This window comes from Ensifer sp. ENS06, assembly GCF_014852205.1.
Classification (GTDB): domain Bacteria; phylum Pseudomonadota; class Alphaproteobacteria; order Rhizobiales; family Rhizobiaceae; genus Ensifer; species Ensifer adhaerens.
Window position 1 is genome coordinate 56,640 of record NZ_JACVBC010000011.1, and the last position, 56,174, is coordinate 112,813.

The 56,174-nt window shown below is 63.6% G+C and carries 54 protein-coding genes (2 of these 54 cut by a window edge); 27 read left to right on the forward strand and 27 right to left on the reverse strand.

Annotated elements, in window-relative coordinates:
• The 9 genes from IB279_RS28145 to IB279_RS28185 all read right to left on the reverse strand — a co-directional run.
• Window positions 1-126, reverse strand: the beginning of a protein-coding gene (locus tag IB279_RS28145; RefSeq protein WP_034787086.1) for a Na+/H+ antiporter subunit E. It extends 360 nt beyond the left edge of the window; the window shows 126 of its 486 coding nt (coding positions 1-126); it begins with the start codon at window positions 124-126; the stop codon falls past the left edge of the window.
• Between the two features lie 3 nt (window positions 127-129).
• Entirely contained in the window at window positions 130-1,746 is a 1,617-nt protein-coding gene (locus IB279_RS28150; RefSeq protein ID WP_112771887.1) for a monovalent cation/H+ antiporter subunit D, read from the reverse strand.
• The gene (locus tag IB279_RS28155; RefSeq protein ID WP_034787081.1) at window positions 1,739-2,086 is read right to left on the reverse strand and encodes a Na+/H+ antiporter subunit C; all 348 of its coding nucleotides are present in this window, start codon (window positions 2,084-2,086) and stop codon (window positions 1,739-1,741) included. The genes IB279_RS28150 and IB279_RS28155 overlap by 8 nt, the downstream gene beginning before the upstream one ends.
• A complete protein-coding gene (locus IB279_RS28160; RefSeq protein ID WP_090298012.1) occupies window positions 2,086-5,031 on the reverse strand; it encodes a monovalent cation/H+ antiporter subunit A in 2,946 nt (981 codons plus the stop codon). Before IB279_RS28160 ends, IB279_RS28155 begins: the two co-directional genes overlap by 1 nt.
• A 284-nt stretch (window positions 5,032-5,315) precedes the next feature.
• Window positions 5,316-7,955: an EAL domain-containing protein gene (locus IB279_RS28165; RefSeq protein ID WP_089044917.1), complete on the reverse strand. Its 2,640-nt coding sequence runs from the start codon at window positions 7,953-7,955 to the stop codon at window positions 5,316-5,318.
• A 136-nt stretch (window positions 7,956-8,091) separates the two neighbouring features.
• Entirely contained in the window at window positions 8,092-8,274 is a 183-nt protein-coding gene (locus IB279_RS28170; protein WP_112771888.1) for a DUF3008 family protein, read from the reverse strand.
• Window positions 8,275-8,337: 63 nt separating this feature from the next.
• Window positions 8,338-9,957, reverse strand: a complete 1,620-nt coding sequence (locus IB279_RS28175) for a cisplatin damage response ATP-dependent DNA ligase (protein WP_192340082.1) — start codon at window positions 9,955-9,957, stop codon at window positions 8,338-8,340.
• Between the two features lie 4 nt (window positions 9,958-9,961).
• A complete protein-coding gene (locus tag IB279_RS28180) occupies window positions 9,962-10,972 on the reverse strand; it encodes a ligase-associated DNA damage response exonuclease (protein ID WP_060604626.1) in 1,011 nt (336 codons plus the stop codon).
• Between the two features lie 88 nt (window positions 10,973-11,060).
• A complete protein-coding gene (locus IB279_RS28185; RefSeq protein WP_060517504.1) occupies window positions 11,061-12,014 on the reverse strand; it encodes a nucleoside hydrolase in 954 nt (317 codons plus the stop codon).
• A 204-nt stretch (window positions 12,015-12,218) separates the two neighbouring features.
• Between IB279_RS28185 and IB279_RS28190 the strand changes: the two genes are divergently transcribed.
• Both IB279_RS28190 and IB279_RS28195 read left to right on the forward strand, forming a co-directional pair.
• Window positions 12,219-12,542: a hypothetical protein gene (locus IB279_RS28190; RefSeq protein WP_034787066.1), complete on the forward strand. Its 324-nt coding sequence runs from the start codon at window positions 12,219-12,221 to the stop codon at window positions 12,540-12,542.
• Window positions 12,543-12,742: 200 nt separating this feature from the next.
• Window positions 12,743-13,402, forward strand: coding sequence for a hypothetical protein (locus IB279_RS28195; RefSeq protein ID WP_034787288.1), 660 nt, complete (start codon window positions 12,743-12,745; stop codon window positions 13,400-13,402).
• A gap of 98 nt (window positions 13,403-13,500) precedes the next feature.
• On the opposite strand, the gene lysS is transcribed toward IB279_RS28195, so the two are convergent.
• Window positions 13,501-14,997, reverse strand: coding sequence for a lysine--tRNA ligase (lysS, locus tag IB279_RS28200; RefSeq protein WP_034787063.1), 1,497 nt, complete (start codon window positions 14,995-14,997; stop codon window positions 13,501-13,503).
• A 10-nt stretch (window positions 14,998-15,007) separates the two neighbouring features.
• Window positions 15,008-16,465 carry a glutamate--tRNA ligase gene (gene gltX / locus IB279_RS28205; RefSeq protein ID WP_060517506.1) on the reverse strand — a complete coding sequence of 486 codons (1,458 nt, stop codon included), beginning with the start codon at window positions 16,463-16,465 and terminating at the stop codon, window positions 15,008-15,010.
• 257 nt (window positions 16,466-16,722) lie between these two features.
• Between gltX and IB279_RS28210 the strand changes: the two genes are divergently transcribed.
• Entirely contained in the window at window positions 16,723-17,070 is a 348-nt protein-coding gene (locus IB279_RS28210; protein ID WP_043618487.1) for a helix-turn-helix transcriptional regulator, read from the forward strand.
• 225 nt (window positions 17,071-17,295) lie between these two features.
• Window positions 17,296-17,676 (forward strand): VOC family protein, encoded by a 381-nt coding sequence (locus IB279_RS28215; RefSeq protein WP_034787050.1) that lies wholly within the window; start codon window positions 17,296-17,298, stop codon window positions 17,674-17,676.
• Window positions 17,677-17,915: 239 nt separating this feature from the next.
• Here the strand turns inward: IB279_RS28215 and IB279_RS28220 are convergent, their stop codons facing one another.
• The 3 genes from IB279_RS28220 to IB279_RS28230 form a co-directional block, all read right to left on the reverse strand.
• Window positions 17,916-18,665: a TerC family protein gene (locus IB279_RS28220; RefSeq protein WP_034787044.1), complete on the reverse strand. Its 750-nt coding sequence runs from the start codon at window positions 18,663-18,665 to the stop codon at window positions 17,916-17,918.
• Window positions 18,666-18,834: 169 nt separating this feature from the next.
• Window positions 18,835-19,674 (reverse strand): AraC family transcriptional regulator, encoded by an 840-nt coding sequence (locus tag IB279_RS28225; RefSeq protein WP_034787039.1) that lies wholly within the window; start codon window positions 19,672-19,674, stop codon window positions 18,835-18,837.
• Between the two features lie 111 nt (window positions 19,675-19,785).
• Complete coding sequence (locus tag IB279_RS28230) at window positions 19,786-20,457, reverse strand: TetR/AcrR family transcriptional regulator (protein WP_226020723.1); 672 nt, start codon at window positions 20,455-20,457, stop codon at window positions 19,786-19,788.
• Window positions 20,458-20,648: 191 nt separating this feature from the next.
• On the opposite strand from IB279_RS28230, the gene IB279_RS28235 reads away from it, so the two are divergent.
• From IB279_RS28235 to xylB, 5 genes are all read left to right on the forward strand, one after another.
• Window positions 20,649-21,860, forward strand: coding sequence for an HlyD family secretion protein (locus tag IB279_RS28235; RefSeq protein ID WP_034787034.1), 1,212 nt, complete (start codon window positions 20,649-20,651; stop codon window positions 21,858-21,860).
• Window positions 21,861-22,008: 148 nt separating this feature from the next.
• The gene (locus IB279_RS28240) at window positions 22,009-23,598 is read left to right on the forward strand and encodes a DHA2 family efflux MFS transporter permease subunit (protein WP_089044924.1); all 1,590 of its coding nucleotides are present in this window, start codon (window positions 22,009-22,011) and stop codon (window positions 23,596-23,598) included.
• A gap of 89 nt (window positions 23,599-23,687) precedes the next feature.
• Window positions 23,688-24,803: a metallophosphoesterase gene (locus IB279_RS28245; RefSeq protein ID WP_060530583.1), complete on the forward strand. Its 1,116-nt coding sequence runs from the start codon at window positions 23,688-23,690 to the stop codon at window positions 24,801-24,803.
• A 145-nt stretch (window positions 24,804-24,948) separates the two neighbouring features.
• Entirely contained in the window at window positions 24,949-25,986 is a 1,038-nt protein-coding gene (locus tag IB279_RS28250; RefSeq protein WP_034787022.1) for a LacI family DNA-binding transcriptional regulator, read from the forward strand.
• A 50-nt stretch (window positions 25,987-26,036) separates the two neighbouring features.
• Complete coding sequence (gene xylB, locus IB279_RS28255; RefSeq protein WP_192340084.1) at window positions 26,037-27,491, forward strand: xylulokinase; 1,455 nt, start codon at window positions 26,037-26,039, stop codon at window positions 27,489-27,491.
• Window positions 27,492-27,526: 35 nt separating this feature from the next.
• Here xylB and IB279_RS28260 read toward each other — a convergent pair whose 3' ends face one another.
• Entirely contained in the window at window positions 27,527-27,889 is a 363-nt protein-coding gene (locus tag IB279_RS28260) for a nuclear transport factor 2 family protein (RefSeq protein WP_034787281.1), read from the reverse strand.
• 142 nt (window positions 27,890-28,031) lie between these two features.
• Here IB279_RS28260 and xylA point away from each other — a divergent pair, with 142 nt between their 5' ends.
• The 4 genes from xylA (at window position 28,032) to IB279_RS28280 (ending at window position 33,676) form a co-directional block, all read left to right on the forward strand.
• Window positions 28,032-29,342 (forward strand): xylose isomerase, encoded by a 1,311-nt coding sequence (xylA, locus tag IB279_RS28265; RefSeq protein ID WP_034787018.1) that lies wholly within the window; start codon window positions 28,032-28,034, stop codon window positions 29,340-29,342.
• Window positions 29,343-29,667: 325 nt separating this feature from the next.
• The gene (locus IB279_RS28270) at window positions 29,668-30,720 is read left to right on the forward strand and encodes a sugar phosphate isomerase/epimerase (protein ID WP_034787015.1); all 1,053 of its coding nucleotides are present in this window, start codon (window positions 29,668-29,670) and stop codon (window positions 30,718-30,720) included.
• A gap of 260 nt (window positions 30,721-30,980) precedes the next feature.
• Window positions 30,981-32,162, forward strand: a complete 1,182-nt coding sequence (locus IB279_RS28275; protein ID WP_112771891.1) for a Gfo/Idh/MocA family protein — start codon at window positions 30,981-30,983, stop codon at window positions 32,160-32,162.
• A 146-nt stretch (window positions 32,163-32,308) separates the two neighbouring features.
• The gene (locus IB279_RS28280; protein WP_112771892.1) at window positions 32,309-33,676 is read left to right on the forward strand and encodes a GH1 family beta-glucosidase; all 1,368 of its coding nucleotides are present in this window, start codon (window positions 32,309-32,311) and stop codon (window positions 33,674-33,676) included.
• Between the two features lie 54 nt (window positions 33,677-33,730).
• Here the strand turns inward: IB279_RS28280 and IB279_RS28285 are convergent, their stop codons facing one another.
• Window positions 33,731-34,603, reverse strand: a complete 873-nt coding sequence (locus tag IB279_RS28285; protein ID WP_090297985.1) for an NAD(P)-dependent oxidoreductase — start codon at window positions 34,601-34,603, stop codon at window positions 33,731-33,733.
• Window positions 34,604-35,017: 414 nt separating this feature from the next.
• Here IB279_RS28285 and IB279_RS28290 point away from each other — a divergent pair, with 414 nt between their 5' ends.
• The 4 genes from IB279_RS28290 to IB279_RS28305 all read left to right on the forward strand — a co-directional run bounded on the left by IB279_RS28290 (window position 35,018) and on the right by IB279_RS28305 (window position 38,089).
• Complete coding sequence (locus IB279_RS28290; protein ID WP_034787001.1) at window positions 35,018-36,100, forward strand: methionine ABC transporter ATP-binding protein; 1,083 nt, start codon at window positions 35,018-35,020, stop codon at window positions 36,098-36,100.
• Window positions 36,090-36,755, forward strand: coding sequence for a methionine ABC transporter permease (locus tag IB279_RS28295; protein ID WP_034786999.1), 666 nt, complete (start codon window positions 36,090-36,092; stop codon window positions 36,753-36,755). Before IB279_RS28290 ends, IB279_RS28295 begins: the two co-directional genes overlap by 11 nt.
• 36 nt (window positions 36,756-36,791) lie before the next feature.
• A complete protein-coding gene (locus IB279_RS28300; RefSeq protein WP_034786995.1) occupies window positions 36,792-37,568 on the forward strand; it encodes a MetQ/NlpA family ABC transporter substrate-binding protein in 777 nt (258 codons plus the stop codon).
• Window positions 37,569-37,681: 113 nt separating this feature from the next.
• Window positions 37,682-38,089 (forward strand): GFA family protein, encoded by a 408-nt coding sequence (locus IB279_RS28305; RefSeq protein WP_034786992.1) that lies wholly within the window; start codon window positions 37,682-37,684, stop codon window positions 38,087-38,089.
• 263 nt (window positions 38,090-38,352) lie between these two features.
• Here the strand turns inward: IB279_RS28305 and IB279_RS28310 are convergent, their stop codons facing one another.
• The 3 genes from IB279_RS28310 to IB279_RS28320 form a co-directional block, all read right to left on the reverse strand.
• The gene (locus IB279_RS28310) at window positions 38,353-39,309 is read right to left on the reverse strand and encodes a rhodanese-related sulfurtransferase (RefSeq protein WP_089044930.1); all 957 of its coding nucleotides are present in this window, start codon (window positions 39,307-39,309) and stop codon (window positions 38,353-38,355) included.
• Between the two features lie 109 nt (window positions 39,310-39,418).
• Window positions 39,419-40,327 (reverse strand): CHAD domain-containing protein, encoded by a 909-nt coding sequence (locus IB279_RS28315; protein ID WP_112771893.1) that lies wholly within the window; start codon window positions 40,325-40,327, stop codon window positions 39,419-39,421.
• On the reverse strand, window positions 40,324-40,797 hold the full coding sequence (locus tag IB279_RS28320; protein WP_034786982.1) for a CYTH domain-containing protein: 474 nt from the start codon (window positions 40,795-40,797) through the stop codon (window positions 40,324-40,326). Before IB279_RS28320 ends, IB279_RS28315 begins: the two co-directional genes overlap by 4 nt.
• A 200-nt stretch (window positions 40,798-40,997) precedes the next feature.
• Between IB279_RS28320 and IB279_RS28325 the strand changes: the two genes are divergently transcribed.
• The 4 genes from IB279_RS28325 to IB279_RS28340 all read left to right on the forward strand — a co-directional run bounded on the left by IB279_RS28325 (window position 40,998) and on the right by IB279_RS28340 (window position 43,622).
• Entirely contained in the window at window positions 40,998-41,636 is a 639-nt protein-coding gene (locus IB279_RS28325; RefSeq protein ID WP_034786978.1) for a 2-dehydro-3-deoxy-phosphogluconate aldolase, read from the forward strand.
• Window positions 41,637-41,842: 206 nt separating this feature from the next.
• The gene (locus IB279_RS28330) at window positions 41,843-42,556 is read left to right on the forward strand and encodes a tellurite resistance TerB family protein (RefSeq protein ID WP_034786977.1); all 714 of its coding nucleotides are present in this window, start codon (window positions 41,843-41,845) and stop codon (window positions 42,554-42,556) included.
• Between the two features lie 121 nt (window positions 42,557-42,677).
• Entirely contained in the window at window positions 42,678-43,373 is a 696-nt protein-coding gene (locus tag IB279_RS28335; RefSeq protein ID WP_060517647.1) for a GNAT family N-acetyltransferase, read from the forward strand.
• 42 nt (window positions 43,374-43,415) lie between these two features.
• Complete coding sequence (locus tag IB279_RS28340; RefSeq protein ID WP_034786975.1) at window positions 43,416-43,622, forward strand: hypothetical protein; 207 nt, start codon at window positions 43,416-43,418, stop codon at window positions 43,620-43,622.
• Between the two features lie 22 nt (window positions 43,623-43,644).
• Here IB279_RS28340 and IB279_RS28345 read toward each other — a convergent pair whose 3' ends face one another.
• From IB279_RS28345 to IB279_RS28355, 3 genes are all read right to left on the reverse strand, one after another.
• A complete protein-coding gene (locus tag IB279_RS28345) occupies window positions 43,645-44,697 on the reverse strand; it encodes a nickel/cobalt transporter (protein WP_060517530.1) in 1,053 nt (350 codons plus the stop codon).
• Entirely contained in the window at window positions 44,691-45,335 is a 645-nt protein-coding gene (locus tag IB279_RS28350) for a DUF1007 family protein (RefSeq protein WP_034786971.1), read from the reverse strand. Before IB279_RS28350 ends, IB279_RS28345 begins: the two co-directional genes overlap by 7 nt.
• Before the next feature lie 101 nt (window positions 45,336-45,436).
• Window positions 45,437-46,330, reverse strand: a complete 894-nt coding sequence (locus IB279_RS28355) for a LysR family transcriptional regulator (RefSeq protein ID WP_060517532.1) — start codon at window positions 46,328-46,330, stop codon at window positions 45,437-45,439.
• Between the two features lie 695 nt (window positions 46,331-47,025).
• Between IB279_RS28355 and odc2 the strand changes: the two genes are divergently transcribed.
• The 3 genes from odc2 to IB279_RS28370 all read left to right on the forward strand — a co-directional run bounded on the left by odc2 (window position 47,026) and on the right by IB279_RS28370 (window position 49,668).
• Window positions 47,026-48,165: an ornithine/lysine decarboxylase gene (gene odc2 / locus IB279_RS28360; RefSeq protein ID WP_218686560.1), complete on the forward strand. Its 1,140-nt coding sequence runs from the start codon at window positions 47,026-47,028 to the stop codon at window positions 48,163-48,165.
• A gap of 88 nt (window positions 48,166-48,253) precedes the next feature.
• Window positions 48,254-48,844 carry a GNAT family N-acetyltransferase gene (locus IB279_RS28365; protein ID WP_034786966.1) on the forward strand — a complete coding sequence of 197 codons (591 nt, stop codon included), beginning with the start codon at window positions 48,254-48,256 and terminating at the stop codon, window positions 48,842-48,844.
• Between the two features lie 197 nt (window positions 48,845-49,041).
• Window positions 49,042-49,668 carry a LysE family translocator gene (locus IB279_RS28370; RefSeq protein ID WP_192340086.1) on the forward strand — a complete coding sequence of 209 codons (627 nt, stop codon included), beginning with the start codon at window positions 49,042-49,044 and terminating at the stop codon, window positions 49,666-49,668.
• A gap of 6 nt (window positions 49,669-49,674) precedes the next feature.
• Here IB279_RS28370 and IB279_RS28375 read toward each other — a convergent pair whose 3' ends face one another.
• The 3 genes from IB279_RS28375 to IB279_RS28385 form a co-directional block, all read right to left on the reverse strand.
• Window positions 49,675-50,070 (reverse strand): VOC family protein, encoded by a 396-nt coding sequence (locus IB279_RS28375; protein WP_192340088.1) that lies wholly within the window; start codon window positions 50,068-50,070, stop codon window positions 49,675-49,677.
• A gap of 144 nt (window positions 50,071-50,214) precedes the next feature.
• The gene (locus IB279_RS28380) at window positions 50,215-50,787 is read right to left on the reverse strand and encodes a hypothetical protein (RefSeq protein ID WP_034786960.1); all 573 of its coding nucleotides are present in this window, start codon (window positions 50,785-50,787) and stop codon (window positions 50,215-50,217) included.
• Between the two features lies 1 nt (window position 50,788).
• Window positions 50,789-51,421, reverse strand: a complete 633-nt coding sequence (locus IB279_RS28385) for a LysE family translocator (RefSeq protein ID WP_112771897.1) — start codon at window positions 51,419-51,421, stop codon at window positions 50,789-50,791.
• Between the two features lie 274 nt (window positions 51,422-51,695).
• Here IB279_RS28385 and IB279_RS28390 point away from each other — a divergent pair, with 274 nt between their 5' ends.
• The 3 genes from IB279_RS28390 (at window position 51,696) to IB279_RS28400 (ending at window position 54,763) form a co-directional block, all read left to right on the forward strand.
• Entirely contained in the window at window positions 51,696-52,142 is a 447-nt protein-coding gene (locus IB279_RS28390) for a glyoxalase superfamily protein (protein ID WP_112771898.1), read from the forward strand.
• A gap of 312 nt (window positions 52,143-52,454) precedes the next feature.
• Window positions 52,455-53,582 (forward strand): multicopper oxidase domain-containing protein, encoded by a 1,128-nt coding sequence (locus IB279_RS28395; RefSeq protein ID WP_112771899.1) that lies wholly within the window; start codon window positions 52,455-52,457, stop codon window positions 53,580-53,582.
• Window positions 53,579-54,763 carry a ZIP family metal transporter gene (locus IB279_RS28400; protein WP_060604669.1) on the forward strand — a complete coding sequence of 395 codons (1,185 nt, stop codon included), beginning with the start codon at window positions 53,579-53,581 and terminating at the stop codon, window positions 54,761-54,763. The genes IB279_RS28395 and IB279_RS28400 overlap by 4 nt, the downstream gene beginning before the upstream one ends.
• Before the next feature lie 17 nt (window positions 54,764-54,780).
• Here the strand turns inward: IB279_RS28400 and cysE are convergent, their stop codons facing one another.
• Entirely contained in the window at window positions 54,781-55,608 is an 828-nt protein-coding gene (gene cysE, locus IB279_RS28405) for a serine O-acetyltransferase (protein WP_192340090.1), read from the reverse strand.
• Between the two features lie 10 nt (window positions 55,609-55,618).
• Window positions 55,619-56,174, reverse strand: partial view of a WD40 repeat domain-containing protein gene (locus IB279_RS28410; protein WP_112771901.1) — the 3' portion only. The gene runs 434 nt beyond the window's last position; 556 of the gene's 990 nt are visible here — the last part of the coding sequence; its start codon lies beyond the right edge, outside the window; it ends in the stop codon at window positions 55,619-55,621.

Genomic DNA, 56,174 nt, shown 5'->3' on the forward strand with positions numbered 1-56,174 from the left:
CCAGCCAAGACCGGTTGCCAGTACCGTCCCCATCAGGAAGGTGCCGGGCGCAACCGACTGATTGAGCAGGAGCCAGATGATGAGCAGCCCGACGGAGAGCAGGGGATAGGGGAGCCAGGTGCGCATCGCCTATTGCCCTCCCGCCCGCGGCGCTGAGAGCACCCGTTCCGTATAACCCGCAGGATCGAACAGCGAATCCGCTGTTGCCTGCATGTAGCGCATCGCCGGCCCGGCCTGCACGCTTAAGAAGATGCAGGCAGCGAGCAACACGACGACGGGGGTGATCTCGATGACTACGACGCGCGGCACGGTGTTTTCGATCGATGCCCAGAAGGTGCGGATGCCGACGCGGTTCATTGCGATCATCGCGGCGAGACCGGAAACGATCAGCAGCGTGACATAGGTCCAGTCGGCGGCTGAGACCGCCGGGGCGGCTTCCGCTCCCGACAGGCCGAAGAGACCGCCGAGGATCGCGAACTTGGCGACGAAGCCGGAGAGCGGCGGCAGGCCGGCAAGCAAGAGGGCGCAAAGGCAGAAGCAGAGGCCGAGGATCGCCATCGTGCCGGGGATCGCCGAGCCGACTTCTTCCTCCTCCTCGTCCTCGTCGGCGTCGCCGTAGGCTTCCATCGTCACCGCCAGAACGTCGGCGCCGGCGTCACGTCCGCGCTCGACCAGTTCGATCAGCAGGAAGAAGGCGGCGATCGTCAGTGTCGAGCTGACGAGGTAAAAGAGCGCACCGGCGATCATGCTTGGGTGGCCGAGGCCGATGGCGGCGAGCAGGGTGCCGGAGGAGACCAGCACCGAATAGGCGGCGAGGCGGCCCATGGCCTGCGATGCGAGCACGCCGATGGCGCCGAAGGCGATCGTCAGCAGGCCGCCGGCAAGCAGGATCGGTTGGCCGAAACCGGCAGACGCGCCGGCACTGGCGCCGAAGACCAGCAGCGACAGCCTGAGGATGACATAGATGCCGACCTTGGTGAGGATCGCAAAGACGGCGGCGACCGGCGGCGTCGCGGCTGCATAGGCCGTCGGCAGCCAGAAGCTCAAGGGCCACATGCCGGCCTTCACCAGGAAGGCGACGCCGAGCACGCCGGCACCGACCTCGACCATCTGGCGATCCTCCGGCGAGAGCGTCGCCAGCTTCATGGAGAGATCAGCCATGTTGAGCGTGCCGGTCGCGCCATAGATCAGGCTGACGCCGATCAGGAAGAGCGAGGAGGCGGCGAGGTTGATCGCGACATAGTGCAGGCCGGCCTTGACGCGCAGCGGCCCGGAGCCGTGCAGCAGCAGCCCGTAGGACGCCGCCAGCATGATCTCGAAGAAGACGAAGAGGTTGAAAAGGTCACCGGTCAGGAACGACCCGTTGAGGCCGGCGATCAAGAGCTGGAACAGCGAATGGAAATGATGGCCCGCGGTGTGCCAGCGCGCGATCGAATAGGCCTGGGCGGCAAGCGCCAGTCCGCTCGTCAGGCACAGCATCAGTGCCGAAAGGCGGTCGAGCACCAGCACGATGCCGAAGGGGGCGGGCCAGTTGCCGAGCTGATAGATGCCGTTGCCTGCGGGCGCCCCATCCATCGAGGCGATCCGCATCAGCACGATCGAGAGGATGAAGAGCGCGAGCGTCGAGACGAAGCTCAGCACACCCTTGAGCGAGCGGTTGCGCTCGTCGATCGGGATCATCGCGGCGCCGACCATCAGCGGCAGCAGGATTGGCAGGATCAGCAGGTGGTGCATCCAGTTAGTCATGGCGCTGCTCCCTGCCGTCGACGTGGTCGGTGCCGGTGAAGCCGCGCGAGGCGAGCAGCACGACGAGGAAGAGCGCGGTCATGGCAAAGCCGATGACGATCGCTGTCAGCACCAGGGCCTGTGGCACCGGATCGGTGAAGCGGCTGAGATCGCCGACACCGCCTGGCTCCAGCACCGGCGGCGCGTTCACGCGAAGGCGCCCCATGCCGAAGATGAAGAGATTGACCGCATAGGAGAGCAGCGAGAGGCCGATGATCACCTGATAGGTACGGGGACGCAGCAGCAGGTAGACGCCGGATGCCGTAAGCACGCCGATGGCGGCAGAGAGAATGATCTCCATCAGCGTGCCTCCTTTCGCATGGCGCGTGCATGGGCACGCGGCGCGCGGATCGACTGGTGGGCGAGCGCGATGAGGATCAGCACGGTCGCGCCGAGCACCAGCGAGAAGACGCCGAGATCGAAGAACAGGGCGCTCGCCAGAGGAAACTTGCCGATGATCGGCAGCGTCACGTATTGCGAATGCGACGTCAGGAACGGATAGCCGAAGAACCAGGAGCCGATGCCGGTCGCAGCGGCCACCAGAAGCCCGATGCTCATCCAGCGCAGCGGATGGATGCGCAGGCGCTCCTCGACCCAGCGGGTTCCGCCGGACATGTATTGCAGGATGAAGCCGATCGACATGGCGATGCCGGCAGCAAAGCCTCCGCCCGGCAGGTCATGGCCGCGCAGGAAGAGGTAGGCTGCGAGCATGCCGATGACCGGGAACATCCAACGCATGATCACCGATGGCACGAACAGGTATTCAGCCACGCTGTCACCCTTGTTGCGATCCGGGTGATCGTCGTCGAAGGCGTTCTGGACGCGCTGCTGTTCCGGAGCCTCCAGGCTGTCGGCCTGCGGGCGGAAGCGCAGCAGCAGGGCGAAGACGGTAAGCGCGACGATCGCCAGCACCGCGATCTCGCCGAGCGTGTCGAAGCCGCGGAAGTCGACGAGGATGACGTTGACGACATTGGTGCCGCCGCCCTCCTTGTAGGCGCGCTCGAGGAAGTAGCTTGCGATCGTGTCAGGCATGGGCCGGGTCATGATCGTATAGGCGATCAGCGCCACGCCGCCGCCGGCGACGACCGCCAGCAGGAAGTCACGCAGGCGCCGGAAGCGGACCTTCAGCGACAAGAGCTCGGTTTCCTCGGTGTCCTCGATGCGCTTCGGCAGCCATCGCAGGCCGAGCAGGATCAGCACCGTCGTGACGATCTCGACGAGGAGCTGTGTTACCGCCAGATCCGGCGCCGAAAGCCAGACGAAGGTGAGGCAGGTGGTGAGCCCGGCGCCGCCGAGCAGCACGAGTGCCGCCAGCCGGTGGAACTTCGCCAGGATCGCAGCACCGATCGCACAGGCGATGCCGACCGCCCAGAGGAGGGCAAAGGCCGGATCGATGCTGCGCACGAGAAGCGGCGGCAGCTCGAAATGATTGAGAAGCAGCGGCAGCGCGCCGGCGGCGATCGCGATGAAGACGAGGAAGCGCATCTGCGGCTGCAGACGCCGCGTGCCGAGGCGCTGCTCCAGCGAACGCGCCCATTTCCAGGAGAGCGTTACCAGCACGCGCTCGAAGATGCGCTGGCCGTGCAGCAGACGGAAGATCGGTGGCCCCTCGACGCTGGTGGCGAGGTAGTTGCGCATCAGGAAGTAGAGACCGATGCCGCCGGCAAGAGCGACGAAGCTCATGATCAGCGGCAGGTTCCAGCCGTGCCAGACGGAAAGGCTGTAATAGGGCGTGTTGGCGCCGAGAATGGAGACGACAGCCGTGTGCAGGAACGGGCCGATGGTGATCGCCGGAATGATGCCGACGACGAGGCAGGCGAGCACCAGGAACTCGATCGGCACACGCATCCAGCGCGGCGGCTCGTGCGGCACCTTGGGCAGGTCCTCCGGCGTCTTGCCGAAGAAGACGCTGTGGATGAAGCGCAGCGAATAGGTAACGGCAAACATGCCGGCGAGCGTCGCGACATAGGGCGTCATCGTATCGAGAATGTTGGCCTGGTGCGTTTCGATCGCTTCGGCGAAGAACATTTCCTTCGAGATGAAGCCGTTCAAGAGTGGTACGCCAGCCATGGCCGCGCTCGCGACCATGGCGAGCACCGCCGTTCCAGGCATGTACCTGATCAGCCCCCCGAGCTTGCGCATGTCGCGCGTTCCGGTCTCGTGGTCGATGATGCCGGCCGCCATGAACAGCGACGCCTTGAAGGTCGCGTGGTTGACGATGTGGAAGACCGCGGCGACCGCGGCCAGCGGGCTGCCGAGACTCAGGAGCACGGTGATCAGGCCGAGATGGCTGATAGTGGAATAGGCGAGCAGGCCCTTGAGGTCCTGCTGGAAGATGGCGAAATAGGCGCCGAGCAGCAGCGTCGAAAGACCGGCAAGGCCAACGATCCAGAACCAGGCCTCGGTGCCGGCCATGACCGGCCAGAGGCGCGCCAACAGGAAGACGCCGGCCTTCACCATGGTTGCCGAATGCAAATAGGCCGAAACCGGCGTCGGCGCCGACATGGCGTGCGGCAGCCAGAAATGGAACGGGAACTGCGCGCTCTTCGTCAGCGCCCCGAGCAGCACCAGGATCAGTACCGGCATGTAGAGCGGCGAGTTGCGGATGAGGTCGCCGGAGGCGAGCACCACGTCGAGATCGTAGCTGCCGACGATGCGACCCATCAGCAGAAGGCCGACGAGCATGCAGAGGCCGCCTGTGCCGGTTACGGTCAGCGCCATGCGGGCGCCGTCACGAGCGTGGGCATTGTGGTGCCAGTAGCCGATCAATAGGAAGGAGACGATGCTCGTCAGTTCCCAGAAGACGGCGAGCAGGATGAGATTGCCTGATAGCACGACGCCGAGCATCGAGCCCATGAAGGCGAGGAACAGCGACAGGAAGCGCGGCACCGGGTCTTCCGCGGCCATATAGTAGCGGGCGTAAAGCACCACGAGCACGCCGATCGCGGTTACCAGGACCGTGAAGAGCCAGGCGAAGCCGTCCATCCGGAGCGTGAAGTTGAGGCCGAGTTCCGGCAGCCAGGCGATGTCATAGCGCAGGACGCCGCCCGAGGTGACGAAGGGATAGAGGCCGGCGGCGACGAGGAAACAAAGGAGCGCGATCGCTCCTGCAAACCAGGCTGTCGCACCGCGCTGATCGGGCGGAAAGAAGATTGCAAGGAGGCTTCCCACAAATGGGGCGAGAATGAAGACAGAAAGCAATTTTCCCGCGTATTCGATCGTACCGTTCCCTTCGTTCGGGTTCATGGAGAGCGGGCACCCGAGCGCCGTGCTTTCCAAAAGAATGCACAAGGGACGCACCAGGATTTTGATTCTAGAGCATCTTTTCCGCTTTCAGTGGTTCCACTTGAAGCGGGACACTCTAGAGGCCCGAAAGGGCGGTCGCATCAGCGACTGCCGCAGGTGATGCCGCCATTCCCAAGAATGTGGAGGCAGGCAATTGTTTTTATGGCGATTCGCGGCAGGGCTGCCAAGCCTCAAGCCTGCGAAAAATGCACGCACCTGCGCTTTTTAGCTGTGGCCGAAGCCTCTCAGGCTGCCAGCCACCGACGCTCGAAGGCGAAGGTCGCAAGGTCGTTGGCGCTCATGGGCCGCGCGAAAGCATAACCTTGCAGCCCATGGCAGCCGAGTTCCTTCAGGATGGCCGCGTGTTCGAGGGTCTCGACGCCTTCGGCGATCACTTCGATGCCGAGCGACGTGCCGATGTCGATGATGGACTCGACCAGACGCTTTTCGGCTGGGGATTTGAGGATCGGCAGGACGAGCTGGCGGTCGATCTTCAAGCGCCGCGGCGTCAGCTTCAACAGGCTGACGATGGATGCATAGCCGGTGCCGAAATCGTCGATCTCGATGGCGATGCCGAGTTCCTTGATCCGGCGGATGTTCGACAGGACCGTCATGTCGCTTTCATCGAAGGAGATCGACTCCAACAGTTCAAACGACAGGCGGCCGGCCGGGATCTGCAACTGTTCCAGGCGCTCGATCAGATTTTCGTCGTGAAGCCGGGCATAGGAGAGATTGACAGAGACCTTGGGGATACGAATGCCGCTTGCTTCCCAGCGATAGATCTGGAACAGCGCCTGCTCCAGGATCGCCTGGTCGATCGCGGCCACGACATTGATGTCTTCGGCCGTCTTCAGGAACGTGTGCGGGCCGAGCAGGCCCTTGGTCGGATGGTCCCAGCGCGCCAGCGCCTCGACACCGATGATGTCGAGCGAGCGCGGGCAGAACTGCGGCTGGAAATGCGCGATGAATTCGTTGTGTTCGAGCCCGCGCAGGATCTCGTCGGCCGTCTGCTTGGTCTTGAAGACGGCCGTCTTCAGTTCGCCGGTAAAGATTTCGTGGCGGTTGCGGCCGCGGCGCTTGGCTTCATAGAGCGCGATGTCGGCGTTGACGAGCACGTGCGACAGCTCTTCGCTCGTCTGGCTTTGGGCGGCGATGCCGATGCTGACGCCGATGCGGCACTCCTGGTCCTTGTAGCGGACGGGCACGCTCATCGCCTCGATGATGCGTGACGCCAACCGGGCATCCGGCTCGATGCCTCCATCCTGGCGGACGAGCACGAATTCGTCGCCGCCGATGCGGGCGACGAAGTCCTTTTCGTCGGCATTGCCGCGCAGAAGCTCGGCGGCATGCCGCAGGATCTCGTCACCGGCCGCGTGGCCGAGCGTATCGTTGATCTGCTTGAAGCGGTCGAGGTCCATGTGGAAGATGCTGAGTTTCGCCTCCCGCGCGAAATGCCGGTCGCGATCGGCCAGGACCTGGTCGAGGAAACGCCGGTTTGGCAGGCCGGTCAGCGGATCGTGCAGCGCGTTGAACTCCATGCGATGGCGCGCCGCTTCGAGTTCGACGCTGTGCGCCTCGGCGGTGCGCTTGGCTTCGAAAAGCGTTTCGCGGGTCTCGAAGTCGGCGGTCACGTCCCAGTTGACCCCGACGATCTTCCTGTGGCCGTCGGCGCCGATATAGAAGGAGCCGTTGGCCCGGATGTGGCGCGTGCTGCCGTCGGGCAGGCGAACGCGGAAGTCGGAATTGTAGGCGAGCCCGGATTCCAGCGCCTCGGCAAATTCCCGCTCGGCGCGGTCGAGGTCGTCCGGGTGCAGCGCGTCCTTCCAGTCGTCATAGGCCTGACGCAACGACGTCTTTTGCCCATAGAGTTCCTTGGTGCGCTCGTCCCAGAGCAGCTTCTTGCTGGCGATGTCGAGTTCCCAGATGCCGATCTGGGAGGAGTCGAGCGCGATCTTCAGCCGATGGGACAGTTCCTGGAGCTGCGCCTTGCTGTATTTGAGCGCACGAATGTTGCCTTGCCGCTCGCTCAAGAGGCGCCCGGTCAACACCATCGGCAGGATGATCATCAGTCCGCCGATGACGATGAGGCCGCGGATGAGCCAGGCGTTGCCCGCCGTCGTCGGCCAACCGCCCTTCGGAACGGCTGCGATATGCCAGGAACCGCCGGGTAGGAGCACGGTCATTTCGACCGGCGAGCCACGGAAAATATTGGCGTCGCCGTAAAAGACCGGACCTTGCGCGCCTGTGCCGTCCTGACCGGCAATGGCGACGTCTATGCCGAGTTCATCGGAAGAAAGGCCGCTGTCGCGATAGAGCCGGTCCACGTCGATGATCGCCGAGACGATGCCCCAGAAGCGGTTGCTGCCGCCGCCGGCGTCGATCGATACGGGGAAGCGGCCGATCAGCCCTTTGCCGCCCTGGACGAGATCGACAGGCCCGGCAAGCACCATCTGGCCGGTGTCCTTTACGCGCATGACGGCGGCGCGCTGCGCTTCGTTCCGGCGGTAGTCGAGGCCGAGTGCGCGGCGATTTTGTTCGAGCGGGTAGACGAGCGAGACGATCAGATTGGGCGCAGCCGCGATGCTGCGCAATTGCGAGCGCTCGGTGAAGACGCTGCGCGACAGCGCGGCGAAGCGCTGCTGATCCATTGCCGGCTCGGTGACCAGCGTGCCGATCAGCCCGCGCACGAGCTGGATGTTGCCGTTGACGTTGGCCTCGAGCTTGGAGCGGATGGGATTGAGTTCCTCGGCGACGCGCGCGCGCTGGCGCGCCTCGTCGACCACCTGGTTCTGGTTGTCCGCAAGGATGCCAGCGACCAGAACCACGAAGGCGGCAATGATCGCCGGAAGATAGCTCGGCGTCAAAACCCTGGCGAGCCTCTTCATCCCGAGGTTGAAAGCATGTCTGGCAGGCACGAAACACCCCGGCGGCACGCGAATGGCTATGTCTTGAGCCGGATAATCCCAAAAGGGTCTTAATAAACCTTGTTTTAGGTTCCGCTTTTATTCCTTCGCGTCTCAGTCACCTTTGTGCTCGGGCAAGCTTCTTGTGCTTGGTTTCTGCAAGGTCTTCGAGTTCACCTTCGCTCATGGATTTTTCCATTTCGCGCGAGGCGCCCTTGAGGCTGGATTTCTTGACGTCGCCGCGCTTGGCGGCAAGGGCAGCGCCGGCTGCACGCTGTTGGGCTTTCGACTGGGCTGGCATGGCACATCGCCTTTCGGTTGGTTGCCCTGGCCAACGCGAGGCAGCGCCGGATGTTCCGCGAAGCTAGGTATTCTCCCGCGCCTCGATCATCGCCTGCAGCGTCTCCAGCCGGTCGGCGTCACGCGGCAGCTTGTCCTGTCTCAGGCGCGCGATGCGCGGGAAGCGCATGGCGACGCCCGACTTGTGCCGGCTCGAGCGGTTGATACCCTCGAAGGCGACCTCGACGACGAAACCGAAATCGGGCTCGGCCCTGACGGCGCGCACCGGCCCGAAGCGCTCGGTCGTATTGTCCCGGACGAAACGGTCGAGAATTTCCAGTACGGCGTCGGTGAAGCCGAAATAGGCCTTGCCGACCGGTACCAGCGTTTCCTTTCCGTCGATGTCGGTCCAGACGCCGAAGGTGTAATCGGAGTAGTAGCTCGAGCGCTTGCCGTGGCCGCGCTGGGCATACATCAGCACCGCATCGATGTTGAAGGGCGCGCGCTTCCACTTGAACCACGGGCCTTTGACGCGGCCGGGCGTATAGGGCGAATCCAGCCGTTTCAGCATGATGCCCTCGATCACCGGATCGGGCGGGTCGGCGCGCAGGCTGTCGAGTTCTTGCCAGGACGCGAAGGGCACCAGCGGCGACAGGTCGAAATGCTGCGGCGAGGCGCGCTCGACGACGTCGGCGAGCCGCGCGCGTCGTTCGACGAAACCCAGTGGGCGAACGTCCTCTTCGCCTGAGAAGAGAATGTCATAGGCGCGGACGAAGGCCGGATAGGTCTCGATGAGCTTAGGGCTGACTGTCTTGCGGTTCAGCCGTTGCTGCAGGTCGGCGAAAGTTCGGGTTGCGCGGTTGGTGCGCGCGGTGCCGCCGACGAGCAGTTCGCCATCGATCACCCCGGTGAAGTCGGCGGCCTCCAGGACGTCGGGAAAGGCGCCGGAAATCTCGTCGCCACTGCGGGAATAGAGCCGGCGCACGCCGCCGATATTGGCAAGCTGCACGCGGATCCCGTCCCACTTCCATTCGGCAGCGAAGTCCTTGGGGTCGAGCCCGTCGAGATCGCCGTCGCCGACAGGATTGGCGAGCATGACCGAATGAAAGACGGCCGGCGTCGAAAGCTCGGGCTTTTCCGCCTCGCCCGAAAGCCAGCGGAAGAGCGGCAGATAGGGCGGCGACAGGCCGTGCCAGAGGGTCTCGATCTCGGCGACGTCCTTGCCGCCCATGTCGGCGAGCGCCTGCTTGGCGAGCTTCGCCGATACCCCGATGCGAAGGCCGCCCGTCACAAGTTTCAGGAAGGCGAAGCGCGCCGACGTATCCAATCGGTCGAGCATGTCGCGAACGACGCCGCGCACATCGGCCCGTCCGGTCCTTTGCAGACGCGCGATCGCCTCGCCAAGCGGAATGTCCGCCTCTACGGTGCCGACAGGCGGCTCCCAGACGAGCGACACCGTTTCGGCGAGGTCACCGACATAGTCGTAGGAATACTGGAAAAGCACCGCGTCCATGCGTTCGAGCAAGAGGTCGCGGATCATCGCCGGCTTGACGGTGTTGAGCGACAGCGTGCCGGCGATCGCCGCGAGCGCATAGCCGCGATCCGGATCCGGCGCGGTCCGGAAGTAATCGACAAGCAGGCGGATCTTTGCATTGCGCTGCGGGCTGAGGACGAGGCGGTCGAGCAGTTCGGCGAAGGCGCGCATCTCGTCACTCTCCCTCGTCGTCGTAGCCGACGAGGTGAAGCGGGCGGGCGGCAATGCCCTTGAGCTCGCACCAGCGCACCAGCGCTTCCTCGCGTCCGTGCGTGACCCAGACCTCGGCCGGTGCGATCTCGGTGATCGTTGCCGTCAGTTCGACCCAGTCACAATGGTCGGAGATGATCAATGGCAGCTCGACGCCCCGCTGTTTCGCTCGTTGCCGGATCAACATCCAGCCGGAAGCGAAACTGGCAATCGGGTCGGAGAAGCGCCGCGACCAGCGATCGGCGAAGGCGGCGGGCGGGCCGATCACGATCGTGCCCCTGAAATCCTGCTTTTCGTCGGCGGCAAGCGTTGCCGGGCGCAGGTCGCCGAGGTCGATGCCCTGACTCTGATAGTAGTCGCACAGCCGTTGCAGGGCGCCATGGATGAAGATCGGCTGGTGATACCCCTCTTCGCGCAGGAGTGCGATCACCCGCTGCGCCTTGCCGAGCGCATAGGCACCGACCACGTGCGTGCGCTCGGGAAACTGGGCGAGCGACGTCAGCAATTTGCGGGTTTCCGCGCGATCGTCCGGGTGGTGGAAGACCGGCAGGCCGAAGGTGGCTTCGGTGATAAAGACATCGCAGGCGACCGGCTCGAAGCCGGCGCAGGTCGGATCCCGTCGCCGCTTGTAGTCGCCAGACGCGACGATGCGCACGCCGTTTGCACGAACGGAGATCTGCGCCGAGCCGAGTACATGACCGGCCGGATGGAAGCCCACGTCGACGCCATTGACGACAAGGGGTTCACCGAGGCTGATCGCCTGGCTCGTGCCGCAGAAGTCGTCGCCGTAGCGGATGCGCATGATGTCGAGGGTCTCGCGGGTGGCGAGCACGTGGCCGTGCCCCGCGCGGGCATGGTCGGAATGGCCGTGTGTGATCAGCGCCCTTTCGACCGGTTGAACCGGGTCGATGTAGAAGTCACCGATCGGGCAATAGAGGCCTTTGGGGGCGGGGTAGAGCAGGGCGTCCGGTTTCATGGACTGAAAGATAGCCGGCGAATGCGCATTCGCCAGCCGTCTTGTTCAAGTTTTTCAAGGCGCAACATTCGCTGCGCCTCGATCAGGTTCAGCCGGCCAGAACCAGCGTGTCGATAATCAGCTTCAGCGTGCGGGCGGCATCGATGTCGATGCAGGCCTTCTGGCTCGGCAGATCGTCCCAGGGGCTTGGCGGGAACAAACGGTTGTCGGGGCTCTGGATCGTCTGGCCGTCGGCAATGCCGCCGCAGACGACACGGATCGATCCGCTCCTGACGGTGAAGAGGTCGGGCGCCACGACATAGGCGCAGGCGCAGCTGTCATGCACGACCATGCCGTCGGGCACGTGCTGCTCGTAGAAGGTGACGTAGAATTTCGAGATATCGGCAAGCAGCTTGCCGGCGTCGCCGCCGCGTTCGGCGATATCGGCGATCATCGCCTTGGTCATCACGGTCTGGGTGGTGACGTCGAGGCCAACGACGGTGACCGGCCAGGGCGCCGTCATCACGACGTCGGCAGCTTCCGGGTCGCCGTGGATGTTGGCCTCGGCAGCCGGCGTGATGTTGCCGTTGACGTCGAAGGCGCCACCCATGATGACGACTTCGCGCACGAGCGCTGCGAAATCGGGATCCTCGCGCAGTGCCAGCGCCAGGTTGGTCATGCGGCCAACGGCGATCAGCGTCACTTCGCCGGGATGGGCGCGAACGGTGTCGATGATGAAGCGGTGCGCCGGGCGCGGATCGACCGGCAGGTCGACCGTCTCGGGCACGTCGATGTTGCCGAGGCCATCGTCACCGTGGATGAAGGTCGGCCAGCCGACATGCGGGCGGTTGGGATTGAAAGTCTTGTCGAGACCCTTGGCGACGGGCGCACCGATGCCCCAACGCTGCTTCAGGAACAGCGCGTTGCGGGTAGTGGTTTCGACCGAGGCGTTGCCGAATACGGTGGTGATGCCGATCAGGTCGATGGCCGGGTGACGGTGCAGGAAAAGCAGCGCCATTGCATCGTCGATGCCCGGATCCGTATCAAAGATGACTTTATGCATTCTCGTTCTTCTTTTCTTGTTCTTGTGTTTGACGGCTCGCAATGGAGGCAAGATGGCTGCGAATGTCAATCGCCATCCGGGTTGACTCGGGGAGCGGCCGCGCCTCTGGCCATGGTTTCCATGGGAACATCACCAACCGGGCGAGCATGGCAAGCTCTGCGTGTGGATGGGAACGGCTCATCCAGTCAACCGGGAGGTAATGTCATGCATCGGCTGGTCCTTGTTTCCATGATCGTCGTCACCGCGGCAACGTCGTTTGCCGCTCCCTCCTTTGCCCAAAGCGCCGGTGGCAAGGGCCGCGGCGGCGGTGGCGGCGGACACGGTTCTTCCGACAGCAGCGACTGGTATGCCGGTATCGGTTCCTTCACCCATGCCAACGACAGCTACAGCCGGCGGCGCCCCAAGGTCATCCTGACGAAGTCGGGCGCCTATTGCGTCGAAAACCGCCGGTGGATCGATGCCTCGGGCAAGGTGCATCTTTCGCCTTACCGCGAGTGCCGCGACCGGATCGATATCGCCGTCGACTGATCGGCGTGCATGCTTCAGACAGGAGGCCGGCGCACAATCACCGGCCTCCTGTCTGTTGATCTGCCACCCGCCGGTGTCTTGCGGGTTGCCGGAAGATCGCTACCGCAATTTAAACTTTCCGAAAGGTCGCGCGCCTAATGTTGTGCTGCCCGTTCCGGGCTTTTTTGCAATTTCTGGATATGATGGCGGAGTCCACGCTCGTGAAGGCTATCCTCGGCAAGATCAGGCCATCAAAGAGACTGCTCGTCATTCTCACGGCGGCTTTCGGTGTTTCCGCCGCTTCGGGCGGTGCTGCCGTCTATGTCAGCCGCGATGCGCTCATGGCGGAACTTTCCAAGCCGAAGGTTTCGGGCCTCGAGTGCACGACCATTCGCACGTTGAAGCTCGGCCACAACGGCCAGCGCTGGATCCGCATGCACGTCAAGACCGACCGCGCCGACGGCCAGGCGCGCATGCGCACGGCGTTGCGCGTCGTGGGCGCCCTCGCGAAGGCCGAGCGGGCAGATCTCTATCAGGTCGTCGTGCTCGATTCCGCCGGTCCCGAAAACCGGGCTGACGTGCGCGGTGCGGCGATCGGTGCGGAGGTGCTCTTCGCCCCCGGTCCGCAGAGCGTTCCGGGCATGAGCGAGACGTTTCGGGCGTTCTACAATGACGGCACGGCAAATTCTGTCGGCGTCTTCCATGGCAAGACCGTCGACCTTTCGATGGACGACATCCGCACGATGATGGCGGCCATGGACGACCATTCGCCATGCATCGACCCGTCGGCCGCACCGGCCGATGGCGTGAGCGCCGAGGGCGGCGCCGGTGAGCAGGAGGCCAAGCCGGCCGAGACCGCCGAGGCGCCTGCGGGCCACTAGGCCCGGGTTACGTTCGGTAATCCGTTCTTTCTGAGAATTGAAAAAAGGCCCGGCGCGTGAGCGGCGGGCCTTCGTGTTCGTGGGTTTTGCGACCTTGATCAGTCAGCCTTCTGCCGGCGGGCCGGGAAGAGGATGACGTCGCGGATCGACGGTGCGTTGGTGAGCAGCATGATCAGGCGGTCGACGCCGATGCCGAGGCCACCGGCCGGCGGCATGCCCTGGTCGATCGCGTCAAGGAACTCGTCGTCGAGCTGCTTGGCCTTTTCGCCGCGGGCGTGCGCCTGCTCGAGCTGCTCGACCATGCGGGCGCGCTGCTCTTCCGGATCGTTGAGTTCCGAGAAGGCGTTGCCCAGTTCCCAGGCGTTGCAATAGGTCTCGAAACGTTCGACGAGGCGCGGTTCGCCCGGCACTTCCTTGGCAAAGGGCGAGATGTCCTTCGGGAAATGCGTGACGTGGGCCGGCTGGATCAGCGTGCCTTCGACCTTCTCTTCGAAGATGAAGGCGAGGCACTCGCCCCAGGTCCAGTCCTTCTCGACCTCAAAGCCTGCAGCCTTGGCGGCAGCGCGGGCTTCTTCGTCGGTCTTCATCGCCAGGAAGTCGATGCCGGTCGCTTCCTTGACAGCGTCGGGCATCGGCACGCGGCGGAACGGACCCTTGAAGGAGATTTCCTTGTCGCCATAGGCAAACTCGGTCGAGCCGTGGATCGCCATGGCAAGCTCACCGAACAGCCGCTCGACGAGGTCCATGATGTCCTCGTAGTCGGCATAGGCCCAGTAGCACTCCATCATGGTGAATTCCGGATTGTGCCGGGTGGAGACGCCTTCGTTGCGGAAGTTGCGGTTGATCTCGAAGACCTTGTCGGTGAGGCCCGAAACCAGCGTGCGCTTCAGGTACAGTTCCGGCGCGATGCGCAGGAACATGTCGAGCTTCAGCGTGTTGTGATGCGTCTTGAACGGCTCGGCGGTGGCGCCGCCGTAGACCGAGTGCAGCATCGGCGTCTCGACTTCCATGAAGCCGTCGTTTTCCATGAAGCGGCGGATGCCCGAGACGATCTTGCTGCGCTGCTGGAAGCGCAGCTTCGATTCCTCGTTGGTCATGATGTCGAGGTGGCGCTTGCGGTAGCGGATCTCGATGTCCGACAGGCCGTGCCACTTTTCGGGCATCGGCAGCAGCGACTTCGTCAGCATGGTGATTGCCTGGGCGTTGATCGTCAGCTCACCACGCTTGGTGCGGCGAACGACGCCGGTCACGCCGATGATATCGCCGATGTCGATCATCGGCAGCAGCGCGCGGGCGTCTTCCGGCGTGGTGTCCTTGTGGCTGAAGATCTGGATCTTGCCGGAGGCGTCATGGATGTCCATGAACATGCCGGAGTTGCGCGAGGAATAGACGCGGCCGGCAACGGTCACGACATCCTGGGTCTCGGTGTCCGGCTCCAGGCTCTCGTACTTTGCGGTCAGCTCGGCATTGCTCATCGTCCGGTGGAAATGCGCCGGATAGACGTCGCCGATCTGCTCGCGCAAAAGCTTCAGCTTCTGTGCGCGCACTTCCGTGGCGTCGGAGGAGAGGCCAGTGGTCTCGGTCTTGTCGTTCATCGTGCTCTCCTTACTTTCCGCTACCGGCCATGGAGGCGACCACCTGGGACGCGACCTTGAGACGCTGGCGGACCACGGCGCGGCCGAGGATTTCCATGCTGTCGAACAGCGGCAGCGAGCGCTGCGAGCCGGACACAGACACGAAGAGCGGCGCCAGGATCACCTTCAGCTTCTTGCCCATGCGCTCGGCGACCGCGCGCAGTTCGGCTTCGATCGATTCCTTGTTCCATTCGAGGATCTTTTCAAGGTCCGGCTGAACGGTGTTGAGGATCTCGAGCAGTTCTTCGGGCGTCGACTTGACGCCGGCGAAGGCTTCGGGCTTGAGGCCGAGGTCGGACTTCAAGAGGAAGCTTGCGAGATCAGGCAGTTCGCCGAGCTTCGAAATGCGCGACTGGCTGAGCTTCAGGCCCTGTTTCAGGCGGTCGTTTTCCATGGCCCAGGCAAGGACGCGGGCGGCGAATTCTTCTTCCGAAAGCTTCTCGCGGATCCAGCGGGCGTTCAGCCAGTCGAGCTTCTGGATGTCGAAGATCGCGCCGGCCTTGGAGAGGTTCTCCGAGTCGAACTTTGCAGCCAGTTCCTCGATCGTCAGCAACTCCTCGCCTTCGGCGATCTGGATGAAGAACAGGCCGAGGAAGTTCATCAGCGCTTCCGGCAGATAGCCAAGCGCCGTGTAGTACGAGATCGACGTCGGGTTCTTGCGCTTCGACAGCTTCGACTTGTCGGCATTGCGCATCAGCGACAGGTGCATGAAGACCGGCGGCTCGAGGCCGAGATAGCGGTAGATCAGGATGTGCTTCGGCACGGAGGCCAGCCACTCCTCGCCGCGGGCGACGTGGGTGATCTTCATCAGGTGGTCGTCGACGACGTTGGCCATGTGGTAGGTCGGCATGCCGTCGGCCTTCAAGAGGACCTGCATGTCGACGGCATCCCACGGAATTTCCACGTCGCCATAGACGCCGTCGGTAAACTTGCACGAGCCCTCGGTCGGGATCTTCATGCGCACGACATGCGGCTCGCCGGCGGCAACGCGCGAGGTCACTTCTTCGGCGGACAGGTGGAGACACAGGCCGTCATACTTCGACGGCTTGCCGGCGGCGCGCTGGCTCTCGCGCATCTGCTCGAGCCGCTCGGGCGTGCAGAAGCAGCGGAAGCCGTGACCATTCTCGACGATCTTCTCGACGTAGGGGCGGTACATGTCCTTGCGGTCGCTCTGGCGGTAGGGACCAAAGGGACCACCGACATCAGGACCTTCCGACCATTCGAGCCCGCACCATTTCAACGCGTCCAGCACCTTCTGTTCGAACTCGGGCGTCGAGCGGGTGGCATCGGTGTCTTCGATGCGCAGGATGAACTCGCCGCCGTGCTTCTTTGCGAAGAGGTAGTTGAACAGAGCGATGTAGGCGGTGCCGACATGCGGCTCGCCGGTGGGGGAGGGTGCGATGCGTACCCGGACTGCTGAATTTGCCATGGTCTTTGCCCGTCTGACGTGCTTTTCGCCCCTTGCCGGAGAAGAAACCGGCCGCCGGGGGCGCGCATTTTATGGGAAGGAAAGGCCCGCAAGGGTGCCGCAACAACGGTATCGGCAGGCTATTCCAATAGGCTCGCGTGAGACCATAGAACGCCGATCATGTCAACGGAAACCCGATCACGCCGGTTTTTGTTGACACTGCCGCCAGCGGGCGTTAATGAACCAAAAGGTTATTTAACTGAAAGGTTTTTTAGAAAATGCCGGAAGATCGCTTGTCGACGACGCTCTCAGCCCTGGCCGATCCAACGCGAAGGGCCATTCTCGCCCGCCTCGCACTTGGAGAGGCCTCGGTCGGCGAGCTGGCGGAGCCCTTCGAAATGAGCCTGCCGGCAGTCTCCAAGCATCTCAAGGTTCTCGAGCGCGCCGGGCTGATCAGCCGTGGCCGCGAAGCGCAGTGGCGACCATGCAAGCTTGAAGCCGCCCCGCTGAAGGACGTCAACAGCTGGCTCGACGGCTACCGTCGCTTCTGGGAGCAGAAGTTCGACCGTCTCGACGCCTATCTGCAGGAACTCCAGCATATCGACCCCGGTGCCGGCAAGAACTGATCGCCGCCCCGTCTTCCGTCCTTGGCCGTTCTGCGCTAAGCAGGGACGTCGAAAAAGGCAGGACCGGATAAGGTAAGCCCGGTCCCTTCGGTTTTCTAAACGAAGCTCTGCTCGAACGTCCCGTTCGAACCCGCGACGTGGTTCCGATGCAATCGCATCGGTCCGCGGCGGGGTGTATGCAATCGACGCAGTCCGCCGCGTTTCTCGAACACGGAGACTGTAAACATGCGACTGAACCATATCGACCTCTATAGCCCTGTCGTTGCCGAAACGGCGTCCTTCCTCATCGATCATTTCGGCCTGACGCTGGTCGAAAAACGCGGCAAGGATGCCTTTTTCCGCCTGACGGACGGTTCCGGCCTGGTGCTCGTCGTCAGCCCGCCGATCACTGCGCTCGGCGGCGGCGACCAGGTCAGCCTCGGGACCCAGACCTACCACATCGGCTTTTTGCTGCCGGTGCGGGCCGACGTCGACGATGCCTATCAGCGGGTGCTTGGATCCGGCGCCCAGGTTATCCCGCCTGCCGATCGGCACGGCGCCTATGTTTTCTACGTAGTGATACCCGGCAACATTCTGGTCGAGGTCGGCCATCGCCCGGATGTTTGAGCGGCTGAAACCGGATCGGAACGTTTCCTGAGGAGATGCGTTGTCCAACCAGAAGGCGTGGGGACTGGCCCCGGCAAGCTTGGCGGAAAGAGGAAACGACCCCGTTTGTCTTGCCGCCGATGGCTCGCGGTTGACGGCCGGTCAGCCGGGCTCCGCGTCTTCCAGAACTCCCGCAAGCAGAAGGCCCGCATCCTGGATGCGGGCCTTTCTCATGACGGGATTGTTTTCGGCCCGGCGCGTCAGTCGAGCTTTCCGGCCTTCCTCAGGCGCGCATTGCGCGCGACCATGTTGAGGATTTCGACGAGCGCCGAGAAGGCCATGGCGGCGTAGATGTAACCCTTCGGCACATGCAGGCCCATGCCTTCGGCGATCAGTGTCGTGCCGATCATCAGAAGGAAGGCGAGCGCCAGCATGACGATCGTCGGGTTCTTCTCGATGAAGTTGGCGAGCGGGTTGGCGGCAACGAGCATGACCGTGACGGCGGCGATGACGGCGATGACCATGATCGGCAGGTGCGGTGTCATGCCGACGGCGGTGATGATGCTGTCGACGGAGAACACGAGGTCGAGCAAAAGGATCTGGGCGATCGCGGCGCCGAAGCTGTTGATCGCCGAGGAGGCGATGAAGTCCTCGCCGTGATCGGCCGGATCGACATTGTGGTGGATTTCCTTGGTCGCCTTCCAGACGAGGAACAGGCCGCCGGCAATGAGGATCATGTCCTTCCAGGAGAAGCCGTGGCCGAAGGCCTCGAACACCGGCGTCGTCAGCTTGACGATCCAGGCAACCGTGCCGAGCAGCGCAAGGCGCATGACGAGGGCAAGGGCGATACCGATGCGCCGGGCCTTTTCGCGATGCTCGACAGGCAGCTTGTTGGTGAGGATCGAGATGAAGATCAGGTTGTCGATGCCGAGAACCACCTCCATGACGACCAGGGTGACGAGGGCGACCCAGGCGGCGGGGTCTTGAGCAAGCAACAGGATATCCTGCATCGGCGATCTTTCTCTTTCAGCACTTCATAAGTTCCACAGCGCCGCGCGTCCGATGGACGCGCGGCGCTGTGGGGGATGGCGCGTCGACGCGCAAGAATCGCCGAAAGTATTTAAGAAACATTGCGGAAGAGACAAGCGCCGCTGCCCGATTGCAGCGGCGCTTTACCGTTTACGATTTGACAGGAATCCACATTTCGACCACGCCCATGCCCGAATGCGGGTCAAAGCGCGCATCATAGCGTTCGATGAGGTCGGGCGTTTCTCCATGCTGCAGTCCGGATTCGGGCAGCCATGTGCCGAAGACGTAGTCGGCGGTTTTGGCGATCGCGGAGATGTGCCCGCGATGCAGAAAGACGGCGTAGCGCTGCTTCGGCAGCCGTAGCGTCGAAAAGCCTTCCGCCAGGTCGTCGGCGTCGCTGATTTCGGCTGCCGCCATGTAGCGGAAGGTGCCAGCCTCGCCGTTGCTGTCGGTGCACACACCGTAGGCGATGTCGCCTCTCTGTCCGGGTATCGCGCCGAAATGGCGATTGAACCGTTGCCAGAGCGACGGGATGCCTTCGGTGCGGCCGTAGGTGTAGGTTTCCGAAAGGCCCGCCAGAAGCAATGGCGGGCTGTCTTCGAAGCGGGGCGGGTCGATCTTGAGAAGGCGGGTATCGTCCATTCTTAAAGGCTCCATCAGCTCGATGTTTCGAATGTGCCTTTGCTTGCGAACCGTTTCGGGTGTCACGCCGAACTGGTCGCGAAAGGCACGGGTGAAAGCCTCGTGCGAGCTGTAGCCCGCATCGAGTGCCACCGAGAGAATGCTGATGGAGCCATCGGCAAGCGCGCTGGCGGCATCGCTGAGACGCCGTCCGCGGATATAGGCGGTGATCGAGCGGCCGGTGACCAGCCCGAAAACGCGCGAAAGATGGAAGCGCGAAAGGCCCGCGGCCCCCGCGATTTCATCCAGCGATATCTCTTTTGCGAAATGGCTCTCGATGAACCAGACCGCCCGTCCGATGGCACTCATCTTCACTCCCCTGGCAACGCCCTTTTGATAGGGGCTCGGCTGAAGGCGCGCTTGATCGAAATTGCTCGATTGAAACGCAGGAGGGCTGAAGGAGGTTCGGCGTCAGTCCGCCTATTTCTTCTTCTTCGGACCGTAGGCGGACATGAAGACGCGGACGGCGGCGGTCACCGTCGCCTCGATCTGTTCTTTCGGCGGTGCCGAACACATGCCGCCGAAAAGCCGGTGCTTGAAGAGGCCGGCTTGGGCCATCTCGATAAACTGGCGGGCGGCCATTTCTGTGTTGTCGATGTCGAGCACGCCGGTCGGGACCTGGCGGTCGAGATAGGCCTTGAGCACAGTGTAGCCGTTCTCCGGTGCTTCGCTGAAGAAGCGCTCGGCCAGATGCGGCATGCGGTCGATCACCCCGATCACCATGCGCATGGAGCGGATTGTCTCTTCCGCCGTCATGCTCGTCGTCAGCGTCACGCCGAAATCGTAGAGTGATTCTTCGACGTCGTCGTGATCGTTGAGCGCGTGCTTGGCGGTCTGGACCACCCGGGTCTTGCCCTTGATGATCAGCGCCTTGAACAAGTCTTCCTTGTTCTCGAAATAGACGTAGAGCGTGCCCTTGGAGACGCCCGCCTCGCGGGTGATGTCGTTCATGCTGGCGGCATCGAAACCCTGGCTCAGGAACGCGCGTCGCGCGCCTTCGAGGATCTGTTCACGCTTGGCTGGATCCTCGCCGGCGGCGTGACGGCCGCCACCCGAACAGAGATCCTCATCCATGCCGGCTGCCGGCTGCATGACGTCCTGGGTTCCGTTCTTTGCCTCGCTCATGATGGTCGCTTGTTTCCGCCCTGCTCATATTAAATTTAAGTCATCGAACCACGCGGTTCGATTTCCTCTTGATATGCGACCAGAAAGGGCCTATGTCAAGTTCCAATCGAACCGAACGGTTCAGTTCGTTCAGCAATCCTTAACCAGGCCGGTGCCCAATGTCCGCATCCAACACGTCCAGCGCTGCCCGCGTCCGTCCCGTCGACGAGACTTTCGAAGTGCAGCAGGAAACCGCGCTTGAGGCGAAGGCGCCCGCTGCGGAGCAGGCGGTCGCGCCGGCTCCGGCAAAGGAAGCCGCCGCGCCGCAGAAGAAGGCGCGCAAGCCCATCCTTCCCGTACTCGGCCTGGCGCTTCTGGCTGCTGGTGCCTGGTATGGCTACGACTGGTGGACCAATGGCCGCTTCATGATCTCGACCGATGACGCCTATATCGAAGGCGACATCGCGACGATTTCGCCGAAGGTTTCCGGTTATGTCGCCAAGGTCGACGCCGTCGCCAACCAGAAGGTGAAGGCCGGCGACCCGCTGGTCACGCTCGATGACGGCGACTATCGCATCGCCGCCGAGCAGGCCGAGGCGAAGATTGCCACCCAGAAGCTTGCGCTCAGCCGCTTCGATGCGCAGATCGCCGGCGCCAAGGCGAGCCTTGCCCAGACCGAAGCGCAGAAGAAGGCTCTCGAAGCGACGGTGCGCGGCGCCGAGCTCGCGCAGAAGCGCGCGAGCGACCTCCAGTCCAAGGCCGTTGGCACCGTCGCTTCGCTCGATAACGCCGATGTGGCGCTCGATCAGGCACGGGCAAATCTTGCCGGGGCAGACGCCAACATCGCCGCTGCCAACGCCAGCATCACCGTTCTCGAAGCGCAGCGCACGGAAGCCGAAAGCGAGATCCGTTCGCTGGAGCTTGCGCGCGACAAGGCCAACCGCGACCTCGGCTTCACCGTGCTGAAGGCGCCCTATGACGGCATCGTCGGCAACGTCGCGGTGCAGGTCGGCGACCTCGTGTCGGCCGGCCAGCGGCTTGCCGCCCTGGTTCCGGTCGACCAGCTCTATATCGACGCCAACTTCAAGGAGACCCAGATCGCCCATCTGGTGCCGGGCTCCAAGGTGAAGGTGCATGTCGACGCCTATGAGGATCATGCGATCGAAGGCACGGTCGCCTCGATCTCGCCGGCCTCCGGTTCGGTCTTCTCGCTGCTGCCGGCGGAAAACGCCACCGGCAACTTCACCAAGGTGATCCAGCGCGTGCCGGTGCGCATCACCCTGCCGGCCGACGTGCTGGCTGAAGGTCACCTGCGCGCGGGCTTGAGCGTTGTCGTCGATGTCGACACGCGCACAGCGCCGGATCAGACCAAGGTTGCCGCGACCAAGTAAGCGGACGAAATGCCGGCGCGCCCTTGGGCGCGCCTTTTGTCGAGACCCCGGCGCTACGGAGCGCGGTGAAGTCCGGAACGCCGGCGCGGCGAAACGCGCATGTCCAGAACGCTGGCGCCCAAGCGCGCCCATGCAAGGAGTGGCTGAGATGGCCGCAACGGCAACAGCAGGCTCGGTGGCGGCCGCCGCACCGAAGGTCGAGGAACATATGGACCCGAAGAGGCTGATCGCCTTCTTCGCCATGGTCGTCGGCATGTTCATGGCAATCCTCGACATCCAGATCGTCTCGGCCTCGCTTGCCGAGATCCAGGCCGGCCTTTCGGCCGGTTCCGACGAGATCGGCTGGGTGCAGACCTCCTATCTCATTGCCGAAGTCATCATGATCCCGCTCTCGGGCACGCTGGCGCGCATCGTCTCGACGCGTGTGCTGTTCTCGGTTTCGGCGGCGGGCTTCACCGCGGCAAGCGCGCTTGCGGCGACCGCGACGAACATCGACCAGATGATCGTCTACCGCGCGATCCAGGGCTTCATCGGCGGCGGCATGATCCCGTCGGTCTTTGCGGCCGCCTTCACCATCTTCCCGCCGTCGAAGCGCAACATCGTCTCGCCGATCATCGGCCTGATCGCCACGCTTGCCCCGACCATCGGTCCGACGGTCGGCGGCTATCTCAGCCACGCCTTCTCCTGGCACTGGCTGTTCCTCGTCAACGTCATTCCCGGCATCATCGTCGCGACGCTCACCTGGACCTTCATCGACTTCGACAAGCCGGAGCTTGGCCTGTTCAAGAAGTTCGACTGGTGGGGTCTCGCCTCGATGGCGATCTTCCTCGGCGCGCTCGAATACGTGCTGGAAGAGGGCAACACCAACGACTGGTTCAACGACGAGCACATTGTCATCGGTGCCGTCGCTTCGGCGATTGCCGCCATCGTGTTCTTCTACCGCGCCTTCAAGGTGGAGTTCCCGGTCGTCGACCTCAGGGCCTTTGCCAACCGAAACTTCGCCTTCGGCTCGATGTTCTCCTTCGTCATGGGCATCGGCCTTTATGGTCTCACCTATCTCTATCCGCTCTATCTCGGCCGTATCCGCGGCTACGATTCGCTGATGATCGGCGAGACCATGTTCGTCTCGGGCCTTGCCATGTTCTTCACGGCGCCGGTCGCGGGTATTCTCTCGGGCAAGCTCGATCCGCGCGTGCTGATGACGATCGGCTTCACCAGCTTTGCCAGCGGCACCTGGATCATGGGGCACCTGACGGCCGACTGGGACTTCTACGAGCTGTTCATCCCGCAGATCCTGCGCGGCGTCGGGCTGATGCTGTGCATGGTGCCGATCAACAACATCGCGCTCGGCACCATGCCGCCGGCGCGCATGCGCGGCGCCTCGGGCCTGTTCAACCTGACCCGTAACCTCGGCGGCGCGGTGGGGCTTGCGGTTATCAACACGATCCTGACCCAGCGCCAGGACTTCCACTATGCCCGCCTTGCCGAGCATATCCAGTGGGGTAACCCGGAAGCCATGGAACGCTTCAACAACATGGCCGCCAACTTCAACGCCCATGGTCTCGACGGCACGACGATCGCGATCAAGCAGCTTGCGGGCATGGCGCAGAAGCAGGCGATCATCCTGTCCTTCGGCGACATTTTCATGCTGCTGACGGTGCTGTTCCTGTCGCTGATCCTCGGCGTCATGATGATCAAGAAGCCCGAGGGCGTCGGCCCTAGCGGCGGCGGTCACTAGCTCCCCCTCTTAAGCAGGACGCGACTCTCGATTTACGCGAGCCGCGCCTTGCGGCACACTTCTGTCCCAAGTGTGAGAGGGGGAGCGGCATGCGGCGATCGGGTTCTGACGGCATATCCAGGCGATCATTCGTTGCGGGCCTTGCCGGTCTCGGGGCAGCGCTTGCTGCCTCCCGAAGCCGCGCCGCAGTCCCGGCCATCGACGCGACATTCCTGTTTTCCAACGATATCCATGCCTGCCTCGTTTCAATCGAAGGGCTTGCTCCCAACTGCGCGGCCGAAGGCAAGACGGACGCAAATCTGCTGCGCCACGTCGCGGCGCTGAATGCCGTGCACGCCATGCGCTGGCCGGAGACGGTTGCCGGCAAGCCGAGCGGGCTTGCAAGCGCCGGGCGAGAGATCGGCAAGCCGCTCGGCCTGGTGCTCGGCGGCGATCTCACCGATGACGGCGGCGGCCAGGTGCGCCAGCCGCGCGAGGGGCGGCAGCTGCAGCAATTCTCAAGTCGCTACCAGGAAGGGGCGGGACCCGACCACGTCCACATGCCCGTCTATGTCGGCCTCGGCAACCACGACCTCGACCAGGATGGGCCCCCGCCGCATGTCGACTGGTATCGCCGCGAACTGCGCGACTATGTCGAGCTCAACCACCGCCAGTCGGTGTTCTACAAGCCTCCGGTGCCGGTCACCAACTACGATCCGCTGTCGGATTGCTACTCCTGGGACTGGGGCGGGCTGCATCTGGTGCAGTTGCAGCGCTTCGGCGGCGACGAGACCAAGGGTGCGGTCAATGCGCTGCCCTGGCTGAAACAGGATCTGGCGTCCTATGCCGCCGACGGCCGGCCGGTGATCCTCTTCCAGCACTATGGCTGGGACGCCTTTTCGACGGAGGTCTGGGATGCGAAGGCCAGGACTTTCGACGACGAAGGCGACGGCGCTCCGCATTGGTGGAGCATCCCTCAGCGCCAGGCGCTGCTCGACACCGTCAAAGGCAGCAACGTGATAGGCCTGTTCCACGGGCATCAGCACGAAACCGCAATGATCTACCGCCAGGGCGGGCTCGATCTCATCAAGCCGAAGGCCGCTTACATGGGCGGCTTTGGCGTCGTGCGCGTTACCGATGGCTTCATGGACGTGGCGCTGGCGGAGGCTGGACAGAGCCATGGCGAGGTTGTCTTTACCGATACCTTCAGCAAGCGCCTTTCCTAGGTCGAAAACTCTATCTGAATCAAATATTTAAGGTGTCGAATCCCCTGTCTCCGGACAGCCGCGCGGCGCTCCGTTTTCCACGTCTTGCGGATTTTTGATTTACGTACATCAGAAATTCCTCTAAAGGCAGAACCCGGAGGAAAACATGCGCCCGACAGTTCACGATATCGCTGCTAGAGCCGGGGTCAGCCTCGCGACCGTCGACCGGGTTCTGAACAACCGGCCGGGCGTGCGTGGTGTCACCCGCGACAAGGTCGAGCGCGCCATCGAAGCGCTCGGCTATGTGCGCGACGTCGCCGCCGCCAACCTCGCCAAGAGCCGGATCTACCCGCTGGTCTTCATCCTGCCGGAGGGCGACAACACCTTCATGCGCGGCCTTGCGGCCGAGGTGGAGGCGGCGAAGGCGCGCTCGGCAGTCGAGCGCACGGCGATCACGGTCTTTTCCGTGCCGGCCTTCGACCCGGAAGCGTTAGCTGCAGCGCTTCATAAAGCGCGGGCGCTTGACCCGGCCGGCGTCGCGGTCGTTGCGATCGATGCGCCCGAGGTCGTCAGTGCGGTAGATGCGCTGCGTGAAGACGGCGTCGCCGTCGTGACGTTGGTTTCCGACCTGCCGGGGTCGTCGCGCGATCATTTCGCCGGTGTCGACAACGTTGCCGCCGGCCGGACCGCCGGCACCCTGATGGGGCGTTTCCTCGGTGGCCGAAACGGCCCGGTGGCGATCGTAGCCGGCTCGATGCTGGTGCGCGACCATCGCGACCGTCTCGAAGGCTTTGGCGCAGCCATGGCAGAAAGTGCGCCTGGCCGCCGGCTGCTGCCCGTCGTCGAAGGCCATGACGATCCGGCCGAGGTCGATCGCCTCGTCTCCAACCTTCTCGCCGATCAACCGGAGCTTGCCGGCATCTACAGTCTCGGCGCCGGCAATCGCGGCCTGATCGCGGCGCTGGAAAAGGCAGGTCGCGAAAAGGCTGTCTGCGCCATCGCCCATGAACTGACGCCGCACAGCCGCGCGGCACTTCTTTCCGGCACGCTCGACGCTCTCCTCAATCAGGACGGCGGCCATGAGGTGCGCAGCGCCATCCGGGTGCTGAAGGCCCGCGCCGACGGCCTTTCGGTGATCGGGGCGCAGGAGCGCATCCGCATCGAAATTTTCCTGAAGGACAACCTGCCGGTCGATCCGGCGTAGCGCTTTGAATTTACGCAGTTCTTTCGAAGAATTGCTCAATGGAGGCAAGCATGTATCTCGGACTGGATCTCGGCACCTCGGGCGTCAAGGCAATGTTGATCGATGGCGGCCAGCGCATCGTCGGTTCGGCCTCCGGCGCGCTCGACGTGTCGCGGCCGCATCCCGGCTGGTCGGAACAGGACCCGGCCGATTGGGTGCGCGCCACCGAAGAGGCAATTGCCGGGCTGAAGGCGGCACACCCGGCGGAGCTTTCGGCGGTGCGCGGTATCGGCCTTTCCGGCCAGATGCACGGTGCGACGCTGCTTGATGCCGACGACCGGGTGCTTCGGCCCTGCATCCTCTGGAACGACACCCGCAGCTCCCGAGAGGCGGCAGCGCTCGATGCGGACCCGCAGTTCCGCGCCATCACCGGCAACATCGTCTTCCCCGGCTTCACCGCACCGAAGCTTGCCTGGGTGCGGGCCAACGAGCCCGACATCTTCGCCAAGGTGTGCTGGGTGCTGCTGCCGAAGGATTATCTGCGCCTGTGGCTGACCGGCGAGCACATGTCGGAAATGTCCGACAGCGCCGGCACTGCCTGGCTCGATACCGGCAAGCGGCAGTGGTCGGAAAGCCTGCTTGCCGCCACCGACATGGACGAAAAGCAGATGCCGAGCCTGGTCGAGGGAACCGATGCGGCCGGGAAGCTGCGTTCGGAACTGGCCGCGCGCTGGGGCATTTCGGGTGACGTCGTGGTTGCCGGCGGTGCAGGCGACAATGCGGCTTCTGCCTGTGGCATGGGCACGGTCGGCGAGGGCAATGCCTTCGTCTCGCTCGGTACCTCGGGTGTTCTCTTCGCGGCGAATGCAAGCTACTTGCCCAATCCGGAAAGCGCCGTGCATGCCTTCTGCCACGCGCTGCCGAATACCTGGCACCAGATGGGCGTGATCCTGTCGGCGACCGATGCGCTGAACTGGTACTCCGGCATCGCCGGCCGCAGTGCTGCCGACCTGAGCGCCGAACTCGGCGATCATCTGAAGGCGCCTTCGGGCGTCACTTTCCTTCCCTATCTGTCGGGCGAGCGCACGCCGCACAATGACGCGGCGATCCGTGGCGCCTTTGTCGGGCTTGGCCATGAGAGCGGCCGGGTGGTACTGACCCAGGCGGTGATGGAGGGCGTGTCCTTCGCCATTCGCGACAGCCTGGAAGCCTTGCGCGCCGCCGGCACGACGCTTTCTCGGGTGACGGCTATCGGTGGTGGTTCGCGCTCGCGCTACTGGCTCAAATCGATCGCCACGGCGCTCAACCTACCGGTCGACCTGCCCGCCGACGGCGATTTCGGTGCTGCCTTCGGGGCGGCCCGCCTCGGCCTGATCGCCGCGACCGGTGCCGATCCCGTTGTCACCTGCTACGCCCCACAGACGGCCGAGACCATTGCGCCGGAGGCGTCGCTGGTTTCGGCCTATGAGGCGAGCTACCAGCGCTACCGCCGGCTCTATCCGGCGATCAAGGGCGCCGTGTCGTGATGCGGCGCCCCCTGTCTCGATCCGCCGCCTCGTGCTCAGCGGACCGGAACCTTGTCGAGGAAACCGGTGACCGTCTTCAGCCGACCATTTTCGATCTGGCAGACATCGGTGCCTTCGATGACAGAGGGAACGCCGTCCGGACCGAGTGCCCAGGAAAAGCGGATCGTGTCGGCGTAACCGTCGGCGGCACCCTTCAGCGTGAAGCGGAAGCCGGGGAACTGTCCGTGCACGCCGGCAATGAGCGCATCCATGCCGGCATGGCCGTCGCCCTGCATGATCGGGTCGCGATAGGCGACGTCGGCGGTGAAGGCCTTCTCGATCTGGCCGGCGCGGCTTGCGGCGTCGGTCGTGTTCCAGGCGGCGATGTAGGCTCTAGCGATGGCGTTGAAGTCGTGCATCGAAGTGTTCCTTTCGTTTGGCGTTTCGATGCTTCCGGTATCGCCGGACGAGGGAATGAAACCAATTACCTTCCACGTAATGGCCGCGCCTATCGCATGCGCGATGCCGGCCGACACCACTCTTGAAAGAGGAGCAAGACCCGTGAGCACTGGCTTTTTCGGCGATATCGCCAAGATCAAATATGAAGGACCGGATAGCGCCAACCCGCTCGCCTTCCGCCATTACAACAAGGACGAGGTCGTGCTCGGCAAGCGCATGGAAGATCACCTACGCTTCGCGGTTGCCTACTGGCACACCTTCGTCTGGCCGGGCGGCGACCCCTTCGGCGGACAGACCTTCGAACGTCCCTGGTTCAAGGACGACATGGCTGCGGCCAAGCTGAAGGCCGACGTCGCCTTCGAATTCTTCGACCTGCTCGGCGTCCCGTTCTATTGCTTCCACGATGCCGACGTGCGCCCGGAAGGCAAAAGCTTCGTCGAGAACACGAAGAACCTCAACGAGATTGTCGACTACTTCGAAAAGAAGCAGGCCGAGACCGGTGTCAACCTGCTGTGGGGCACGGCGAACCTCTTCTCCAACCGGCGCTACATGTCGGGTGCGGCGACCAATCCGGATCCGGATGTCTTCGCGTTCGCAGCCGCGACGGTGAAAACCTGCCTTGACGCCACCAAGCGCCTCGGCGGCCAGAACTACGTGCTCTGGGGCGGTCGTGAAGGCTACGAGACGCTGCTCAATACCGACATGAAGCGCGAGCTCGACCAGCTCGGCCGTTTCGTCAACCTCGTCGTCGAGTACAAGCACAAGATCGGTTTCAAGGGCGCGATCCTGATCGAGCCGAAGCCGCAGGAACCGACCAAGCACCAGTACGACTACGACGTCGCGACGGTCTACGGCTTCCTGAAGAACTACGGCCTGGAAAACGAGGTGAAGGTCAACATCGAGCAGGGCCATGCGATCCTCGCCGGCCACTCCTTCGAGCACGAGCTGGCGCTTGCCAACGCGCTCGGCATCTTCGGCTCGATCGACATGAACCGCAACGACTACCAGTCCGGCTGGGATACCGACCAGTTCCCGAACAACGTGCCGGAAATGGCGCTCGCCTATTACCAGGTTCTTGCCGGCGGCGGCTTTGCGACCGGCGGCACGAACTTCGACGCCAAGCTGCGTCGCCAGTCGATCGATCCGGAGGACCTGCTGATCGGCCATATCGGCGGCATGGATTGCTGCGCGCGTGGCCTGAAGGCAGCGGCAAAAATGATCGAGGACAAGGCGCTCTCCGCACCGCTCGAAGGCCGCTATGCCGGCTGGCAGGTGCCGGAAGCCAAGAAGATGCTCGACGGCGGCTTCTCGCTGGAAGAGATCGAGGCCTGGGTGCTGAAGTCGGACCTCAACCCGCAGCCGAAGTCCGGCAAGCAGGAGCTGCTCGAAAACGTCGTCAACCGCTACGTCTGAGCGGAGATGGATATCGAAGGGCGCCTCGAAAGCGCCCTTTCTCTTCGTCGACGCGCACGGGAGGCGATCGTTGATGTCGCGGATTTCTGCAGCAAGGGCGTGCCGTGGCTGGCCCAATGCCGTTTGCAATGAAATCGATTACAAAACTTTTCGGAATCCGGTCGTGCGCTGTTGCCCCTCGCTGAAAATCTGCTAGCTTCGGCGCCTGCAACGTTTCAGATCCGGCAGTTCTGGGAGAAAACAAAGGCGTGCAATCGCCTTTCATGCCGGCTGTCAGGACAAGGCCAACACCAATTTCGGCCGTTCCATCGGGAGGAAAATCAGCATGAAGACCATCAAGGGGCCAGGGCTCTTTCTTGCGCAATTCGCCGGCGATGCCGCGCCGTTCAATTCCTGGGATGCGATCACCAAATGGGCGGCCGATTGCGGCTACAAGGGCGTGCAGGTGCCGAGCTGGGACGCGCGGCTGATCGATCTGAAAAAGGCGGCGACCTCGAAAGCCTATTGCGACGAGTTCGCCGGCACGGCGCGCGACAATGGCGTCGAGGTAACCGAGCTTTCGACCCATCTGCAGGGTCAGCTCGTCGCCGTGCATCCGGCCTATGATGAAGCCTTCGAGGGGTTTGCAGCACCCGAGGTGCGCGGCAATCCCAAAGCACGCCAGGCCTGGGCGGTGGAACAGGTGAAGCTGGCGCTGACGGCCTCGAAGAACCTCGGCCTCAACGCCATGGCAAGCTTCTCCGGCGCGCTCGCCTGGCCTTTCGTCTATCCCTGGCCGCAGCGGCCGGCCGGTCTCGTCGAGACCGCCTTCGATGAACTGGCGAAGCGCTGGAAGCCGATCCTCGACCATGCCGAGGATTGTGGCGTCGACGTCTGCTACGAGATCCATCCGGGCGAGGATCTGCACGACGGCATCACCTACGAGATGTTCCTGGAGCGCACCGGCAACCATGCCCGCGCCTGCATGCTCTACGACCCTTCGCACTACGTGCTGCAGTGCCTCGACTATCTCGACAATATCGACATCTACAAGGACCGCATCCGCATGTTCCACGTCAAGGACGCGGAGTTCAACCCGACCGGGCGCCAGGGCGTCTACGGCGGCTACCAGGGTTGGGTCAACCGCGCCGGCCGCTTCCGCTCGCCCGGCGACGGCCAGGTGGATTTCGGTGCGGTGTTCTCGAAGATGGCCGCCAACGATTTCGCCGGCTGGGCGGTGGTCGAGTGGGAATGCGCGCTGAAACATCCAGAGGATGGGGCACGCGAGGGTGCCGATTTCGTCAAGCATCACATCATCCGCGTGACCGAGAAGGCGTTCGACGACTTTGCCGGGGCTGGCACGGACGAGGCGGCCAACCGGCGCATGCTGGGGATCTGAGGTAGGTAGGACCTGAGGGTGCGACTGCCCGCTCTCCTCGGGTTAACCCGAGGACTGGCCCTCTTCCCGCAGGCGGGGAGAGGGGACGTGGATTGCCGCTGACCACGGGTTATCGTGGCTGCTGTTGCTGCGCTTTCGCAAGCGGGTGCGGCATGAGCCCTTCTCCCCGCGTGCGGGGAGAAGGCGCCGGCGGGCGGATGAGGGGCATCCCTTGCGCCAGGAAACGAACAAACAACACGGAACGAACAGGGGAGAAGATCATGGCAATCGAAGGAACGAGCGAGAAGCGCGAGCGTCGCATCCGGCTCGGCATGGTGGGCGGCGGCTCCGGCGCATTCATCGGCGCGGTGCATCGCATCGCAGCCCGTCTCGACGATCACTATGAGCTGGTGGCCGGCGCGCTGTCGTCGACGCCGGAAAAGGCGGAAAGCTCAGGCCGCGAGCTCGGGCTCGATCCGTCGCGGGTCTATTCCGACTTCAAGCAGATGGCGATCCGCGAGGCGAAGCTGAAGGATGGCATCGAGGCGGTGGCGATCGTCACGCCAAACCATGTGCACTACGCTGCGGCCAAGGAATTCCTGAAGCGCGGCATCCACGTGATCTGCGACAAGCCGCTGACTTCGACGCTTGGCGACGCGAAAAAGCTGAAGAAAGCGGCGGACGAGAGCGATGCGCTGTTCGTGCTGACGCACAATTACACCGGCTATCCGATGGTGCGACAGGCGCGCGAGATGGTCGCCAATGGCGAGATCGGTGCGGTGCGGCTGGTGCAGACGGAGTACCCGCAGGACTGGCTCACCGAAAACATCGAGCAGTCGGGCCAGAAGCAGGCGGCCTGGCGCACCGATCCGGCGCGCTCGGGTGCCGGCGGCTCGACGGGTGATATCGGCACGCACGCCTATAATCTCGGCGCCTTCGTCTCCGGCCTCGAACTCGAAGAACTCGCTGCCGATCTCGACAGCTTCGTTGACGGCCGCCAGCTCGACGACAATGCCCATGTGATGATGCGCTTCAAGGCGAAGGACGGCGAGCGCGCCAAGGGGCTGCTCTGGTGCAGCCAGGTGGCGCCCGGCCACGAGAACGGCCTTATGGTGCGCGTCTACGGCACCAAGGGCGGGCTTGAATGGACGCAGAAGGACCCGAACTATCTCTGGTACACGCCGTTCGGTGAGCCGAAGCGCCTGCTCACCCGCGCCGGCGCCGGGGCGGGTGCGGCCGCAAACCGCGTCAGCCGTATTCCGTCGGGCCATCCGGAAGGTTACCTGGAAGGCTTCGCCAACATCTACACGGAGGCGGCGCGCGCCATCTTTGCCAAGCGCAAGGGCGAGAAGATCGATCCGGCCGTCACTTACCCGACCATCGACGATGGCATGAAGGGCATGGTCTTCGTCGACGCCTGCGTACAGTCATCCAAACGAAATGGGGCGTGGGTAAAGGTATAGCCGCAGGCCAATACCGGCGGAAGGGCGGGGCTTTCCCGCCCTTTTTCGCGAGTTGACATTTGCCGGCATGGATTTAGGTCGGCCCGCTACAAACCGAAAACCAAGGTCCCGCTGGCAGCGGGGCCGGAACGAGACGAGACAAAGAGATGACCGATCCCAAGATCCTGGCAGAGCGCTTCCCGGGCGATTTCGTATTCGGGGTGGCGACCGCCTCCTTCCAGATCGAAGGCGCGACCAAAGCTGACGGGCGCAAGCCGTCGATCTGGGATGCCTTTTCGAACATGCCGGGCCGTGTCTTCGGGCGTCACAACGGCGATGTCGCCTGCGATCACTACAATAGGCTCGACGAGGATCTGGACCTGATCAAGAGCCTCGGCGTCGATGCCTATCGGTTTTCCGTTGCCTGGCCGCGGATCATTCCTGAAGGCACCGGCCCGATCAACGAAAAGGGTCTCGATTTCTACGACCGCCTCGTCGACGGTCTGAAGGCGCGTAACATCAAGGCCTTCGCCACGCTTTATCATTGGGATCTGCCGCTGGCACTGATGGGCGATGGCGGCTGGACGGCCCGCACGACGGCCTATGCCTTCCAGCGCTACGCCAAGACCGTGATCGCCCGCCTCGGCGACCGGCTCGACGCGGTCGCGACCTTCAACGAGCCCTGGTGCTCGGTGTGGCTCAGCCACCTCTATGGCATCCATGCGCCGGGCGAGCGCAACATGGACGCAGCCCTGCATGCGCTGCACTTTACCAATCTGGCGCACGGGCTCGGCGTCGACGCCATCCGCTCCGAGCGGCCGAGCTTGCCTACGGGCATCGTCATCAATGCGCATTCGGTCTACCCGGGTAGCGACAGCGCGGCCGACAGGAAAGCCGCCGATCGCGCCTTCGACTTCCACAATGGCGTCTTCTTCGGTCCGATCTTTAAGGGGGAGTACCCCGAAAGCTTCATGAGCGCGCTCGGCCATCGCATGCCGGCGATCGAAGACGGCGACATGGAGACGATCTCCCGGCCGCTCGACTGGTGGGGGCTCAACTACTACACGCCGATGCGGGTCAGTGCCGATCCGGCCAAGGGCGCAGAATATCCGGCAACCATCAATGCCAAGGCGGTGAGCCAGACAAAGACGGATATCGGTTGGGAGGTTTACGCTCCGGCGCTCGGCAGCCTGGTCAAGACGCTGAACGCGACCTACCAGCTGCCCGACTGCTACATCACCGAGAACGGCGCCTGCTACAACATGGGTGTCGAGAACGGCATTGTCGACGACCAGCCGCGGCTCGACTATATCGCCGACCACTTGTCGGTGACGGCGGATCTAATCGCCGAGGGTTATCCGATGCGCGGCTATTTCGCCTGGAGCCTGATGGACAATTTCGAATGGGCCGAAGGTTACAAGATGCGTTTCGGCATCGTCCATGTCGACTACGACACGCAGGTCCGCACCATCAAGAAGAGCGGTGAGTGGTACCAGGCTCTGGCCGAACAGTTCCCGAAGGGCAACCACATCTGACGCTCAAGCGGGCGGGCTCACCCGCCCGCAACGCTTCCGTGCGGCTCGGTCAATTCACCGCCGGACCGGCAGGACTTCCAGGCTCTGCCGGTCGAGCTGGGCCAGCACTTCCTTGAAACCGTAGCGCGGCTTCCAGTCGAGCTTTTCGATCGCAGCACTCGGGTCATACACCCGGTCGATGGTCGCGGGCAGCGGCCAGTCGCGATCGGCAAAGGCCTGCGACAGTTTTGGCGCACGCTCACGCAGGAGCCCTGCGGCATCCTCCGCCAGCCGGCGGCAATCCGTTGGAAGGAACGGCGTTTCGCCCGAGATGATGTAGCGCTGAAAAGCCGGGCCGCCATTGTCGAGTGCTGCCACATGCGCGGCAGCCACGTCGCGCGCATCGATGCCGCGGTGCAGGCGGTAGCTTGCGATACGATCGGCGACCTCCGGGAAACAGCGCGACATGCGCAGCACCCGCACATGCAAAGCACGATCCGCCGCGTTTTCGAGCAGAGCTTCGGCCGCAAGCTTGGTGTGGTGGTAGATGGTGTGCGGCTTCGGCGGCGTCTCCTCGGTGATCCAGGCGCAGCCGCCTTCCGTGACCGCATGACCATAAAGTGCCGTCGTGCTGGTAAAGACGATGCGGCCGACGCCGGCGGCCTGGGCTGCGGCAATCACCAGATGGGTGCCCATCACATTGACGCGCTCGAACTCCTGGTCGGCGACGGCGTCTACATGTGGCGCGTGCAGGGCCGCCGTATGGATGACGGCGTCCGCCCCTTCCATCGCGCGCTCCAGCAGTTCGCCATCGACGAGATCGCCGACGATGGCCGTCGTGCCGAAGGGCGCGCGATCGATGCCGATGACGTCATGGTCGGCGGCGGCGAGCGCGTTGTAGATCGCTCTGCCGATGCGGCCGGAACTTCCGGTCAAGACGATGCGCATTTCTCACCTCATATTCCTGTTCCTGCCCGTTAGCATGAAATGCGGTCGGACACAGTCCGCCCGAACAAGGATTTCCAAGATGGCGATTTGCGGGATGACGGCGCGTTGCGAAGCAAAAGAGCATGGTTTTGCCGTTGCTTGGCAAATTCGGCAAAATCATGCCTGTGAAAGGGCGTGGCAATTCTCCATAAGAGCCGTAGATTATGTCGCATGCGGGCCATGCGGCAGCAAAGTTGAACTGACTGGTTGCTTGATGTTAGAGAAGTGCTCCCTGTTCCGAATGCGTTGTCGAATGTCGGCCTGACCAGACGCGCGTTCCATCCCGGCCAGGCCCGGGATCATGAGTTTTGAACATCCGAGAGCACTTATGTACCCGCACATTCCGACTGCGCCTCATTCGGGGAATTCCGAACGATGAGCGTTTCCGCCCAAAACGCCGCGCCATCGGCTGACGCGGCCGTCGTCTTCGACGGCGTTTCCAAGCATTTCCCCGCGTCCGGCACCAGCGGCGCCTTCACTGCGCTCGACAAGGTCTCGCTGACCGTCGACCGTGGTTCGATCACCGGCATCATCGGCCGCTCCGGCGCTGGCAAGTCGACGCTGATCCGACTGGTCAACGGGCTCGAAAAGCCGACGGGCGGCAAGGTGCTGGTTGACGGCGTCGATGTCGGCGGGCTCGACGAGGCGGCGCTGCGCAGCCTTCGCCGCTCCGTCGGCATGATCTTCCAGCACTTCAACCTGCTGTCCTCGCGCACCGTGTTCGGAAACGTCGCGCTGCCGCTCGAAATATCCGGCATGGACAAGCGCGCGATCGAACAGCGCGTTCGGCCGCTGCTCGATCTCGTCGGTCTCGCCGACAAGCACGGGCGCTATCCGGCCGAACTTTCGGGCGGCCAGAAGCAGCGCATCGGCATCGCCCGCGCGCTTGCGACCGAGCCGAAGCTCCTGCTCTCCGACGAGGCGACCTCGGCGCTCGATCCGGAAACGACCCAATCGATCCTGGAGCTTTTGAAGCGCATCAATGCCGATCTCGGCCTGACGGTGCTGCTCATCACCCACGAGATGGAAGTGGTGAAGGCGGTGACCTCAGACGTCGCCGTCATCGATCATGGCCGCATCGTCGAGCGTGGCCACACCTTCGACGTCTTCACCCATCCGAAGCACGAGACGACGCGGGCGCTGCTCTCGGGGCTGCCGGGTTCGAAGCTTCCAGACGCGGTCGCCCGCGCCCTGAAGCCTGCACCCGCGGCCGGCGATCGCGCCGTCGTGCGGCTCACCTTCTTCGGGGCTGCGGCCGAGAAGCCGCTGATCTCGCAGCTGATCAAGTCTGTCGGCGCCGAGGTCAACATCATCGCCGGCACGATCGACGAGATCGGCGGCGCGCCCTATGGCTCGCTGGTCGTCGCCTATGGCGCGGATGCCGAGACGTCCGGCCGCGCCGAACGCTTCTTTGTCGAAAACGGTCTGGTCACGGAGGTGCTCGGTTATGTCGCCTGATATTCTCCTGCGCATCGGCGGGGCCACCGTCGACACGATCTATATGGTCGCCATCGCCGGCCTGATCGGCTCGCTGATCGGCGGGCCAATCGGCATCTTCCTCGCCACCAGCGGCAAGGGTGAACTCTTCCCGGCGCCGACGCTCAACCGCATCATCGGGCTGATCGTCAACGCCACGCGCTCGACGCCGTTCATCATCCTCGTCGTCGCCATCATTCCGTTTACCCGACTGCTCACCGGCACCTCCATCGGTACGAAGGCTGCGATTGTGCCCTTGACGATTGCCACCATTCCCTTTGTCGCGCGGCTGGTGGAAGCGGCGATCCGCGAGATCGACAAGGGGCTGATCGAGGCGGCGCGCGCCATGGGCGCGACCCCGATGCAGATCGTCTTCAAGGTGCTGCTCGCCGAAGCGCGGCCCGCGCTGACCCTGGCGCTCACCATGACCGCCGTCAGCCTCATCGGCTATTCGGCGATGGTCGGTGCCGTCGGCGGCGGCGGGCTCGGCGACCTCGGCATCCGCTACGGCTACCAGCGCTTCATGCCCGACGTGATGCTCGTTGTCGTCATCGTGCTGATCGTGCTGGTGCAGCTCGTCCAGAGCGCCGGCGACGGGCTGGCGCGGCGCTTCGACAAGAAAAACCGCAAGACCTGATTCCTCCCAAGACTGAACGTGAACAAGGAGACGACCATGAAGAAGCTTATCATCGCGGCAGCGATTGCCGCTCTTTCCGCCGGCACGGCACTCGCCGAAACCATCAAGGTCGGCGTCACGCCGGGCGAACACGCCCAGATCATGGAGAAGGTGAAGGAAATCGCAGCTCCCAAGGGCCTCGATATCGAGATCCTCGAATTCTCCGACTATGTCGTCCCGAACCAGGCTCTGGCTGACGGCGACCTCAACGCCAACTCGTTCCAGCACCAGCCCTATCTCGACAACCAGATCGCCGATCGTGGTTTCGACATCGTCAGCGTCGGCACCACCATCACCACCCCGATGGGCGTCTATTCGCAGAAGGTGAAGAGCCTCGACGAGCTCAAGGACGGCGCCACGATCGCCATCCCGAACGACCCGACCAATGGCGGCCGCGCGCTGCTGGTTCTGGCGTCGAAGGGCCTGATCAAGGTCAAGGAAGAGGTCGGCCTCAAGGTCACGCCGGCCGACATCACCGAGAACCCGAAGAACATCACGTTTGCCGAGCTCGACGCTGCCCAGCTGCCGCGCTCGCTGCAGGACGTCGATGCCGCCGTCATCAACACCAACTACGCGATGGAGGCCGGCCTGCACCCGAAGAAGGACGCGATCGCGATCGAAGGCGAGAAGTCGCCCTACGCCAACGTGATTGCCGTGCGCAAGGCCGACAAGGATGCTCCGTGGGTGAAGACCCTGGTCGAATCCTACCACGACGAAAAGGTGAAGGCCTTCATCAACGACACCTTCAAGGGCGCGCTGATCCCGAGCTGGTAAGCGTCTCTGGTAAAGAGAAACATGGACCGCGCGCTGCAACTTGCGGCGCGCGGTTTTTCTTTGACCGCATGGCTTGCTTGGCTATCCTCCTGGCACTTCGAGGAGGACGAACCATGAGCGTCTTGAAAGGCGGATGTCTCTGCGGTGCAATCCGGTATGAGCTGAACCGTGAGCCGCTCTTTTCCGGTTTCTGCCATTGCCGCGATTGCCAGCGCACGACAGGCACCGGTCATTGCTGTTACATGATCTTCGAGCGGGCCGATGTGACGATGTCGGGAACCGGCCGCGGTTACGAGACGCGCGCTGAAAACGGCAATCCTTCGATCCGCTATTTTTGCGAAACCTGCGGCAGCCAGGTTTATGGCTCCGGCCCGCCCGACGATCCGCGTGTGTCGATCTATGCCGGCACGCTCGACGACCCGTCGGTATTTCGACCGACAGACGCCATTTTCACCCGCAGCCGCCATGAATGGGACCGCAGTGCGTTGGCACTTGAGGAATGCGAGGCGTTGCCGGGCTGACTGCGTTCGCGAGTGAAACCGCCGCTCACCCTAACCCTCTCCCCGCAAGCGGGGCGAGGGGACGTGCCACGCTGGGGCGCCGCGGAACGGAGCTCTCGGTACCCGGGGAACTGCGTGCAAGTCGCAGCCGTAAGCTGGAGTTAGCGTTGTCGGCTGGGGCGGTGCCGCAAGTCCCTTCGCCCCGCTGCGGGGAGAAGGTGCCGGCAGGCGGATGAGGGGCGCTTCCCGCTCGCACAAGCGAAGGGCGGATGCCCAAGCGTATGTCAGCTACCGAGGTGGCGCTCGCCGCGCTTCTTGGCAAGTTCGATCTGCCGCTGGCGCTGGCGGTAGCGTTCGCGGTCCTCGTCGGTGCGGACCTCGTGGCAATGGATGCAGGAGACGCCGTCCTCGTGGTGCGGTGAAGTGAGGTCCGCCTTGGTCAGCGGCTGGCGGCAGGCGTGGCAGAGCGTGTGCTCGCCTTCCTCGAGGCCATGGGTGACGGAGACGCGATCGTCGAAGACGAAGCAGGCGCCTTCCCAGAGGCTTTCTTCCTGGGGCACTTCCTCGAGATATTTCAGGATGCCGCCCTTGAGGTGGTACACCTCATCAAAGCCCTGCTCCTTCATGAAGGCGGTCGCCTTCTCGCAGCGGATGCCACCGGTGCAGTACATGGCGATCTTCGGCTTGTTGTGCAGGCCGGTGTTATTGCGCACCCAATCGGGAAATTCGCGGAAAGTTTTGGTGTTCGGATCGACCGCACCCTTGAAGATGCCGATGGCGGTTTCGTAGTCGTTGCGCGTATCGATGACGATCGTCTCGGGATCGGAGATCAGTGCATTCCAATCCTTCGGATCGACATAGGTGCCGACGATCTTGTTGGGGTCGATATCCTCGACGCCCATGGTGACGATTTCCTTCTTCAACCGCACCTTCATGCGCAGGAACGGCATGGACGATGCACGGCTTTCCTTGTGCTCCAGTGCGCCGAATTCGGGCTGCACGCGCAGGAAGGAAAGCACCGCAGCGATGCCGGCATCCGTGCCGGCGATCGTGCCGTTGATGCCTTCATGCGCCAGAAGCAGCGTTCCCTTGACGCCGTTTTCGTCGCAGACGGCCTGCAGCGGTTCGCGAAAATCGGCGAAACGCGGGAAGCGTGCGAAATGATAGAGCGCGGCCACCAGAAACTGGCCATGCGTCTCACCATGGGGCTCAGGGCGCGGGGTCGTGAAAATGTCGGTCATGGCCGGTGCAAATACAGCTTTCGCGCCGCAAGCGCAATCGCGGCGGGGCCCAGGGGCACTCTGTCGCGGCGCGGACAGTCGGTCCGCCCGCCGAAATTTCGCCGAAACATCAGCGCGCGGCGTCGAGCCAGAGCAACCGGATCGTTCGGCTTTCGTCGTCCGGTTCCTCCTGGAAGACCTCGGCGGCGAGATCAAGAGCGTGCTTGCGCAAGCTTCCCTGTCGGTCGATGACGGCCGCGATGAGGTGGGCCTGATCCTGACTGTTACCGGCAAGCCCCGGATCCTCGTTGATCAACTGGGTCATGACCGCGAGATCGTTGAGGTGCCCGAGCGTGTCGACCAGCGCTTTAGCCTCGGCGCGCTTGGCCTGCAGGGCGGAAGGCCAGACCGCGTGCATCAGGCCGAGATGCATGCGGTAGTCCTGCGCCCGCTTTCGCAGCTCGTGGAACGCCGGGGCTTCCGAAGTCTCGCTGCATGCCTGCCTGGCGCGCTTGGCCCGCCTCAGAGTGCGCCGCCATCCCTTCGTCAGCCGGTCTGCGGTCTTGCGGCGTCGATCGTCGAATGTCACTTGGCTGAGGGCCTGCAGTGCCTGCTCGCAGCGCACGATGGTGGCTGCCACGCGGTCCTCGATATCGGTCGCGCTTGCCGTGATGCGGTCCCGGCGTGTCGTCAGCCGCTCGCAGACATGGGCGAGCGCCCGTTCTTCCTCCTCGTTGCACGCGGCTGCCTTGAGGTAATGGGCGTTCTCGACCAGTGCGGCTGCGTCCCGAACGGTTGAGAGGTTGCGGGCCATGTCGCGGATGCGCGCATTTTCATGCTTCTGAAAAAGCGGCGCGTCCGCTGCGACGAGACGGTACAGCGAGCGCAGGCGCTTGAAATTCTTGCGGGCGTCATGGATCGCCTCGTGCACGCCGTCAGGCCGATCCTCGAGCGTCATCACCGCCTGTGTTAGCTGTTCGGCGGCGATCGTGCGGAAGTCTTCGGAAAAAGGCCGTCCAGGTTCGAAGGCGTAAGTCATGGTTGCGGTTCCGTCAGTCCTTCTGTGGCGAGGGACTGGTTGGAGTAGCGGCGATCGCCCGTGATTTCCTGCCCGACCCAATCGGGCAGCGCCGGCATGTCGGTCTCGCGCTTCATCTCGACTTCCGCAACGACGAGGCCTTTGAGCGCGCCTCCATAGACGTCGACTTCCCAGGTGAACCCCTTGTGCGGCACCCGGTAGCGCCTCTTCTCGATGACGATCCCGACCGCCTGGGTCAGCATCTCGCGGGCATCGTCCATCGGCAGGTCGTACTCGTATTCGTTTCTGACCAGTGCCGACTTGCCGATCTTGATGGTCAGCCGTGCCCATTTGTCGCCGTGGATGCGCACGCGCAGCGAGCGGTCGTCCATGGTCACGACATAGGCCTGCCTGAGGTCAATGCCCTTGTCCGCACGCTCTCGCCATCCATCGGAAGCGACGAGAAACTTGCGCTCTATTTCCTTCGCCATGGAAAATCCGCCATTTCGGGGGCCCGCAGTTTCAACCTATCGCTTTCACGCAAAGGCTCAAGTCATCTCTTTGTCGCAAGTTGCATATTACCGTTGCCTTACATGCGAAAGCCGCGCTCCCGCCGCCTTGGGTCTCGACAACCGGTGGCCGGGGGAGTATGCGGAGGGCATATTCAATCGTTTTAAAAAGGACGATCGGCATGAGCGCGAAATCCGACAGGCTTCTTTCAACCCTCAAACTGGCGCCGGTTGTTCCGGTGCTGGTGATCGACGACGTGGCGACCGCCGTTCCCCTGGCGCGCGCGCTCGTTGCCGGCGGGTTGAAGGCGATCGAGATCACGTTGCGCACGCCGGCCGCACTCGAAGCGATCCGCGCCGTTGCCAACGAAGTCGAAGGCGCTGTTGCTGGCGCCGGTACGATCCTCAACGCCGCCCAGTTCGAAGCCGCGGTCGAAGCCGGCTCGAAGTTCATCGTCAGCCCCGGCACGACGCAGGAACTGATCGATGTGGCCAACGACCACGAGGTGCCGCTTTTGCCGGGTGCGGCGACGGCGAGCGAAGTCATGGGTCTGCGTGAAGAAGGCTACGACGTCATGAAGTTCTTCCCGGCCGAGCAGGCCGGCGGCGCCGCCTACCTCAAGTCGCTGTCCTCGCCGCTTGCCGGCACGCTCTTCTGCCCGACGGGCGGCATTTCCCTTGCCAATGCGCGCGACTATCTGACGCTGCCCAACGTCGTTTGTGTCGGTGGCTCCTGGGTTGCGCCGAAGGAACTGGTTGCCAAGGGCGACTGGGCCGGCATCACCAAGCTTGCGGCAGAAGCCTTCGTGCTCAAGGGCTGAGCGGCAAGCGACGCCTTCCGTTTTTAGAAAGGCCGGGTGGAAAACCCGGCCTTTTTCTTTGGTTGTACGGCGTCGCTCGCCTCTGGCGCGAATTTGTATTTTCCCTGCAACGTTCCTATGTCTCAATCCATTCAGCGACGGGCGCGCGGGCGGCGCACCCTTGAGCTCGCCTTCAACCGCCCGGAACCGACAAGGAGCGAAACCCGATGTTCGACGCGAAGAAATTGCTGGATCAGTTTCTGGGATCGCAGGTGCCCGGTGCCGGCGGCACGGTGCGCGATCGCGCGACCCAGGCGACGCAGCTTGCCAAGGACAATCCACTGGCGAGCGGCGCCATTGCCGCTGTTCTGCTCGGCACCAAGTCGGGTCGCCAGCTGGCCGGCAACGCCGCCGTGCTTGGCGGTCTCGCGGCGATCGCCGGTCTCGGCTACCAAGCCTACAAGAATTATCAGGCCGGCAATACGCCGGGCGGTGCGACGGTTGCCAAGGGCGAGCCGGAACTTCTGCCGCCGCCGGCCGATTCCGGCTTCGCCTCTGCTCCCGAAGCCGTCAGCCATGATTTTGCGCTGACCCTCGTGCGCGCAATGATCGCCGCTTCGCGTGCCGACGGCCATATCGACGAGGCCGAGCGCCAGCACATCATGGACAAGCTGTCGGTCTCTGGCCTTTCGGCCGATGCCGCGGCCTTCCTCGAAGGCGAGCTTGCCAACCCGGTCGATATCGATGCGATCGTCGGCGCGGCAAAGACCGAAGAGGAGCGCGTGGAGATCTACACCGCGTCGCGCCTGACGATCGAGCCGGAAACCCGTGCGGAGCGCGGCTATCTCGACCTGCTCGCCGGACGCCTCGGACTTCCCGACGCGCTGGTCGATCACATCGAGGCGACGGTCTCGGCCGCCAAGGTGCCGGCCACCGCGTAGGATACCGTTCGGGGGGGCATGGTTTCATCACCGGTTCGAACAGGGTTCATCACCAGTTTGAATTTGTGTCGGCCGCCACTCTGGCCTATGCCGAAGGGCAGGGATGAAGGAGGAGCGGCCGATGCAGGATCTGAAGAACTGGAAAGGGTGCCCGGCGCCGAAGGGCGTCGCGCTCGAAGGGCGTTTCGTCAAGCTCGAGGCCTATGAGCGCGACCGGCATCTGCAGGACCTCTGGGACGGCCTCGGCGGTATGGCGATCAACCCGCTGCTCAAATACTTCACGCAGCCGGATTTTAGGGATATCGACGCTTTCGATGCCTGGCTGACGGCGGCGCAGGAGAAATCCGGCTGGGTTACAGAGGTCTTCCGCGACAAGGCGACCGGCATTGTCGTCGGCATGGCCAATTACATGCGTGCCGATCCCGCCAACGGCGTCGTCGAAGTCGGCTCCGTGGCACACGGCGCCGCCATGGCCCGCTCGCCGCTCTCGACCGAGGTGCATTACCTGATGGCGAAGCACGCCTTCGAGGATCTCGGCTATCGCCGCTACGAGTGGAAATGCCATAGCGAGAACATGGCGAGCCGCAAGACCGCCGCCCGGCTCGGTTTTACCTTCGAGGGCATCTTCCGCCAGCACATGATATCCAAGGGCGGCAACCGTGATACGGCCTGGTTTTCGATGATCGACAGCGAATGGCCGCTGCTCAATGCCGCATTCGAAACCTGGCTTGCAGCTGATAATTTCGATGAAGACGGTCGCCAGAAGCGGCGGCTTGAAGATATACGTTCGGATCTGGAGCGGCAGGCGTCGAAATAGGCGCAGGCTGCTTAAGCCGCAGCAGACAACAACAGGGAAATCATGCAGAACAAGGAAAAGTCACCGGCGATCGCCGCTGCGATCATTCTCGTCGTCGCCGGTCTCGGCTTCTTCGTTCTGCCGTCGATCATGCTCAAGCTCGGCGATATCTCGCCCTGGCTGGCCGCCGCCTTCGGCGTGATCTTCGTGCTCGGCTTCTTCCTGCTCTTCTGGCTGCGAGCCCGCTACCAGCGCAAGCGCGGGCTCTGACGGCCCGATCAGGCCGCGTGCGTCAGCTCTGCAGAGCCGCGCCGAGCAGCGCCAATCCCAGCAACAGAACCAGGGCAGCGCCGGCGATCTCGATGCCGTTCGAGATCCGGGCAGCCGCCGCGCCGTTTGCCGCATAGCGAAGCGCAACGCCCTTGGCGGTGACGGCCATGGTCGCAAGGATTGAGACGGTGATCGCCGTACCGATCGACATGGCGAAGACCGAAAGCACGCCGCCGAGGTAAAGCCCGTTCAGGAGTGCGAAGGACAGCACGATGAGTGCGCCGGAGCACGGGCGCAGGCCGACGGCGATGACCGCCGACCAAGCTTCGCGGAGCGCAAAACGATCCCCTTTCAGCATCGACGGGTCGGGCGCATGCGCATGGCCACAGCTTGAGCAGACCTCGCCCGGGCCATGGCTGTGCCCGTGGTGATCACGATGGTGGCTATGATGATGATCGTGATGATCATGAAGGTGATCGTCCGCGAGCTGGACGTGCCCGCCGCCGGCAACGGAAGCCAAGGCAACCGGACGCAGCATCGACCGTAGCTTGCGCAGGAGAAGCCAGCCGCCGAAGGCGGCGATCAGCGCGTAACTTGCGATCTCCAGCCAGCGCGTTGCGCTGGTCATGCTGATCGAGGTACCGCGCAGGATGAGGTAAACGGCGCCGATCAGGAGGATCGCGACCACGCCCTGCAGCAGCGAGGACAGGAAGGAGAGCAGCACGCCGCGCTTCAGTTCCGTCTCGTTGGCGATCATGTAGGACGAGATCACCGCCTTGCCGTGGCCGGGGCCGGCGGCATGCAGCACGCCATAGGTGAAGGACAGGCCGACCAGCGACCAGAGCTGCCAGGGGTTCTCACGCATCCCCTTCAGCGCATTGGTCATCAGCCGGTAGAAGCCCTGCTGCTCCATGTTGATCCAGGCGAAGAAGCCGCCGAGAAAACCGGTCGTCTTGAACGCGGGCTCGGCCGTGCCGATGCCGAGGGGCGACTGCGCCGCGGCAATCGTTGCGGAAAGCGCCGTGACGACGAGCGCGGCCGTGACCAGACGTGCGATCCCGCGGGTGTTCAGCATGTGATCTCGATCCTGGTTGCAAACAGCTTTGACATGTCGGTGCCCGTCGGGTCGCTCCAGAAGGCGTCGGTCAAGGTGTCCTTGTTCTCGGCGAGAACTTCGTCGGGATCAGGGCGAACGACCTTGTGCTCACAGGCATTGATCTTGTCGCCGACGACGGTCAGGTCATCGTCGGTGGCGAAGTCCATGGCCGTATACATCGTTGGATCGTAGACGCCGAAGGAGAGCTTGCCCTTGAGCGGCATCGGCTCGGCCGGCTTGACCGCGAACATCATCAGCAATTGCCCGTCCTTGTAGTCGACGGTGATGTGATCCGGCTTGTTGACCTTGATGGTTTTGCCGTTGTCGAGGATCGTCGTGTAATAATTGTACTCGGACAGGGACTCCATCACCGTCTGCCCGACTTCGGCCAATTCATCCGGATCGAGCGTCGCGTTCGAGTTCTTGTCGAAATCGAGCACCACGCTGGAGGAGAACAGTTCGTCGAAGCGCCAGACGTTCCTGAGTTCGCTGATCTCGTCCTTGTCGTCGGAGACGACCTCGAGGCGCGCTTCCGCAAAGATGTGCGGGTGGGCAAAGGCCAGCGACGGGGCAGCCAGGGTGGCAAGGCCGGCCATGACGAGGCGTTTGGTTCTCATGTGGCGGCAATCCTTTCGGCTGGAGCGATCGCTCCGCGATTCGTTTCCGGGAATGTACCGGAAATGGGACGGAATTGGGACTTTGAGGTGCCGGCGCCCGATCACCGTGGCTTGCGAAACCAGGCGTGCAGGAAGTCGACGAGGGTTCTGACCTTGGCCGGGAGGTAGCGGCGATGCGGATAGATCGCATAGATGCCGCGGTCGCGGGGGAGGAAATCGTCGAACAGCGTGACGAGTTCGCCGGTAGCGATTTTCGGGCGGGCGATGAAATCCGGGATGATCGATACGCCGAGGCCGGAGACGGTGGCTCTGAGGGCTGCAAGCGGGCTGTTGACCTCGATCGGGCCGCTGACGGGCACGGTGAAGGCCGAACCATCGGGCTCGACGAAGCGCCAGTTGGAGTAGGAGCGGCCATTGGTATCGAGAATGCAGGGCAGCTTGGAAAGGTCCGTCGGGTGAGCGATGGGGCCAGATTTTTCCAGGAATTCCGGGGCAGCGCAGATCAGCACCTGGAAATCGTCGAGCTTGCGGGCGATCAGCGTCGAATCTTCGAGCCGGGTGATGCGGATGGCGACGTCGAAGCCTTCCTCGACCAGATCGACGAAACGGTCGTCGGAGATGATTTCGAGCGAGAGTTCGGGATGCTGCTTGCCGAAATCGACCAGCGACTGGCCGATGTCGGCATCGACGAAGGTGCGCGGCGCGGTGATGCGCAGCCGTCCCTTGAGGTCGGAGTTGTTGGCGCGCACGAGATCGGCGAGATTGTCGATCTCCTTCAGGATTTCCGATGCGGTGCGATAGTAGGTGTGGCCAGCCTCGGTCAGCGAGAACTGCCGTGTCGTGCGGTTGAGGAGCAGCGCACCGAGTTCATCCTCGAGCTCGCGCACATATTTCGAAAGCAGCGCCTTCGACTTGCCGACACGCCTTGCGGCGGCCGAGAACCCCTCGGCGTCCACGACATCGATAAAGGCGCGGATGCGGGTGAGTGTGTCCATGGCGATCTTTCTTTCGTGCTCTCAATCGTGCTTCGCCGATTCGCCGGCGAAGGCCTCTTTCCGCGTCGATAATGCAGACGGCAGATTGTCCGTCGCTTGCGTCATTGCGCCGGGTTCTGCCTTCAGTGCCGGTTCTTATAAATAATAGCCTTCTTTCAATGCTTTAGCGTTGTGGACGATCTGGCGCCAAGCGTTCAAAATTTGTGAACATCGACAGTTTTGCCCGGCTGGAAAAAAATTCAACCGCGGTTGTGAAAAAACTCTTGATTACGACGGGCTTTTTTCTTACCTACGCCCTTGCCCAAAGTCGCACGTGCCTGTGGGTGTCCGCCGACCCTCGATTAGGTGAGGGTATCGGTAAGGTACCTGGAACTAACCCCTCCAGTCGCTATTCCGGCCAACCGGGAAATGCGAGGACATCTTGAAGCAACGACGGTGCGGGCCTTTCTGGTGTCTGCCGGCTTTCCAACAGCCGGGGTTACTGAAGAGGCACACCTTCATTGCCGGAAGTGCGGTTGGGTTATTCCCTCCAATCCATGGCAGACAAAGCCGAATTGAAGCCTAGGCGGGCTTTGATTCACCGTTCGCGCATCGAGCGCATGCATGGTTCCGGGGTCTCCACCGGCTGGTTCCAGAGCATGTGCGCGTATGCCCTTTGTCCTCCGCGAAAGCGGGGCATCTTGGATCAGGGGAATATGGCCATGACCACGGCTCGCATCATCGACTTCATCAACACCCGACGACCGGAAGGCCCGTGCCTTGTTGTCGACCTCGACGTCGTGCGCAACAATTTCAAGGCTTTCCGCCATGCGATGCCGGACAGCTCGATCTATTATGCGGTCAAGGCAAACCCGGCGCCGGAAATCCTGCGCCTGCTCGCCGGCATGGGCTCTTCCTTCGATTGCGCGTCCGTCGCCGAAATCGAAATGGCACTCGACGCCGGTGCGACCGCGAGCCGCGTCTCCTATGGCAACACCATCAAGAAGGAGCGCGACATTGCCCGCGCCCACGCGCTTGGGGTCAACCTGTTCGCGGTCGACAGCCACGAGGAAGTGGAGAAGGTTGCCCGCGCAGCCCCCGGCGCTCGCGTGTTCTGCCGCGTCCTGACCGATGGTGAAGGCGCCGAATGGCCGCTGTCGCGCAAGTTCGGCTGCGTCCCGCAGATGGCCGTCGACGTGCTCGTCTACGCCCACCAGCATGGCCTCGTTTCCTACGGCGTCTCGTTCCATGTCGGTTCGCAGATGACGAAGCTGGATGCCTGGGATCAGGCCCTTGCCGATGCCAAGCGCGTCTTCGTGCAACTGGCCAAGCAGGGCATCGAGCTCAAGATGGTCAACATGGGCGGTGGCTTCCCGACGAAGTACCTGAAGGACGTGCCGACGGCGGAAGCCTATGGCCAGGCGATCTTCGGCGCGCTGAAGAAGCACTTCGGCAACCACATCCCGGAAACGATCATCGAGCCCGGTCGCGGCATGGTCGGCAACGCCGGCGTGATCAAGGCGGAAGTCGTTCTCGTCTCGAAGAAGTCGGACAACGACGCCCATCGCTGGGTGTTCCTCGACATCGGCAAGTTCGGCGGACTCGCCGAAACCATGGACGAAGCGATCCGCTACCCGATCCGTACGGCGCGCGATGGCGACGAAATGGAGCCTTGCGTGCTCGCCGGCCCGACCTGCGATTCGGCCGACGTGCTCTATGAGAAGAACATGTATCCGCTGCCGATCACCCTTTCGATCGGCGACGAGGTTCTGATCGAAGGTACCGGCGCCTATACGACGACCTACTCGGCCGTCGCCTTCAACGGCTTCGAGCCGCTGAAGGCCTATGTGATCTGATCCGGCCTGCTCCCGTCCTCGGGCGGGAGCGCCACTTCACAATTTTCGTTCGGTCCGCCTGAAGCGGTTTTGATGACGGGAGGCCCCGATGGCCGCTGTTGTTGACGCCCTGCGCGCGTTTTTCGCGCCCACTACATTTGTAATCGATGCCGAGAATCCGGGCGACGTCGTCGCGCGCGAGAACCTGCTCGACCGTGCCATGGGGCCGGAGCGCCGCCGCAAGTCGTCGGAGAAGCTGCGCAGCGGCCGGCTGCCGGCCGAAGGCCTTGCCTTCGTCGCCCGCGATGTCGATGGTCACGTGATCGGCACGGTCCGGCTCTGGAACGTCGAGGCCGGCGTCAGCCGTGAGGGCCATGCCGTGCCGGCGCTGCTGCTCGGTCCGCTCGCAGTCGACCCCGCCCATGAGGGCAAGGGCATCGGCGGCATGCTGATGCGGGCCGCGATCGAAGAGGCCAAGAACCGCGGCCATGGCGCGATCCTGCTCGTCGGTGATGCTGCCTATTACGAGCGCTTCGGCTTCTTTGCCAGCCGCACCCAGCATCTGGTGATGCCAGGGCCGTTCGAACGCGACCGGTTCCTGGCGCTCGAGCTTCGGGACAACTGGCTTGAGGGCACTGCCGGCCTGATCGTTGCCAGCGGCCGCAAGCTCGCCATGCCGCCGGTTCGCCGCGCCGCCTGAGATCTCTTTCCGCCGCCAACCCTGCGGTGGCGGATTTTTCGCTGCTCCCTCGCTGGTCCGATCTGATCGGCGAGGGGGCAGACGCATGACATGCCGGGCGCTCCCTGCTGATGGGTTTGTGATCTTCCTTGACAAGGCGGCACCGCTGACCTGTCCTTGCGGCAAGGCCTCGTTGCAGGCGGATGGAAGTCTCGCGCATGGATCCGTTCATTTTCGGGGCAGCGACCCTGCTGCCCTTTCTACTGACATCCTTCATCATCGAACTGACGCCGGGACCGAACATGGCCTACCTCGCCATGGTCGCGGCCTCGGAGGGGCGCAGGCCCGGCATGGCGACCGTCGCCGGCGTGGCGCTCGGCCTGGCGATCGTCGGCTTTGCCGCATCCTTCGGGGTCGCCGAGTTCGTCGGCCAGTCGGACATGCTCTATGGGGCGCTTCGCTGGGCAGGCGTCGGCTTCCTGCTCTATCTCGCCTTCGAGGCCTGGAACGGTGACGGTGAGGAGGCGGGGCCGAGCGGCAGGCCCGCATCCTTCTATTTCCGGCGCGGCCTGATCACAAATCTGCTCAATCCGAAGGCGGCGCTGTTCTTCGTCACTGTGCTTCCGACCTTCGTCGACGATACACGCCCGCTCTTGCCCCAGAACCTGACGCTTGCCGCGCTCTATGTGGGGGTCGCGACCGCGGTTCATGCCGCGATCGTGCTTCTGGCCGGGGCGTTGGAGCCGGTCCTCAACTCGCCGGCACGCGAACGGTTGGTGCGGCGTGTGCTCGCGCTGATGCTTGCGGCCGTGGCGATCTGGTTCGCCTGGTCGACGCGACGCTAGGACCGATCAGGACGGGCTCTCGACCTCGCGGGCGTCGTAGCAGACGAAGGCCAGCTTGTTGCCGTCGGGATCACGCACATAGGCCGCGTAGAAGCCATCGCCATATTGCGGACGGAAGCCTGGTTTTCCCTCTTCGCTGCCGCCGCGCGCCATGGCGGTCTCGAACAGCCGGTCGATGACCTCCGCGCTTTCCACCAGGAAGGCGGTCATCGCACCGTTGCCGACCGAGGCGGCTTTCCGGTCGAAGGGGTGGCAGGCAAAGAAACGCGGCGCCTTGTCATCATCCTTTCGACCCCAGGAGGAAACCTGCTCGTCGCAGTAGCAGCGCTCCTGGCCGATCAGCGCCATGAAGCGCTCTGCGCGCCTCAGGTCCGCCGTTCCGACCATGGTGTAGCCGATCATGCCTGTCTCCTCGCCTTGCCTGATGGGGGTGGTCCGTTTCGGTGGCAAGTCGTCTCACACCTGCTTTAGGCACGCAACAGCGGCGATCGGGATTGGAAGGAATGACCGATCGTGTCCGCGTCACCGCCCGCTTTTTCACGCGGGCTATTCGCCGTCGAGATAGGCGCGCCCGCGGCCGGACAGGCGATAGCCGACATCGAGGCTTTCGGTGAGGCCGAGCTCCTTCAATTTGCGGATGCGCGCCTTGAGCTTCAGTTTCTCCATGCCGATGGCGGCGCTCAGCTCCGCTGCGGTCGTCCCGTCACGGACGGCGATCAGCTGCAGTACCGGACGCGTCCAGCCCATGCCGGCGCTGTCGTCGAAGCGCGCGAGCTTGCGGTCGATTTCTGCCCGTCCTTCACCGTCGAGGTCAGCCGCTTCCCGCAGGGCGATGCGTGGATCGTCGCCGGCCCGGTGGAAGGCGATGCGATAGCAGCGCCCTTCGGTGCGCGCGGTAAGCTCCTTCGCGAGGGCGGCGCGATCGGCAAAGCCGGCTTTGCGGGCATCGCTGTCGGTAATCGCGCCTTCGTCGATCTCGTCGACGGCATCGATAGCGAGAACACCGACTGCGGTGCGTAAGCTACCGCCGTCCTTGACAGTCGGCTTGGTCCAACGCCGGAAGGCCAAGGTTACGTCGCCGCTGGCGATGCCAGCGAGCACGTTTTGGCGAAACAGCATTTCAGGCGGTGGCGCGGCGATAGAGGGCGAGCGAGCCGGCGAGCGCCAGCAACGCGCCGCCGCAGAGGCGGTCGAGCCAGACGGCGCCGGAACGCTTGAGGAAAGCTGCAGCCTTCGCGCCGAGCAGCGCATAGCCGAACATCACGGTGAAATCGACGGCTGCGAAGACGAGCGCAAGCATGGCGTATTGCGACGCCTGTGGTGCCGCCGGATCGATGAACTGCGGCAGGAAGGCGGTGAAGAACAGATAACCCTTGGGATTGGTGACAGCGACCAGGAAGCTTTTGAGGAAAATCGCGGCAGAGGAAACGGGAGCCGCGCCGCCGGCTTCGTTTGCCACCTGAATCGTCCCTTTCGACCGCAACAGCATGATGCCGAGAAAGGCCAGATAGCCCGCGCCCAGCCATTTGACGACGGTAAACCAGAATTCGGAGGCCGCCAGCAGCGCACCGAGGCCAAGCGCGACCGCGCCGATCAGCACGAAATCGGAGAGCACGGCGCCAATCATGCCCGCGGTTGCGCGCCGCACCCCGTAGCGCGATCCGTTGGTGAGTGCGAGGAGGACCGTCGGGCCCGGTGTCGCGATGCCGATGAAGGCAACCAGCGCGAATGCGAGTATCGTCATTTCGGTCATGAGTTCCTCCCTCGTCGTCTCCTTCAGTCGTCCCACAGCTTTTGCGCGTGCGCAATCGTCTTTCGCGGGGTCGCAGCCGCATTTCCGGGCCTGGTTTGACAGTCGAGGCGGCATCCCCTATGGAAGCGGCAGGGTGAAGGTCCCTGCCGTCCGCGAGCGTCATGCTTTGGTGAAGTCCTTCTTTTGAGACACGGTCAGCCGAAACGGCATGCGAACCGGTGGCAATGCGGGCTCCCATCTTCAAGGAATGCATGCCGCTGCAGGAGACCTTCTCATGACGCGCGGATCAATCCCGCTTCCCTCGCTCGACGCCCTGAAAGACCAGGCCAAGCGTCTGCGCATCCGCCTCGCATCCGAAGGCGAAACCATCGGCCATTCCCGCTCGCTCGAACTGATCGCCGCCCAGTACGGCTATCGCGACTGGAACACGCTGCATGCCGCCGCCGGCAACCGGCCGCCCTTCAATCCCTGGATGCTCGGGTCCCGCGTGAAGGGGCGCTATCTCGGCCAGGCCTTCGAAGGCGAGATCCTGGGCGTCCAGGCGATCGCGGCGCAGCCGGGACGCTATCGTCTGACGATGAAATTCGACCAGCCGGTCGACGTCGTCACCTTCGAGAGCTTCTCGGCCTTCCGCCAGCGGGTTACCGCGACGGTGGACGAGAGTGGCCGTACGGTCGAAAAAACCTCCAACGGGATCCCGCAACTCGAACTTGAATGGTGAGGCGCGACCACCGCCTGCCGAGAGCCATGCGGACATGTCCGTTTCCGGTCCGGCGCCGAAGTTCAACCCAACGTCCCCGAGGCCAGCGCCTTCCGGGGACGTTTTGGTTTCCGGGATGATGACGGGCGCGCCGTGCTGCGCGCGCGGTCCTGCCGGCCCCTTCGGACATCACGCTTCCCAAGTCAGTTGCGAATGGGATGCATTTGCATTATTTATGTTATTGCAAATGATTTGCAGAAGCATGTGGTACGTTGCTGGCGCCCAGTCAGGCGCGGTGCGGTGCGTGTTACCCAATGAGGGAGAGGGGCGAATATGGACAAGCCGACAAGACCGGACCTGCTGCGAAGGCGCAGTCTGCTGATGGGCGGGCTGGCGGCAGCGGGCGGAACGGCGATCTGCACCAGCGCCGCCTTGGGTCAACAACAGGCGAGCCATGTCGGTCATGCCGCGCCATCGGGAGCGGCGGGACAGGAGCCGATGCCGGCCATGGGGCATGGCGCGATGATGACGGTCGGCGAGGTCGATAGCGCCGTCAACGGCTTCGACCCGACGGAGATGCTCACAGATTGGGACACGGGTACGGTTTCGACGCTGCCGGACGGACGGACGCTGCGCACCTTCGAGATGACGGCGGAGGACCGCGAGATCGAAATCGCGCCCGGCATCAAATTTCCCGCCTGGACCTATAACGGCCGCGTGCCGGGGCCGGCGCTGCGGGCCAAAGAAGGCGAGCGGCTGCGGATCGTCTTTCGCAACTATGCTTCGCATCCGCACTCGATCCATTTCCACGGTATTCACGCGGCGCGCATGGACGGCGTTCCTGGGGCCGGCATGGTCGATCCGGGTGACGAATTTATCTATGAGTTCGATGCCAAGCCCTTCGGCTGCCATCTCTACCACTGCCATGCGATGCCGTTGCGCCGGCACATCCACAAGGGCATGTACGGCGCCTTCGTGATCGATCCCGACCCGGAGCGCCGGCCGGAGCATGTGGAGGTCGCCCGCTCCAGGTTGCTCGGCACACCAGAGAATGCCGGCTGGCAGGAACTGGTGATGGTGATGAACGCCTTCGACACCAATTTCGATGCCGAGAACGAATTCTATGCGGTCAACACTATCGCGCACGCCTTCATGAAACGGCCAATCCGGATCGTGAAGGGCAGGCCGGTGCGCATCTATCTCATTAACGTCATCGAGTTCGACCCGATCAACTCCTTCCACCTGCACGCCAATTTCTTCGACTATTACGACCAGGGCACGACGTTGACGCCGACCTTGAAAACCGTCGATCTCATCACCCAGTGTCAGGCGCAGCGCGGCATCCTCGAATTCACCTTCGCTGAGCACGAACCCGGCCTCTACATGTTCCACCCGCACCAGACCGAGTTCACTGAGCTTGGTTGGGTCGGCATGTTCGACGTGGTGGAGGCGCTCGCATGAACGAGATGCCAAGAGCTGCCATTCGCGCGGCAAAGACCAACCTGGTGTGGCTGGCGTTGCCTCTTATCGTCTTTGGCATCGCCGTTGCCTGGCTCGTATCGACCGATCCGTTGTCGGGCTTCCGCAACGGTGCGCCGCCGGTCGAAAACCTCACCTTCGAAAGAACCGTTCTCGACGATAGTGGTCTCAGTCTGCTTGTTCGCGCCGGCGGATCGGAACCGATGACGGTGGCGCAGGTCCAGGTGGACGACGCCTATTGGCAATTCGCCCAGGACCCGCCGGGGCCGATCGCACGCGGTGGGGCCGCATGGCTGAAACTGCCATTTCCCTGGATGCTCGGTGAGGCGCATGCCGTGAAGGTGGTGACCAACACCGGCGCCACCTTTGCGCATGACATTGCGGTTGCCGTGCCGACGCCCCAGGCGACGACGGGCCAATTGCGGCTGCAAGCCCTGGTCGGCATCATAGTCGGCATCGTGCCCGTGGCCGTCGGGCTGATGTTCTATCCGGTGCTGCGTGGTGTTGGGCGCGAGGGCATGGCCTTTCTGCTGTCGCTGACGATCGGCCTGCTCGGCTTCCTGCTGGTCGATGCGAGTGGCGAGGCGCTCGAGCTTGCCGGCGAAGCCGCGGCGATCTTCCAGGGGCCAGTCATGGTGGTGCTGGCGGCTTTAAGCAGTTTCCTCCTGCTGATGGCAATCGGCCGGCGAAGCGGTGCGCCGACCGGGCTGGCGCTCTCCACCTACATCGCGCTCGGCATCGGCCTGCACAATCTTGGCGAGGGGCTGGCGATCGGGGCCGCCTTTGCGGCCGGCTCGGCCGGGCTCGGCACCTTCCTCGTGCTCGGCTTTGCGCTCCACAATGTCACAGAAGGCATCGGCATCGCCGCGCCGATCCTGAAGAAGAGGCCGCCGTTCTCGGTCTTCGTCGGTTTGACGCTGCTGGCGGGCAGCCCGGCCGTCATCGGCATGTGGCTCGGGAGCCTTGCCGCCTCGGCGCAATGGTCCGCCTTGGCGCTGGCGATCGGGGCGGGCGCGATCCTGCAGGTGATCGTCGAAGTCGGCGCCTATCTGATGCGTCAGAGCGAGCGCAGGAGCGACGTGTTCCTGACGCCGCCGGTTCTGGCCGGCCTCGCAGCCGGTGCGGCATTCATGTATGCCACCGCCGCGCTGGTGAAGATCTGACGGGCAACAGGATGGGATCAGACGATCGTCTGGTCCATCTCCGCTGCCGGAATTTCATCGACGCGATGGATGCGCACGACGGTTGCCGGCACGCCCGCGACGGTGGTGCGCGGCGGAACGGTCTTGAGGACGACACTGCCGGCGGCGACCTTGCTATAGGCGCCGACCTCGATATTGCCGAGGATCTTGGCGCCGGCGCCGAGCATCACGCCGCGGCCGATCTTCGGGTGGCGGTCTCCGGTTTCCTTGCCGGTACCGCCGAGCGTGACGTTCTGCAGGATCGAGACCTGATCTTCGATGACCGAGGTTTCTCCGATGACGATGCCGGAGCCATGGTCGAGCATGACAGCCTTGCCGATGCAGGCGGCCGGATGAATGTCAGGTCCGAAGACGAGCGAGGCGAGGTTCGAAAGCCAGCTCGCGACTTCACGGCGGCCGTCGACCCAGAGCTGGTGAGCAGCGCGGTAGGTCTGCAGTGCCTGAAAGCCCTTGAGGTTCACCAGCACATGCTTGAGGCCCGGGCAGGCCGGGTCACGCTCTTTCACCGCCTGAAGATCGGCTTCGGTCGCCAGCAGGATCTGAGGGTTTGCCTTGAAGACGTCGGCGAGCAGCTGCGCAAGCGAGCTTTCGTCGACGCGCGCGACGGCCAAGCCGGCTGCGAGCACGCCGGCCAGCAATTCGGCATCCGATCCGGCATCGATGATCGGCATCAGGGCGGGCGCCATGACCGGTTCACGTGCGGCAAGCGCGCGCGCTTCCGCCCGGATCAGGCTCCAGACCGCGCCATCGGCGAGCGGTGCCGCAAGCGAGCCTTCGTACTGTAGCGTCTCAATCAATGCGGTCATGCGCCACCGTTTATCCCGCGATATCGACGACGCCGCAGTCGCCCTCGGCCGAGCCGAAGGCCAGCTGCCGGCCATCCTTGTTCCACGCCATGGCGGTGATTGCGCCCTTGCCGGGACGGCGCAGCAGCACTTCCTTGCTGTCGGCAAAGCGTGCGCCGAGGATCATGCCGTCCTGATAGCCGATGGCGACGATATCTTCAGCCGGATGGCAGCAGACGGAGGTCACCATGATGTCGGCGCGGGTGCCGAGTTCGAGCGGCGCCTTGCCCATCGGGCCGTCCTTGCCCTGGAAGGGCCATACGATGGCAGCTGGCGCGCCCGAGGATGCGAGCCACTTGCCCTTGGCCGACCAGGAAAAGGACTTCACCTTGGCCGGATAGCCGGTCATGCGCATGTGGCGCGCTTCGGCGCCGGGCTTGGCGTCGAGCTTCCAGCCGTGCAGCGCGTTTTCCTGCATCGTGGTGACGAGGAAGCGGCCGTCGGGCGAGAAGGTGACGCCGGTGTGGGCTCCCTTCCATTCGAGGTCGATCGGCTGGCCCGATGTGCCGACCCAATGCAACGACACG

Coding starts and splice junctions, on each gene's coding strand:
- IB279_RS28355 (WP_060517532.1), bottom strand. CDS start 46,330: ATGGACACACTCACCCGCATCCGCGCCTTTATCGATGTCGTGGACGCC.
- IB279_RS28290 (WP_034787001.1), top strand. CDS start 35,018: ATGAGCGTTTCCGCCCAAAACGCCGCGCCATCGGCTGACGCGGCCGTC.
- IB279_RS28155 (WP_034787081.1), bottom strand. CDS start 2,086: ATGGAGATCATTCTCTCTGCCGCCATCGGCGTGCTTACGGCATCCGGC.
- IB279_RS28345 (WP_060517530.1), bottom strand. CDS start 44,697: ATGCTGAACACCCGCGGGATCGCACGTCTGGTCACGGCCGCGCTCGTC.
- IB279_RS28300 (WP_034786995.1), top strand. CDS start 36,792: ATGAAGAAGCTTATCATCGCGGCAGCGATTGCCGCTCTTTCCGCCGGC.
- cysE (WP_192340090.1), bottom strand. CDS start 55,608: ATGACCGCATTGATTGAGACGCTACAGTACGAAGGCTCGCTTGCGGCA.
- IB279_RS28190 (WP_034787066.1), top strand. CDS start 12,219: ATGCATCGGCTGGTCCTTGTTTCCATGATCGTCGTCACCGCGGCAACG.
- IB279_RS28340 (WP_034786975.1), top strand. CDS start 43,416: ATGCAGAACAAGGAAAAGTCACCGGCGATCGCCGCTGCGATCATTCTC.
- IB279_RS28225 (WP_034787039.1), bottom strand. CDS start 19,674: ATGAGTGCCATCGGACGGGCGGTCTGGTTCATCGAGAGCCATTTCGCA.
- IB279_RS28315 (WP_112771893.1), bottom strand. CDS start 40,327: ATGACTTACGCCTTCGAACCTGGACGGCCTTTTTCCGAAGACTTCCGC.
- IB279_RS28165 (WP_089044917.1), bottom strand. CDS start 7,955: ATGAAGAGGCTCGCCAGGGTTTTGACGCCGAGCTATCTTCCGGCGATC.
- IB279_RS28260 (WP_034787281.1), bottom strand. CDS start 27,889: ATGCACGACTTCAACGCCATCGCTAGAGCCTACATCGCCGCCTGGAAC.
- IB279_RS28295 (WP_034786999.1), top strand. CDS start 36,090: ATGTCGCCTGATATTCTCCTGCGCATCGGCGGGGCCACCGTCGACACG.
- IB279_RS28380 (WP_034786960.1), bottom strand. CDS start 50,787: ATGCTGTTTCGCCAAAACGTGCTCGCTGGCATCGCCAGCGGCGACGTA.
- IB279_RS28330 (WP_034786977.1), top strand. CDS start 41,843: ATGTTCGACGCGAAGAAATTGCTGGATCAGTTTCTGGGATCGCAGGTG.
- IB279_RS28395 (WP_112771899.1), top strand. CDS start 52,455: ATGGACAAGCCGACAAGACCGGACCTGCTGCGAAGGCGCAGTCTGCTG.
- IB279_RS28215 (WP_034787050.1), top strand. CDS start 17,296: ATGCGACTGAACCATATCGACCTCTATAGCCCTGTCGTTGCCGAAACG.
- IB279_RS28320 (WP_034786982.1), bottom strand. CDS start 40,797: ATGGCGAAGGAAATAGAGCGCAAGTTTCTCGTCGCTTCCGATGGATGG.
- IB279_RS28210 (WP_043618487.1), top strand. CDS start 16,723: ATGCCGGAAGATCGCTTGTCGACGACGCTCTCAGCCCTGGCCGATCCA.
- IB279_RS28370 (WP_192340086.1), top strand. CDS start 49,042: ATGGATCCGTTCATTTTCGGGGCAGCGACCCTGCTGCCCTTTCTACTG.
- IB279_RS28365 (WP_034786966.1), top strand. CDS start 48,254: ATGGCCGCTGTTGTTGACGCCCTGCGCGCGTTTTTCGCGCCCACTACA.
- IB279_RS28150 (WP_112771887.1), bottom strand. CDS start 1,746: ATGACTAACTGGATGCACCACCTGCTGATCCTGCCAATCCTGCTGCCG.
- lysS (WP_034787063.1), bottom strand. CDS start 14,997: ATGAACGACAAGACCGAGACCACTGGCCTCTCCTCCGACGCCACGGAA.
- IB279_RS28160 (WP_090298012.1), bottom strand. CDS start 5,031: ATGAACCCGAACGAAGGGAACGGTACGATCGAATACGCGGGAAAATTG.
- IB279_RS28375 (WP_192340088.1), bottom strand. CDS start 50,070: ATGATCGGCTACACCATGGTCGGAACGGCGGACCTGAGGCGCGCAGAG.
- IB279_RS28270 (WP_034787015.1), top strand. CDS start 29,668: ATGAAGACCATCAAGGGGCCAGGGCTCTTTCTTGCGCAATTCGCCGGC.
- IB279_RS28285 (WP_090297985.1), bottom strand. CDS start 34,603: ATGCGCATCGTCTTGACCGGAAGTTCCGGCCGCATCGGCAGAGCGATC.
- IB279_RS28280 (WP_112771892.1), top strand. CDS start 32,309: ATGACCGATCCCAAGATCCTGGCAGAGCGCTTCCCGGGCGATTTCGTA.
- IB279_RS28310 (WP_089044930.1), bottom strand. CDS start 39,309: ATGACCGACATTTTCACGACCCCGCGCCCTGAGCCCCATGGTGAGACG.
- IB279_RS28175 (WP_192340082.1), bottom strand. CDS start 9,957: ATGCGCGCCTTCGCCGAACTGCTCGACCGCCTCGTCCTCAGCCCGCAG.
- IB279_RS28180 (WP_060604626.1), bottom strand. CDS start 10,972: ATGAAACCGGACGCCCTGCTCTACCCCGCCCCCAAAGGCCTCTATTGC.
- IB279_RS28250 (WP_034787022.1), top strand. CDS start 24,949: ATGCGCCCGACAGTTCACGATATCGCTGCTAGAGCCGGGGTCAGCCTC.
- IB279_RS28385 (WP_112771897.1), bottom strand. CDS start 51,421: ATGACCGAAATGACGATACTCGCATTCGCGCTGGTTGCCTTCATCGGC.
- xylB (WP_192340084.1), top strand. CDS start 26,037: ATGTATCTCGGACTGGATCTCGGCACCTCGGGCGTCAAGGCAATGTTG.
- IB279_RS28335 (WP_060517647.1), top strand. CDS start 42,678: ATGCAGGATCTGAAGAACTGGAAAGGGTGCCCGGCGCCGAAGGGCGTC.
- IB279_RS28390 (WP_112771898.1), top strand. CDS start 51,696: ATGACGCGCGGATCAATCCCGCTTCCCTCGCTCGACGCCCTGAAAGAC.
- IB279_RS28400 (WP_060604669.1), top strand. CDS start 53,579: ATGAACGAGATGCCAAGAGCTGCCATTCGCGCGGCAAAGACCAACCTG.
- IB279_RS28325 (WP_034786978.1), top strand. CDS start 40,998: ATGAGCGCGAAATCCGACAGGCTTCTTTCAACCCTCAAACTGGCGCCG.
- odc2 (WP_218686560.1), top strand. CDS start 47,026: ATGGCCATGACCACGGCTCGCATCATCGACTTCATCAACACCCGACGA.
- IB279_RS28185 (WP_060517504.1), bottom strand. CDS start 12,014: ATGCATAAAGTCATCTTTGATACGGATCCGGGCATCGACGATGCAATG.
- IB279_RS28220 (WP_034787044.1), bottom strand. CDS start 18,665: ATGCAGGATATCCTGTTGCTTGCTCAAGACCCCGCCGCCTGGGTCGCC.
- IB279_RS28170 (WP_112771888.1), bottom strand. CDS start 8,274: ATGCCAGCCCAGTCGAAAGCCCAACAGCGTGCAGCCGGCGCTGCCCTT.
- IB279_RS28240 (WP_089044924.1), top strand. CDS start 22,009: ATGGCCGCAACGGCAACAGCAGGCTCGGTGGCGGCCGCCGCACCGAAG.
- IB279_RS28305 (WP_034786992.1), top strand. CDS start 37,682: ATGAGCGTCTTGAAAGGCGGATGTCTCTGCGGTGCAATCCGGTATGAG.
- IB279_RS28275 (WP_112771891.1), top strand. CDS start 30,981: ATGGCAATCGAAGGAACGAGCGAGAAGCGCGAGCGTCGCATCCGGCTC.
- gltX (WP_060517506.1), bottom strand. CDS start 16,465: ATGGCAAATTCAGCAGTCCGGGTACGCATCGCACCCTCCCCCACCGGC.
- IB279_RS28230 (WP_226020723.1), bottom strand. CDS start 20,457: ATGCAGCCGGCAGCCGGCATGGATGAGGATCTCTGTTCGGGTGGCGGC.
- IB279_RS28350 (WP_034786971.1), bottom strand. CDS start 45,335: ATGAGAACCAAACGCCTCGTCATGGCCGGCCTTGCCACCCTGGCTGCC.
- IB279_RS28235 (WP_034787034.1), top strand. CDS start 20,649: ATGTCCGCATCCAACACGTCCAGCGCTGCCCGCGTCCGTCCCGTCGAC.
- IB279_RS28245 (WP_060530583.1), top strand. CDS start 23,688: ATGCGGCGATCGGGTTCTGACGGCATATCCAGGCGATCATTCGTTGCG.